49 protein-coding genes and 1 tRNA gene (1 of these 50 only partly in view) are annotated in these 57,671 nt (G+C 62.9%); 28 read left to right on the top strand and 22 right to left on the bottom strand.

The annotated features are described in order from the left end of the window. Positions 1-599, bottom strand: partial view of a tyrosine recombinase XerC gene (locus LOZ77_RS03970; RefSeq protein ID WP_230280896.1) — the 5' portion only. Its footprint begins 322 nt before the window's first position; the window shows 599 of its 921 coding nt (coding positions 1-599); the start codon lies at positions 597-599; the stop codon falls past the left edge of the window. Then, entirely contained in the window at positions 596-1,750 is a 1,155-nt protein-coding gene (gene hemW / locus LOZ77_RS03975; RefSeq protein WP_230280897.1) for a radical SAM family heme chaperone HemW, read from the bottom strand. Before hemW ends, LOZ77_RS03970 begins: the two co-directional genes overlap by 4 nt. A 72-nt stretch (positions 1,751-1,822) precedes the next feature. On the opposite strand from hemW, the gene LOZ77_RS03980 reads away from it, so the two are divergent. Further along, entirely contained in the window at positions 1,823-2,389 is a 567-nt protein-coding gene (locus LOZ77_RS03980) for a CAP family protein (protein ID WP_230280898.1), read from the top strand. On the opposite strand, the gene LOZ77_RS03985 is transcribed toward LOZ77_RS03980, so the two are convergent. The 4 genes from LOZ77_RS03985 to rph all read right to left on the bottom strand — a co-directional run bounded on the left by LOZ77_RS03985 (position 2,386) and on the right by rph (position 5,104). Further along, positions 2,386-3,120, bottom strand: a complete 735-nt coding sequence (locus LOZ77_RS03985) for an NRDE family protein (RefSeq protein ID WP_230280899.1) — start codon at positions 3,118-3,120, stop codon at positions 2,386-2,388. The genes LOZ77_RS03980 and LOZ77_RS03985 overlap by 4 nt on opposite strands. 86 nt (positions 3,121-3,206) lie before the next feature. Next, positions 3,207-3,566: a hypothetical protein gene (locus tag LOZ77_RS03990; protein ID WP_230280900.1), complete on the bottom strand. Its 360-nt coding sequence runs from the start codon at positions 3,564-3,566 to the stop codon at positions 3,207-3,209. A gap of 171 nt (positions 3,567-3,737) precedes the next feature. Beyond that, positions 3,738-4,388, bottom strand: coding sequence for an RdgB/HAM1 family non-canonical purine NTP pyrophosphatase (gene rdgB, locus LOZ77_RS03995; RefSeq protein ID WP_230280901.1), 651 nt, complete (start codon positions 4,386-4,388; stop codon positions 3,738-3,740). Then, positions 4,385-5,104 carry a ribonuclease PH gene (gene rph / locus LOZ77_RS04000; protein WP_230280902.1) on the bottom strand — a complete coding sequence of 240 codons (720 nt, stop codon included), beginning with the start codon at positions 5,102-5,104 and terminating at the stop codon, positions 4,385-4,387. Before rph ends, rdgB begins: the two co-directional genes overlap by 4 nt. Before the next feature lie 231 nt (positions 5,105-5,335). On the opposite strand from rph, the gene LOZ77_RS04005 reads away from it, so the two are divergent. Next, entirely contained in the window at positions 5,336-6,439 is a 1,104-nt protein-coding gene (locus LOZ77_RS04005; protein WP_230280903.1) for a branched-chain amino acid aminotransferase, read from the top strand. 8 nt (positions 6,440-6,447) lie between these two features. On the opposite strand, the gene LOZ77_RS04010 is transcribed toward LOZ77_RS04005, so the two are convergent. Beyond that, complete coding sequence (locus tag LOZ77_RS04010; RefSeq protein WP_230280904.1) at positions 6,448-7,491, bottom strand: DNA topoisomerase IB; 1,044 nt, start codon at positions 7,489-7,491, stop codon at positions 6,448-6,450. Positions 7,492-7,621: 130 nt separating this feature from the next. On the opposite strand from LOZ77_RS04010, the gene LOZ77_RS04015 reads away from it, so the two are divergent. Further along, a tRNA-Gln gene (locus LOZ77_RS04015) sits at positions 7,622-7,696 on the top strand. Between the two features lie 31 nt (positions 7,697-7,727). On the opposite strand, the gene LOZ77_RS04020 is transcribed toward LOZ77_RS04015, so the two are convergent. Genes LOZ77_RS04020 through LOZ77_RS04040 form a run of 5 tightly spaced genes read right to left on the bottom strand, consistent with a single transcriptional unit; the run spans position 7,728 to position 13,587 of the window. Next, positions 7,728-8,861, bottom strand: a complete 1,134-nt coding sequence (locus tag LOZ77_RS04020; protein ID WP_230280905.1) for a fumarylacetoacetate hydrolase family protein — start codon at positions 8,859-8,861, stop codon at positions 7,728-7,730. 22 nt (positions 8,862-8,883) lie between these two features. Next, positions 8,884-10,176: an MFS transporter gene (locus LOZ77_RS04025; protein WP_230280906.1), complete on the bottom strand. Its 1,293-nt coding sequence runs from the start codon at positions 10,174-10,176 to the stop codon at positions 8,884-8,886. Positions 10,177-10,231: 55 nt separating this feature from the next. Continuing rightward, positions 10,232-11,758: an FGGY family carbohydrate kinase gene (locus tag LOZ77_RS04030; protein ID WP_230280907.1), complete on the bottom strand. Its 1,527-nt coding sequence runs from the start codon at positions 11,756-11,758 to the stop codon at positions 10,232-10,234. Then, positions 11,759-12,715, bottom strand: coding sequence for a transketolase family protein (locus LOZ77_RS04035; protein WP_230280908.1), 957 nt, complete (start codon positions 12,713-12,715; stop codon positions 11,759-11,761). Further along, positions 12,715-13,587: a transketolase gene (locus tag LOZ77_RS04040; protein WP_230280909.1), complete on the bottom strand. Its 873-nt coding sequence runs from the start codon at positions 13,585-13,587 to the stop codon at positions 12,715-12,717. The genes LOZ77_RS04035 and LOZ77_RS04040 overlap by 1 nt, the downstream gene beginning before the upstream one ends. Before the next feature lie 218 nt (positions 13,588-13,805). Here LOZ77_RS04040 and LOZ77_RS04045 point away from each other — a divergent pair, with 218 nt between their 5' ends. The 10 genes from LOZ77_RS04045 (at position 13,806) to LOZ77_RS04090 (ending at position 25,885) form a co-directional block, all read left to right on the top strand. Beyond that, the gene (locus LOZ77_RS04045) at positions 13,806-14,594 is read left to right on the top strand and encodes a DeoR/GlpR family DNA-binding transcription regulator (protein WP_230280910.1); all 789 of its coding nucleotides are present in this window, start codon (positions 13,806-13,808) and stop codon (positions 14,592-14,594) included. A gap of 81 nt (positions 14,595-14,675) precedes the next feature. Next, positions 14,676-15,656 (top strand): sugar phosphate isomerase/epimerase, encoded by a 981-nt coding sequence (locus LOZ77_RS04050; RefSeq protein ID WP_230280911.1) that lies wholly within the window; start codon positions 14,676-14,678, stop codon positions 15,654-15,656. Positions 15,657-15,667: 11 nt separating this feature from the next. Further along, positions 15,668-16,804, top strand: coding sequence for an FMN-dependent L-lactate dehydrogenase LldD (lldD, locus tag LOZ77_RS04055; RefSeq protein WP_230280912.1), 1,137 nt, complete (start codon positions 15,668-15,670; stop codon positions 16,802-16,804). After that, positions 16,804-17,568, top strand: coding sequence for an SDR family NAD(P)-dependent oxidoreductase (locus tag LOZ77_RS04060; RefSeq protein ID WP_230280913.1), 765 nt, complete (start codon positions 16,804-16,806; stop codon positions 17,566-17,568). Before lldD ends, LOZ77_RS04060 begins: the two co-directional genes overlap by 1 nt. After that, on the top strand, positions 17,565-18,953 hold the full coding sequence (locus LOZ77_RS04065) for a glycoside hydrolase family 140 protein (RefSeq protein ID WP_230280914.1): 1,389 nt from the start codon (positions 17,565-17,567) through the stop codon (positions 18,951-18,953). The genes LOZ77_RS04060 and LOZ77_RS04065 overlap by 4 nt, the downstream gene beginning before the upstream one ends. After that, entirely contained in the window at positions 18,950-20,158 is a 1,209-nt protein-coding gene (gene rhmD / locus LOZ77_RS04070) for an L-rhamnonate dehydratase (protein WP_230280915.1), read from the top strand. The genes LOZ77_RS04065 and rhmD overlap by 4 nt, the downstream gene beginning before the upstream one ends. A gap of 39 nt (positions 20,159-20,197) precedes the next feature. Continuing rightward, positions 20,198-21,049 (top strand): fumarylacetoacetate hydrolase family protein, encoded by an 852-nt coding sequence (locus tag LOZ77_RS04075; protein ID WP_230280916.1) that lies wholly within the window; start codon positions 20,198-20,200, stop codon positions 21,047-21,049. Then, the gene (locus LOZ77_RS04080; RefSeq protein ID WP_230280917.1) at positions 21,046-21,795 is read left to right on the top strand and encodes an SDR family NAD(P)-dependent oxidoreductase; all 750 of its coding nucleotides are present in this window, start codon (positions 21,046-21,048) and stop codon (positions 21,793-21,795) included. Before LOZ77_RS04075 ends, LOZ77_RS04080 begins: the two co-directional genes overlap by 4 nt. Positions 21,796-21,812: 17 nt before the next feature. Then, positions 21,813-22,766, top strand: a complete 954-nt coding sequence (locus tag LOZ77_RS04085) for an amidohydrolase (RefSeq protein WP_230280918.1) — start codon at positions 21,813-21,815, stop codon at positions 22,764-22,766. Positions 22,767-22,771: 5 nt separating this feature from the next. Then, positions 22,772-25,885, top strand: a complete 3,114-nt coding sequence (locus LOZ77_RS04090) for an alpha-L-rhamnosidase (protein ID WP_230280919.1) — start codon at positions 22,772-22,774, stop codon at positions 25,883-25,885. Positions 25,886-26,035: 150 nt separating this feature from the next. Here the strand turns inward: LOZ77_RS04090 and LOZ77_RS04095 are convergent, their stop codons facing one another. The 3 genes from LOZ77_RS04095 to LOZ77_RS04105 all read right to left on the bottom strand — a co-directional run bounded on the left by LOZ77_RS04095 (position 26,036) and on the right by LOZ77_RS04105 (position 31,318). Continuing rightward, positions 26,036-28,777 (bottom strand): TonB-dependent receptor, encoded by a 2,742-nt coding sequence (locus LOZ77_RS04095; RefSeq protein ID WP_230280920.1) that lies wholly within the window; start codon positions 28,775-28,777, stop codon positions 26,036-26,038. Positions 28,778-28,866: 89 nt separating this feature from the next. Next, positions 28,867-30,126: an MFS transporter gene (locus LOZ77_RS04100; protein WP_230280921.1), complete on the bottom strand. Its 1,260-nt coding sequence runs from the start codon at positions 30,124-30,126 to the stop codon at positions 28,867-28,869. A gap of 46 nt (positions 30,127-30,172) precedes the next feature. Then, a complete protein-coding gene (locus LOZ77_RS04105; protein WP_230280922.1) occupies positions 30,173-31,318 on the bottom strand; it encodes a mandelate racemase/muconate lactonizing enzyme family protein in 1,146 nt (381 codons plus the stop codon). Between the two features lie 226 nt (positions 31,319-31,544). Between LOZ77_RS04105 and LOZ77_RS04110 the strand changes: the two genes are divergently transcribed. Continuing rightward, positions 31,545-32,219, top strand: coding sequence for a FadR/GntR family transcriptional regulator (locus LOZ77_RS04110; RefSeq protein WP_230280923.1), 675 nt, complete (start codon positions 31,545-31,547; stop codon positions 32,217-32,219). Here LOZ77_RS04110 and LOZ77_RS04115 read toward each other — a convergent pair. Then, positions 32,216-32,572, bottom strand: a complete 357-nt coding sequence (locus LOZ77_RS04115) for an L-rhamnose mutarotase (protein ID WP_230280924.1) — start codon at positions 32,570-32,572, stop codon at positions 32,216-32,218. The two genes, LOZ77_RS04110 and LOZ77_RS04115, sit on opposite strands and share 4 nt — an antisense overlap. Before the next feature lie 103 nt (positions 32,573-32,675). On the opposite strand from LOZ77_RS04115, the gene LOZ77_RS04120 reads away from it, so the two are divergent. The 9 genes from LOZ77_RS04120 to LOZ77_RS04160 are packed head-to-tail and all read left to right on the top strand — an operon-like array spanning position 32,676 to position 42,277. After that, entirely contained in the window at positions 32,676-33,860 is a 1,185-nt protein-coding gene (locus tag LOZ77_RS04120) for an aldose 1-epimerase family protein (RefSeq protein WP_230280925.1), read from the top strand. Further along, positions 33,857-34,603 (top strand): SDR family NAD(P)-dependent oxidoreductase, encoded by a 747-nt coding sequence (locus tag LOZ77_RS04125; protein ID WP_230280926.1) that lies wholly within the window; start codon positions 33,857-33,859, stop codon positions 34,601-34,603. Before LOZ77_RS04120 ends, LOZ77_RS04125 begins: the two co-directional genes overlap by 4 nt. Positions 34,604-34,622: 19 nt before the next feature. After that, positions 34,623-35,813: a CaiB/BaiF CoA-transferase family protein gene (locus tag LOZ77_RS04130; protein WP_230280927.1), complete on the top strand. Its 1,191-nt coding sequence runs from the start codon at positions 34,623-34,625 to the stop codon at positions 35,811-35,813. Further along, positions 35,810-36,946: an extracellular solute-binding protein gene (locus LOZ77_RS04135; protein ID WP_230280928.1), complete on the top strand. Its 1,137-nt coding sequence runs from the start codon at positions 35,810-35,812 to the stop codon at positions 36,944-36,946. The genes LOZ77_RS04130 and LOZ77_RS04135 overlap by 4 nt, the downstream gene beginning before the upstream one ends. Further along, the gene (locus LOZ77_RS04140; RefSeq protein ID WP_230280929.1) at positions 36,943-37,713 is read left to right on the top strand and encodes an enoyl-CoA hydratase/isomerase family protein; all 771 of its coding nucleotides are present in this window, start codon (positions 36,943-36,945) and stop codon (positions 37,711-37,713) included. Before LOZ77_RS04135 ends, LOZ77_RS04140 begins: the two co-directional genes overlap by 4 nt. 9 nt (positions 37,714-37,722) lie before the next feature. Continuing rightward, positions 37,723-38,679, top strand: coding sequence for a D-glycerate dehydrogenase (locus LOZ77_RS04145; protein ID WP_230280930.1), 957 nt, complete (start codon positions 37,723-37,725; stop codon positions 38,677-38,679). Continuing rightward, positions 38,663-39,499 (top strand): kinase, encoded by an 837-nt coding sequence (locus LOZ77_RS04150; protein ID WP_230280931.1) that lies wholly within the window; start codon positions 38,663-38,665, stop codon positions 39,497-39,499. Before LOZ77_RS04145 ends, LOZ77_RS04150 begins: the two co-directional genes overlap by 17 nt. A 40-nt stretch (positions 39,500-39,539) precedes the next feature. Then, the gene (locus LOZ77_RS04155; protein WP_230280932.1) at positions 39,540-41,174 is read left to right on the top strand and encodes a glycoside hydrolase family 28 protein; all 1,635 of its coding nucleotides are present in this window, start codon (positions 39,540-39,542) and stop codon (positions 41,172-41,174) included. Then, a complete protein-coding gene (locus LOZ77_RS04160; protein WP_230280933.1) occupies positions 41,171-42,277 on the top strand; it encodes a hypothetical protein in 1,107 nt (368 codons plus the stop codon). The genes LOZ77_RS04155 and LOZ77_RS04160 overlap by 4 nt, the downstream gene beginning before the upstream one ends. 132 nt (positions 42,278-42,409) lie before the next feature. Here the strand turns inward: LOZ77_RS04160 and LOZ77_RS04165 are convergent, their stop codons facing one another. Further along, complete coding sequence (locus LOZ77_RS04165) at positions 42,410-44,419, bottom strand: right-handed parallel beta-helix repeat-containing protein (RefSeq protein ID WP_230280934.1); 2,010 nt, start codon at positions 44,417-44,419, stop codon at positions 42,410-42,412. Between the two features lie 36 nt (positions 44,420-44,455). Then, positions 44,456-45,184 carry an SDR family oxidoreductase gene (locus tag LOZ77_RS04170; RefSeq protein ID WP_230280935.1) on the bottom strand — a complete coding sequence of 243 codons (729 nt, stop codon included), beginning with the start codon at positions 45,182-45,184 and terminating at the stop codon, positions 44,456-44,458. A 141-nt stretch (positions 45,185-45,325) separates the two neighbouring features. On the opposite strand from LOZ77_RS04170, the gene LOZ77_RS04175 reads away from it, so the two are divergent. From LOZ77_RS04175 to LOZ77_RS04185, 3 genes are read left to right on the top strand one after another with little or no spacing between them, the layout of a single operon-like run. Beyond that, positions 45,326-46,894, top strand: a complete 1,569-nt coding sequence (locus LOZ77_RS04175; RefSeq protein WP_230280936.1) for a glycoside hydrolase family 28 protein — start codon at positions 45,326-45,328, stop codon at positions 46,892-46,894. Beyond that, positions 46,894-47,889, top strand: coding sequence for an aldo/keto reductase (locus LOZ77_RS04180; RefSeq protein ID WP_230280937.1), 996 nt, complete (start codon positions 46,894-46,896; stop codon positions 47,887-47,889). The genes LOZ77_RS04175 and LOZ77_RS04180 overlap by 1 nt, the downstream gene beginning before the upstream one ends. 44 nt (positions 47,890-47,933) lie before the next feature. Further along, complete coding sequence (locus tag LOZ77_RS04185; RefSeq protein ID WP_230280938.1) at positions 47,934-49,508, top strand: DUF5060 domain-containing protein; 1,575 nt, start codon at positions 47,934-47,936, stop codon at positions 49,506-49,508. A 21-nt stretch (positions 49,509-49,529) separates the two neighbouring features. On the opposite strand, the gene LOZ77_RS04190 is transcribed toward LOZ77_RS04185, so the two are convergent. Further along, positions 49,530-51,059, bottom strand: coding sequence for an aldehyde dehydrogenase (NADP(+)) (locus tag LOZ77_RS04190; protein ID WP_230280939.1), 1,530 nt, complete (start codon positions 51,057-51,059; stop codon positions 49,530-49,532). A 480-nt stretch (positions 51,060-51,539) separates the two neighbouring features. On the opposite strand from LOZ77_RS04190, the gene LOZ77_RS04195 reads away from it, so the two are divergent. Both LOZ77_RS04195 and aqpZ read left to right on the top strand, forming a co-directional pair. Next, the gene (locus LOZ77_RS04195) at positions 51,540-54,644 is read left to right on the top strand and encodes an autotransporter domain-containing protein (protein ID WP_230280940.1); all 3,105 of its coding nucleotides are present in this window, start codon (positions 51,540-51,542) and stop codon (positions 54,642-54,644) included. Positions 54,645-55,093: 449 nt separating this feature from the next. Next, positions 55,094-55,819, top strand: a complete 726-nt coding sequence (aqpZ, locus tag LOZ77_RS04200) for an aquaporin Z (RefSeq protein ID WP_230280941.1) — start codon at positions 55,094-55,096, stop codon at positions 55,817-55,819. A 92-nt stretch (positions 55,820-55,911) separates the two neighbouring features. Here aqpZ and LOZ77_RS04205 read toward each other — a convergent pair whose 3' ends face one another. The 3 genes from LOZ77_RS04205 to LOZ77_RS04215 form a co-directional block, all read right to left on the bottom strand. After that, positions 55,912-56,124: a hypothetical protein gene (locus LOZ77_RS04205; RefSeq protein ID WP_230280942.1), complete on the bottom strand. Its 213-nt coding sequence runs from the start codon at positions 56,122-56,124 to the stop codon at positions 55,912-55,914. Between the two features lie 273 nt (positions 56,125-56,397). Beyond that, positions 56,398-57,075 carry a cytochrome b/b6 domain-containing protein gene (locus LOZ77_RS04210; RefSeq protein WP_230280943.1) on the bottom strand — a complete coding sequence of 226 codons (678 nt, stop codon included), beginning with the start codon at positions 57,073-57,075 and terminating at the stop codon, positions 56,398-56,400. Positions 57,076-57,089: 14 nt separating this feature from the next. After that, a complete protein-coding gene (locus LOZ77_RS04215; protein WP_230280944.1) occupies positions 57,090-57,620 on the bottom strand; it encodes a cytochrome c in 531 nt (176 codons plus the stop codon). Between the last annotated feature and the right edge of the window lie 51 nt (positions 57,621-57,671).

A 57,671-nucleotide genomic window follows, 5' to 3' on the forward strand; every position in this document is an offset into this window, starting at 1 on the left:
TCCTCCACCGCCTGACGGACGAGAGGGAGGACAGGCACCACGCGCTGCTTGCGGCCCTTGCCGGTGACGGTAATCGCCTCGCCCATCGGCATGATCCCGCAATCGAGCGACAAGGCCTCATCAATCCGCAACCCCGCGCCATAGAGCAGCAAAAGGACGGCACGATCGCGCGCGCCGATCCAGTCCTCGTCCGCGAATTCGGCAGCGGTTTCGGCCAGATTGACCGCCTCGTCCGGCGTGACCGCGCGGGGCAGGCCCTTGGCCACGCGGGGCCCGCGCAGGCGGGGCGGGGCCAGATCCTCGTTCCCCGACTGCGCCAGTGCGAATTTGATCAGGGCCTTCAGCGCCGAAAGCTCGCGCGCGGCAGAGGCGTTGGACAGTCCGTCGCCGCGCCGCATCGCCAGATAGCGGCGCATATCGGCCGCCTTTGTGCCCGCGACCCGACGCCAGTCCACCTCGTCGCCCAGCCATTCCAGAAAGCGCCGCGCCGCATCGCCATAGGCACGCACCGTATGGGGCGAACGCCGCAAGCCGAAGGCGAGATGGTCGTGCCATTGCTCCAGCAAACCGGCGCGCGATTTCATGGCGGATACAGTCATGTCGCGGCCAGCAATTCGCCGGACACCAGCTCGCCCAGCAAGGCGTCGAGCAGAACCATGCCCGCCGGTTCGACGAACAATCGCGTGCCCTCGCGGCGGATCAGGCCCAAATCGCGGTAAAAGCGTGCCTTGGCATCGTCGATCAGCCCCTCGACGGGCAGGCCGAAGCGCTGCGCCATGGCGGCCAGATCGACGCCTTCTTCAAGGCGCAGGCCCATCATCAGCGCCTCTGCCGCCTGTTCGCGGGCGGGAAGGGGGCGGCTTTCCGACATTCCATGGCCGTTGCGCACGGTGGCCGACAGGAAATTCTCGGGCTTTTTGTGCCGCTGCGTTGCGATTGCGCGCCGCCTGCCATGTGCGCCGGGGCCGATGCCTGCATAATCGCCATAGCGCCAATAGGTCAGGTTATGGCGGCTTTCCTGTCCCGCGCGGGCATGATTGCTGACTTCATACGCGGGCAAACCCGCCTCTGCCGTCATCGCGCGGGTCAGGGTGAAGATGGCGGCGGCGGTATCGTCTTCGGGCAGGGCAAACCGGCCGAGGCGGTAATCGGTGGCGAAACGCGTCCCCGGTTCGATGGTCAGCTGATAAAGCGACAAATGCCCCGTTCCGAATGCAAGCGCGCGTGAAAGCTCGGCCTGCCATTCATCGGCGCTTTGATCGGGGCGGGCATAGATCAGGTCGAAACTGACGCGGTCGAACGCGCGCTGCGCCACCTCCAGTGCGGCGATCCCTTCGCGCGCGTCGTGCAAGCGGCCAAGGAAGCGCAGCGCATCGTCATTCAGGCTTTGCAGTCCCAGCGACACGCGGTTCACGCCCGCCCGTGCCAGATCGGCAAAAGCGGCAGCCTCGACCGAAGAGGGATTGGCCTCCAGCGTGATTTCCAGATCGGGGGCGGCCGGCCAGTGCCGCGAGGCGGCGGCGATCAGCGTCTCGACCAGAGCAGGCGGCATCAGCGATGGCGTGCCGCCGCCAAAGAAGATCGACGTCAGCGTATCGGGGCCGGTCGCCTCCCGCTCATGCGCCATATCGGCGAGCAGCGCCGCCTCCCACGCGGCCATATCGACGCCGTCGCGCACATGGCTGTTGAAGTCGCAATAGGGGCATTTCTTCAGACAGAAGGGCCAATGGATATAAAGCGCCAGCGCCATGGCCGCGTTTCAGCACCTGTTCAGCGGGCGAAGTCAAGCTTGGGGGCGAAACAAGTTCACATGGACGGACGGATGAAACGCTGGGTTGCGACGGGATTGGCGGTTTTGGGCATGGCAGGAGGCGCGATCGCGGGGCCTGCGGTGGCGCAGCAGCAATGGGGATATTCCAGCAAATATCCGCGCGTCGATAGCGTGCCCGCGACAAGCTTTGCCCAGCGCCTGCTGGACACCCATAATGCAGAGCGCGAGCGCGTCGGCGTTCCCGCCCTGCAATGGGACGCAAAGCTGGCTGGCGAGGCGCAGGTCTGGGCCCGCGAAATGGCCCGCAGGCAAAAGATGACCCATGCCGATCCCGCCGCCAGACGCGGCGCGGGAGAGAACCTGTGGATGGGGACCAAGGGCTATTACACCGCCGAGGAAATGATCGACACCTTCGTCGAGGAAAAGCGTTTTTTCCGGCGCGGCACGTTCCCCGATGTCTCGACCACCGGACAATGGCGCGACGTGGGCCATTACACGCAGCTGATCTGGCGCGGCACCGAAAAGGTCGGTTGCGCGGTCGCAGCTGGCGGAGGGCAGGACTGGCTGGTGTGCCGGTACTGGCCGGCAGGCAATACGATGGGGCGACCCGTTCTTTAGACGGCTGGCCAGCGGAAGTAGACTGTGCGAGCAGCGACCGGCTGCGCCGCGGCATCGAAACTGCGTTCGGTCATCGTGCCGGTGCCATCGCGCGCAATTGTCACCAGCGTGCTGCACCGTGTGCCATATTCGGGATTGTTGATGAATACCGGCGCGTAATCCGGTTCGGGCGCATGCAAGGGCGCGGGATCGTCGGGGCGTGGCGTTTCCGTCCGCAGCGCCGTAAATAGCGGCCCGGTATCGGCCACATCGCCATGCAGCCAAGCGGCCAGCGCATCGCATAGCTGGCGCGTTTTCGGCCATGGCGTATCGAACGCGCCATTCGATATGCCATGCACCCCCGCGCCAAGACCGTGTTCCCGCACCTCGGGATGGTTGGTGATGATGCGCGCCTTGCCCGCTTGCGCGTGAAAAACATTGAGCGGGTTCATGGCCCCGATGCCTGCCGGTTCGCGGCCCCGCAGCAGATCGGTGACCACCGATCCGCGCGAAGGGCGCCCTTCGGTCACACGGCCGAGATCGCGGAAATTGGTCAGCAGGGCGAAATGGCCGCTCTCGGAAACGCCCAGCCATGTGCCGCCACCGCGCAGGTCGCGTCCGGCGATAATGCGCGGATCGCCGGGCCAGCGGTCGAGTGCCGCTGTCGGGCGGGCGTGGAATTCATCGCGATTGGCGATGGCAACCAGCACAAGTTCGGGATGGCAATCCCATGCCACGGCTGCAACGCACATGATCCCGACCCCGCTTGTCCCGTTATGACAGCGGGCGGCCTAGCCGATCAGCGCGCATACTTCCATAGAAGTGCGCGTCAGATCCGTCAGCAACAGGCGCGGATGACGGGCTTCGGCTTGGCAAGGCGTACTTCGAAATGCGCGCCGCGCAGGCGTGCCAGCACAAATGTATGCACAGCAGGATAGAGCGGATTGATAAAGCGCAAATGAGCCGCCTGACCGCGTTCGATCCATTGCACCTCGGCATCGATGGCCGATAATCCGCCGAACGAGATGGTCAGCCTGTCACGCGGTCCCAGCTGGCGTGAAATCCCCTCGATCCGGGCGCCCTCCTGCGTCAGTTCGACCAGATTGGCGGGGAAGGAAATTCCGGTTCCGACGCGATAGCGGCAGCGGGCCTTGATAGCCTGCTGATCGATCGTCGGCATTACTTTGAAGCGACCCACGTAAATCTCCCTGAGCACGAGATTTCAGAGGGAATTGTGCGGGTGCGGGCGTTTAAATTCTCTTAACGCGGGGGTCCCGCGCCGCAAGTTGCTGTGCATAACGGACAATTGTTTTGCGCAGCGCAGCAATCCCTTTCGCGCATCGGGAACGATACGGCGCTACTGCCCGGCTCAAGCGGTGAACTGATCGGCGACCAGCTTTGCGAAGGCGTCCGCGCGATGGCTGATCGCGTGCTTTTCCGCCGGATCGATTTCGGCAAAAGTCTGCGTGCGGCCCTCGGGCACGAAGACCGGGTCATAGCCGAATCCCAATGTGCCGCGCGGCGGCCATGTCAGCGCCCCTTTGGCGCGCCCTTCATAGATCGCGTAGCGGCCGTCGGGCCATGCCAGCGCCAGCGTGCAGGAAAAATGTGCACTGCGGTCGACATTCGGCCCCTGCTGCGCAAGCAATCCTTCGACCTTGCCCATGGCCATATACCAGTCGCGGCCCGGATCGCCTTCGAACCATTGCCGTTCGGCCCAGTCGGCGGTGTACACCCCCGGCCTGCCGCCCAGCGCGTCAACCGACAAGCCGCTATCGTCGGCCAGCGCCACGATCTGCGACGCCTCTGCCGCGGCGCGCGCCTTGATCAGCGCGTTTTCCGCAAACGTCGTCCCCGTCTCGGCCGGTTCGGGCAGGCCCAGTGAGCCTGCCGAAATGCAGTTAATGCCATAGGGCGCGAGCAGGGCCGAAATCTCTTTCAGCTTGCCCGCGTTATGGGTGGCGATGACCAGCGAACCGGAACCGAGGCGGCCAGTATCCGATTGGGGAGCGTCGGTCATGCGCCGGCGACTGCGGCGGCTTGCGCCTTGAAGATTTCGTCGCAACCCGTGCGGGCAAGGCGCAGCAGGCGAAGCAGCTGTTCCTCGTCATAGGTCGCGCCTTCGGCGGTGGCCTGAACCTCGGCGATATGGCCGCCTTCGATCAGGACGAAATTGGCGTCGGCATCGGCGCTCGAATCCTCGTCATAATCAAGGTCGAGGACGGGCGTGCCGTTATAGATGCCGCAGGACACGGCAGCGACCTTGCGGGTCAGCGGATCGTCCTTGATCGCGCCCGATTTCATCAGGCCATCGACCGCAAGGCGCAGCGCGACCCATGCGCCGCTGATCGATGCGGTGCGCGTGCCGCCATCGGCCTGGATCACATCGCAATCCAGCGTGATCTGCCGCTCGCCCAGCTTTTTCAGATCGGTCACCGAACGCAGCGAACGCCCGATCAGGCGCTGGATTTCCTGCGTGCGGCCCGATTGCTTGCCCTTGGCTGCCTCGCGGCTGCCGCGCGTGTGGGTGGCGCGTGGCAACATCGAATATTCGCCCGTGACCCAGCCTTCGCCCTTGCCGCGCAGGAACGGGGGCACGCGCTCATCCACGCTGGCGGTGCACAGCACCTTGGTCTCGCCAAAGCTGACAAGGACCGATCCCTCGGCATGTTTGGTGAAGCCGGTCTCGATCGAGATGGCTCGCATTTGGTCGGCGGCGCGGCCGGATGGGCGCATGGGATTACCTTTGCAACTGGTGTTCGTGATGAAATGCGTTTGTGGCCGCCCCTGTGAAAGTTTTGGCCGCATGGTGCAAGGTGCGATTGCGGAGTGCGAGCCATGGGTAGAACAATGGTTTCGCGCAGTGCGGGCAAGCATCGATTTCACGCGATGCACCCCCTTGCAAGGATCGGCGCCTGCGCCTAACCGCCATCGTTCGAATATTACCCAGCAAGCGAGTACGCGACCATGGCGACCAGCGCCGCAGAAAAGACCGGTTTCACCACTCTGGCACATCCCGCGCCCGTCCCTGGTGAAACGCGTGCGCAATTGCTGGCCAATCCCGGTTTCGGCACGCTGTTCACCGACCACATGGTGGTGATCGACTGGACCGAGGGGGAGGGATGGCACAATGCCACTATCGGTCCGCGCCAGCCCATCTCGCTCGATCCTGCCGCCGCCGTCCTGCATTATGCGCAGGAAATTTTCGAAGGCATGAAGGCGTATCGCCACCCCGACGGCACCACGGCGCTGTTCCGGCCCGAGGCGAATGCCAGGCGCTTCAACGATTCCGCGCGCCGCATGGCGATGCCCGAATTGCCGGAGGAACTATTCCTCGAAGCCGTGCGCCTGCTGGTCGAGACTGACGGTGCGTGGATTCCCGAAATGGAAGGCGCATCGTTGTATCTGCGCCCCTATATGTTCGCGTCAGAGGCGTTTCTGGGCGTCCGCCCTGCCAAGCAGTATAAATTTATCGTGATCGCCAGCCCTGCAGGCAATTACTTCAAATCGGGTGCGCCCGCGGTGTCGATCTGGGTGTCGAGCGATTATACCCGCGCGGCCCCCGGCGGCACGGGTGCGGCCAAATGCGGCGGCAATTACGCCGCCAGCCTCGTCCCGCAGGCCGAAGCGATCGATCGCGGCCACGATCAGGTCGTGTTCCTCGACGCAGCGGAACGCAAATGGATCGAGGAGCTGGGCGGCATGAACCTGTTCTTCGTGTTCGATGACGGCACGGTGCTGACCCCGGCACTGACCGGCACGATCCTGCCCGGCATCACGCGGCACAGCCTGATCACCCTTTTGCGAGAGGAAGGGCTGAACGTCGAGGAAGGCCGCTACAGCCTTGAACAATGGCGGGAGGATGCGACCACGGGGCGTTTGGTCGAATGCTTTGCCTGCGGCACGGCAGCGGTCGTCACCGCGGTCGGCAAAGTCGCGGGCCATGACGGTGAATTCACCATCGGCAGCGGCGGTCCGGGTCAGTTGACGCAAAAGATGAAGGACCGCCTTACCGGCATCCAGCGCGGGTTGGTGCCCGATACGCATGGCTGGGTGACGAAGCTGGGCTGACGGCGCCGTCAGGCGGCCAGCAATTCGGCCGCTGCGGGGCTTTCTTCCAAAAGGGCGATCAGCGCGCGTTCCTCGCGGCTCTGCCAGCGGGTCCTGCGGGGGAGCCTGAGCTTTGCCCGCCAGCGTAACTGCCGGTCGACCAGCGCAATCACTGCAGGGTGGATATAGGCCTTGCGCGTCACGGCAGGCGTATTGCCCAGCCTTTCGGCGACCGCGTTCAGCAGCGCCTTGATCGGAACGCGCCCCTCGGCCCGCGCCAGTTCGGTGAAGGCCAGCACGCTGCCGCGGAAGGTTCGGAAGTCCTTTGCGGTAAAATCTTCCCCCATCGCTTCGCGAAGATAGGCGTTCACATCGCTCGAACACACGGGATGCGCCTCGCCATCCTCCCCGACATAACGAAACAAATGTTGACCGGGGAGTTCGTGCATTTCGCGCACGGTTCGGGCAAGGCTTCGGTCGGTCAGCGTTGCCTCGCGGTTCTGGCCCGACTTGCCCTTGAACCGCAAACGCAACCTGCCGCCTTTTAACTCGGCGTGGCGGTTGCGCAGCGTGGTCGCGCCAAAACTCTCGTTTGCCTTGGCATAAGTTTCGTTCCCTATCCGCAACCGGCCAAGATCGAGCAGGCGAACGACGCTGGCAATGGCCCGGTCGCGCGACAGCCCGCTGCTTGCGAGATCTTCCTCCACACGTTTGCGGACCAAGGGCAGCGCCTTGCCGAATGCGAGGCAGCGGTCGAATTTCTCGCCATCCTGATGGCTGCGGAAATCGGGGTGATACCGGTATTGCTTGCGCCCCTTGGCATCCAAGCCGGTTGCCAGAATATGTCCGTTGGCGGCGGGGCAATACCATGCGTCGGTATAGGCGGGCGGCAGGGCGACGGCGTTCAGGCGGTTGATTTCGTCCCGATCGGAAATGCGATTGCCCTTGGCATCGTAATAGGCCCATCCTTTCCCGCATTTGCGGCGGGTAATGCCGGGCAGGCTGTCATCGACGAAGATCAGCTTGGCAAGATTACGCCCCTTCGTGTCGTTTTTGTCGGTACTGCCTGCCATGATGAAGCGAAAAACACCGGTAACGACCGGAGGGTTCCGGTTCATCTCTCATTTTCCGCCCGCAAGCCCTTTTCAACGCTGCGAAACCGGTTATATGGCGGCCCTCGGCCCGACGCGGGTCAGGACATGTTGGGGCGTAGCCAAGCGGTAAGGCACCGGTTTTTGGTACCGGCATGCGCAGGTTCGAATCCTGCCGCCCCAGCCAGTTTTCCTCTAATATTCAATATCCCTTGGCGTTACGCCGACACGCGCCGTTCGCTGATCGAACGGAAAAGCTCGCGGATGCCGAATTGCCATGCGGGTGCGTCGCAGCTGTGGACCACATGATTAGTCAGCGTACCCAGCTTGTCCGAACGGATATGCACCATATCGCCGACTTTGTGGGTAAAACCGCGGCCCGGTTCGTCGCGGTCCTGCACCGGCGCGAATAATGTGCCCAGCATCAGGACGAAGCCGTCAGGGTAATGATGTTCCGACATGGTCTGGCGCACCAGTTCCAGCGGATCGCGGCTGATCTGGTTCATCGAGCTATGCCCTTCGAGCACATAGCCGTCCGCCCCGTCGATCCGCAGGTCGAGTTCGGCACCGCGCACATCGTCGATGGTGAAGCTCTCGTCGAACAACCGTACGAAGGGGCCGAGCGCGCAGGCGGCATTATTGTCCTTGGCCTTGCCCAGCAGCAGCGCACTGCGCCCTTCGAAATCGCGTAGGTTGACGTCATTGCCGAGCATCGCGCCGACGACCTTGCCGCCGGCGTTCACCGCCAGCACGACTTCGGGTTCGGGGTTGTTCCATGTCGAGTCCGAGCGGATGCCGACCTGACGGCCCCAGCCGACGCTGGATAGCACGGGTGCCTTGGTGAACACCTCGGCATCGGGGCCGATGGCGACTTCCAGATATTGCGACCACATGCCCGCCTCGATCAGCGCGGCCTTCAGCCCTGCCGCGCTCTCGCTGCCGGGCACGACATTGCGGATGCCGCTGCCGACGCGGTCTTCCAGCTCGGCGCGGATGGCGGCGGCCTTATTGGCATCGCCGCGTGCGCGTTCCTCGATCACCCGCTCAATGGCAGAGACGGCGAAGGTGACGCCGCAGGCCTTCACGCATTGCAGGTCGATGGGGGAGAGCAGTTCGAAATCCCCGCCGCCGACGGTGAGTTCGTCCACGCCGCACAGATCGCGGCCCGTAACGGCGGCGGGATCGGTCAGGTCGAACAAATCGGCGACCGTGTCGATTTCGCCGGAGACATCGAACACGCGGCCCGCGCGCAGCAGCACGGGTACAGGCCCATGCGCCAGCCCGACGCGTCCGGCCAGCACGGCCTGTTCATGATCGACCGGCAAAGCGGCTATGTCGAAACGGGTCACCATTGGGATATCCTCTCGTAAAACATCATGCTGCGTGGCGCTCGGCATCGAGTTGTTCGAGCGATTTACCCTCGTTGCGGGGGGCCCAGACAAAGCCGATGACGCCGCTGATCGTCAGGAAGCCGACAAGAATCCAAGCCAGCGTCGTGAATCCCGTGGCGGTCAGGAACGGCACGAAGAAGCTGAATGCGCCCAGCGCGATGCGGACCACGGCGAACATCACGCCCTGCGCGGTGCTGCGGATCAGGGTCGGGAACATTTCCGACGACCAAAGCTGGAAGAAGCATTGCGCGCCAAAGCCCTGACCGAACGCCATCAGGAAGACATGTGCCAGCGCGACGGGCAGCGTCAGCGGGAAGATCGCCAGCAGCGACATGCCCACGATCTGGATCAGTGCCGACAGCCCGAACAGCAGGCGCTGGTTCACCCGGTCGGAGAATTTCATGAACACGAAATAGATCGATGCCATGCCGATCAGGAAGCTGAGTGCCTGAATCGCGACCGACATCGCCTGCGACTGGTTACCCACCGTGCGCAATATATAAGGAAAGAAGAACCCGTTGGTCCCCGCCCACAGGTTCCAGAACAGATACATGCCTGCAAGAAATGCCATGGAACGAATATGCTGGCGAGTGAACAGGTCGCGCCATTTGCCGCGCTGGAACGGAGCGCCATCATCCGGCTTCTTTGCCTGCGCTTCAAGCCATCGCTGCGATTCCTTCATCCGCGATCGCAGGAAGGTAAGGCCAATGGCAAGGAGCGCCAGATGCGCGAATACGATCCGCGCGCCCAGCAAACCCAGCGGTTCGAGAACGAGGAACATCAGCAGCACCACGACCGGCCCCAGATACCAGAGCACCTGCGCCACTCCGCTATGTTTGCCGCGTTTCTTGTCGGGCGCCATTTCCGCGATCAGCGACCAAGATGCGGGGATATCCGCGCCAACCGCAAGCCCGACGAGGAAGAAGCCCAGCACGATCATCCACGCATTCATTGCGAACACCAGCCAGAGCATGCCGAAGGCGTAGAACAGCATGTCGTACTGGTAGATCTTCTTGCGGCCCAGCCTGTCGCACAACCGCCCGCCGATCAGCGCGCCGACACCGGCGGCGATGGCATTGGGGCCGAACGCGCCGATCAGCCCGACCAGATCGGTCGAAAGGCCATAGGCCTCTACCCATAGCGCCAGCGCGGCCGAACCCGCGACGATCGAGCCTGCGTCGATGTAATTGGCCAGGCCTGCAAGGATGGTGTTTTTCCAGTCCTCCTTTGCCTCGGGCACCTCTACAGGCTGCGTCAGTTCGTCTGGGGTCGTCATTCCATCCCGTCCCGTTCTTGCGGCCGGATTTCCGGCTCGTCTGTTTTATGTCTGGTCATGCTTCAGCGCGTTCCGTCCGCGCCGGATCGGCGGGCGGGGCCTCTGTTGCCATCACTTGGACGACCGCCCGTCGCCATGCGGCGCGTGCCTCTGCCCGCTGCGATGCCGGGATCGCGGGTGCATAGCGCGCTGCGCTGCCCTGCTGCCGTTCCCGCGCCATGCCGGTCGCCAGCGCGGCCATGCGCGCCGCGCCCAAGGCGCTGGTTTCAGGCGCGGCGGGCGCGACGATGATCTTGCCGCTGAGGTCGGAGAGGATTTGCGCCAGCAAGGGATTTCCGCTGCCGCCGCCGTCGATGGCGATGGAGGGAAAGCCGTGGCCGAGGTCGGCCTCCATGGCTTCGATCACGTCGCAGATCTGGTGTGCAATGGCGTCCAGCGTCGCGCGGGCGAGATGGGCGGGCCGCGTGCCCAGTGTCATGCCCGTGATCGTGCCGCGTGCGCCCGCCTGCCAATGCGGCGCGCCAAGCCCCGCCAATGCGGGCACGACGATTACGCCTTCGCTGCCGTCGACCTCTGCGGCGAGGTCGGACAGGGCGGCGGCATCCTTCAGCCCCATCATCTCCGCCATGAAGGCGGCGGCATGGCCCGACACGCTGATATTGCCTTCCAGCGCATATTGCGGGCCGCTTTTCGTGCGGTTCCATGCGATGGTTGCGGACAGGCCGTGGTCCGAATGCGGGCGGGACGGGGTGGCGACCATCAGCGAACTGCCGGTGCCGATGGTGACCTTGACGATGCCGTCGCCCATTTCATCATGTGCGAACAGGGCGGCGTGGCTGTCGCCCAGCATGGCGCGGATCGGCGTTCCGGCGGGCAGGGCGGGCGTGGCATCGCCGGTGGTCCCGAACAGCGCATCTGACGGCATCACCTGTGGCAGGATCGCCAGCGGCACGTCGAACAGCACGGCCAGCTGCGGGTCCCAGTCCATCGTGTCGAGATTGAACAGCTGCGTGCGCGAGGCATTGCTGGCGTCGGTCGCATGGACTGTGCCGCCGGTCAGCTTCCACAGCAGCCAGCTATCGACCGTGCCGCACAAGAGTTCCCCCCGTGCGGCGCGGTCGCGGGCGTTCGGTATCTCGTCCAGCAGCCAGCCGATCTTGGCGGCGGGGAAAAGCGGATCGACGCCGAGACCGCTACGCTGCGCGATCTCTTGCTCGTGACCCTTGGCGCGAAGCTGCGCGCAGCGGTCGGCCGAGCGGGCACATTGCCATGTGACGGCAGGCGCGACCGGCTCGCCCGTATGGCGGTCCCACAACACCACGGTTTCGCGCTGGTTCGAGATGGCGAGCGCGGCGATGCTGGCATGAGGCGCGGCAGCGACAAGCTCGTCGATCAGCTTGGCGACCGTGTCCCAGATGGCGCTGGCGGATTGTTCGACCCAGCCCGACTGCGGATGGTCGAGCGGCACGCTTCGCGACCGCGACAGCGCCACCGAACCGTCGCCCCGCACCAGCAGCGCCTTGGTGTTGGTGGTCCCCTGGTCGATCGCCAGAATGACTTGATCGGGGAGCGGCGGCGCCATTCAGCCCCGACCGGCGATCAGTTCGCGCGCTGCTTTGGCGATGCCGGTGGCGTTCAGGCCGAACTCGTCCATCAGCCAGTCAGCCGATCCGGTCGGTACAAAGCCCGGAAAGCCCAGAATGCGCATCGGAACCGGCGCGTTCTGCGCGCAGAATTCCGCAACCGCGCCGCCGAGCCCGCCTTGCTTCAGCCCCTCCTCGACCGTGACAATCCCGCCGGTCTGCGCGGCCGAGGCGATGAGTTCGCAGTCGATCGGGGATACGCAAGCCATATTGATGACGCGCGCGGCAATGCCTTCGTCCGCCAATGCCCTGGCGGCGTCGAGCGCGCGGTGCACCATGGTGCCATTGGCGATGATCGCGACATCGCCGCCGTCGTGCAAAACCTCGCCCTTTCCGATGGCGAATTGCGCCCTGACGCGTTCCAGTGCGGGAACGGGCATGCGGCTCAAACGGATATAGACGGGCCCGTCATGCGCGGCAGCAGCGCGGATCGCCTGATCGGTTTCCCACGGATCGGCGGGGACGATCACGGTCATGCCGTCGATGGCGCGCAGCCATGCGATATCCTCGATGCTGTGATGCGTCGCGCCCAACTCGCCATAGGCGACGCCGGACGAAATGCCGCACAGCTTCACATTGGCGTGGCTGTATGCGCAATCGGCCTTGATCTGCTCCATTGCGCGGGCGGTCAGGAAGCAGGATGCGCCGCTGACGAAGGGGATCTTCCCGCCATTGGCCAGCCCTGCGCCCACGCCCACCATGTTCTGTTCGGCAATGCCGACATTGACGAGGCGGCTCGGGAAACGATCGCGAAACTTGCCCAGCTTCGACGATCCGACGGAATCGTTGCACACCGAAACTATGCGCTCGTCACCCGCTGCAAGCTCTTCCAATGCGGCGACATAGGCGTCGCGGCAATCGAACATGTCGGCCTTGGTCATGGTTGCACTGCCCATCACGCCATCTCCGCATCAAGTTCGGCAAGCGCCTGTGCATATTGTTCGGGGTTGGGCACGCCATGGTGCCAGCCGGGCTGGTCCTCCATAAAGCTGACGCCCTTGCCCTTGTGCGTGTCGGCAATGATCACGCGGGGCTTGTCGCGGGGCAGGGCGGCATCGTCGAATGCGGCCAGCAGGGCGGCATGATCGTGGCCGTCGACGCCGGCGACTTCCCAGCCGAAGGCGCGCCACTTATCGGCCAGCGGCTCAAGCCCGTTGGTATCTTCGGTCTTCGCGCCCTGTTGCAGGCGGTTGCGGTCGACGATCACGGTCAGCCTGCCAAGGCCGCGATGGCCCGCGAACATGGCGGCTTCCCACATCGACCCTTCCTGCAATTCGCCGTCGCCGGTCAGCACGAAAGTGCGGTAATCCGCGTCGTCGATCTGGCCCGCCACCGCGACGCCGACGCCGACGGGCAGGCCGTGACCCAGCGGGCCGGTATTGGTTTCCACCCCCGGCAGATAGGTGCGGTTCGGATGGCCGTTCAGGCGCGAGCGTGGCTTGAGATAGGTGTCGAGCTCTTCCTCGGCGAACAGGCCTCGGCCGGCCATCGCAGTGTATAGCGCGCCGGTGCAGTGCCCTTTGGACATGATGAAGCGGTCGCGGTCGGGCGCCAGCGGATTGGCGGGATCGATCCGTAGCACATCGAAATAAATCGAGGCGATGATGTCGGTCGCCGAAAGATCGCCACCGGGGTGTCCTTGCCCTGCATCGACAATCATCTTCAGCAAGCGTCGGCGCATCCAGTTGGCGCGTTCACGGACACGCGCTGCGCGTTGTTCGATGCTGCCGGTTGACGAGCAGTTGGGGTCAGGCATAATACGTATCATGAATCGCTCTCCTGAGGTCTGGATAGCGGGAAGCCAAAGCTGCTGCAAGGGTTTTACCTTCGACTTTTTTCATTACGATAAGAAAACGAAGAAAATTGACAAATATCCGAAGTCATCATACAAATCTGGAAAGCGTCGTGCCGCATGGTGCGATGCTGTTGATGGATGTCGGAAGGATTGTTTCGGGTGCAGCCGGTGCAGCGCAAAAGGCCTCAGTCATGAATATGGGCGGATCCAAACCGCGCCTGCTGGGCGAGGCGCGCCGGGCGCGGATGCTGGCGTGGCTGCAGGAGGAGGGCAGCGCCCGCGTCCGCACTTTGGCCGATGCGTTCGACGTATCCGAAGTAACGGTGCGGCAGGATCTCGAAACGCTTGAGGCGCAGGGTCATATTTTGCGCGAACATGGCGGAGCGTTCCTGAAGTCGCTGCCTGCGCAGGTTCGCTCGATGGCGCTGCAAAACGCCGGACATATGGAGGCGAAGCGCCAGATCGGCATTGCGGCAGCCGCGATGGTGGATGACGGCGCGTCGATCATTCTCGACGCCGGATCGACCACTACCGAGGTCGCGGCCAATCTGGCGGGGCGGCACGATATTACGCTGATCACCAATGCGCTGAACATCGCGTTGATGCTGGGTGCAGAGCAGGGCTTCGACGTTCATCTGACCGGCGGTCATTTCAAGGCGCCGACCTTGTCGGTGTCGGGCAACCGCTCTGCCGAGTATTTGCGCGGCATCTATGTCGACCGGCTGTTTCTGGCGACGGCGGCCATCGATCTTGAGGCGGGGCTGACCTATCCGGCGCTGTCCGACATTCCGGTCAAGCGCGCCATGATAGAGGCTGCCCGCGAGGTCGTACTGGTCGCCGATGCCAGCAAGATCGGGCAGCGGTCCTTCACCGCATTGGGCGGGATCGACATGGTCGATGTTCTGGTGACCGACACTTCCATCCGTGAGGAGGATTGCAGCGCCATTGAGGCAGCGGGCGTCAGGGTCGTCGTTGCCTGACCGGCTACGGCATCGCACGAGCGACTATTTGGGCAAAAGCGACCAACCGGGCGCACCGATAATTTGGAACGAGGATACAAAGTGGGCAAACAGCAATTCGGCGCCGGCATCTGGCACTTCGCGACTTACGTGGACCGTTACGCGACCGACGGTTACGGTCCGCCGCGCAGCCTGATCGAGATGATCGATCTGGCGGGGCAGGTCGACGATCTGTCGGTCGTCGACATCAACTTCCCCTTCGTCGATCCGGACCTGTCGCTCGACGCCGTGGGCAAGGCGCTGGATCGCAACGGGTTGTCGGTGATCGGCATCACGCCCGAAATCTACACCCGCCGCTTTGCCAAGGGTGCCTTTACCAATCCCGACGCGGGCATCCGCCGCCTTGCGAACGAGATGTGCAATGAAGCCGCCGACGTGGTCCGTCACTTCGGCGCGAAATATGTGAAGCTGTGGCCGGGTCAGGATGGCTGGGACTATCCGTTTCAGGTCGATCACAAGGCGGTCTGGCAGGCCAGCATGGACGGCATCGGCGAGCTGGCCGAACAGAACCCCGACCTGCAATTCGTGATCGAATACAAGCCGCGCGAGCCGCGCGTGCATATGAGCTATGACAGCGTGTCGCGCACATTGCTGGGTATCGAGAAGATCGGCCTGCCCAATATCGGCATCCTGCTCGATTTCGGCCACTCGCTCTATGGCGGCGAAAGCCCTGCCGATGCGGCGCAGCTGGCGATCGACCATGGCCGCCTGTTCGGCATGGATGTGAACGACAATTTCCGCAGCTGGGACGACGATCTGATCGCCGGTTCGGTGCATCCGATCGAATTGTTCGAATTCTTCTACACGCTGCGCAAGAACAATTGGGAAGGCGTCTGGCAACTCGACCAGTTCCCCTTCCGCGAGGACAGCGTGGCGGCGGCCAATTCGGCGATCACTTTCCTGAAAGCGATCGAGACCGCGCTCGACCGGCTGGACTTTGAGGCCATGCGTGAGGCGCAGTCGCGCCATGACGCGGTGGCGGCGCTGAATCTGGCGCGCAAAGCGCTGTTTTCGACCTTTTAAAGGGCCGCAGCGTGATCATTTCCTCTGCCAATGACTTCAAGGAAGCCGCGCGCCGCCGCGTGCCGCGCTTCCTGTTCGATTATGCCGACGGCGGCGCCTATGCAGAGCATACCATGCACCGCAATAGCGCCGATCTGGCCGAAATCGCGCTACGCCAGCGGGTTCTGAAGGATGTCGCCAGCATCGACCTGAAAACGACCCTGTTCGGGCGCGAAATGGCCTTGCCGGTGGCGCTTGGCCCCGTCGGCATTTCGGGCATGTTCGCCCGCCGCGGCGAGCTTCAGGCGGCACGCGCCGCGAAAAAGGCGGGCGTGCCGATGTGCCTGTCCACCGTCTCGATCTGCTCGATCGAAGAGGTGGCGAAATGCGCCGATCCGTTCTGGTTCCAGCTTTACGTGATCCGCGACCGCGACTTCATGAAGGACCTGATCGCCCGCGCCAAGGCGGCAGGGGCAGAGGCGCTGGTCTTCACGGTCGACATGCCGGTGCCGGGCGCGCGTTACCGGGACGCGCATTCAGGCATGTCCGGCCCCAATGCCGCGCTGCGCCGCTTTGTGCAGGCCGCGTTCAAACCGCGATGGGCGTTCGATGTCGGGCTGTTCGGCCGTCCGCATATGCTGGGCAACCTGCTGCCCGTGCTGGGCAAGGATAGCGGGCTGAACGATTACATGGGCTGGCTGGGCCGCAATTTCGATCCGTCTATCCAGTGGAAGGACCTCGACTGGATCAGGCAGGAATGGGACGGCCCGCTGATTATCAAGGGCATTCTGGACCCCGAAGACGCGCGCGAGGCGGCGGCCATCGGGGCCGATGGTATCGTCGTGTCGAACCATGGTGGCCGCCAGCTCGACGGCGTGTGGTCGAGCGCGCGGGCACTGCCCGCGATTGCCGATGCGGTGGCGGGCAGGCTGACGGTGCTGGCCGATGGCGGGGTGCGCAACGGGCTGGATGTGGTGCGCATGCTGGCGCTGGGCGCCGATGGCGTGCTGCTGGGTCGCGCATGGCTGTGGGCGCTGGCGGCGCAGGGAGAGGCTGGCGTGGCAAAGCTGCTGCAACTGATCGCTGCCGAGATGCATGTCGCCATGACGCTGACGGGTGTGAACCGGATCGACGCGATCGACCGCTCGATCCTTGCGGAGGCTGTGTGATGCGGCTGCTTGAAGGAAAAATCGTGCTGGTGACCGGCGGGTCGACCGGCATCGGCAGGGCTACCGCCATCGGCGCGGCCCGCCATGGCGCGCATGTCGCCATCAATTACGCCTCCAGCGACGACAGGGCGCAAAGCTGCGTGGAAGAGATCGAGGCGCTGGGTCAGCGCGCCATTGCGGTAAAGGGCGATGTGGCCGATCCGGCAACAGCGGGTGAGTTCGTGTCCCGCGCAGTCGAGGCGTTCGGGCGGGTCGATGTGATGGTGTCCAACGCGGGCATCTGCCCGTTCCACGCCTTTCTCGACATGCCGGTCGAAACTGTGGACCGCACCTTCCGCGTCAATCTTCACGGCGCCTATTACATGGTGCAGGCCGCTGCCCGACAGATGGTCCATCAGGGCGAGGGCGGGGCTATCGTTGCCGTCTCGTCGATCAGCGCGCTGGTGGGGGGCGAATTCCAGACCCATTACACGCCGACCAAGGCGGGCGTCCATTCGCTGATGCAGTCGGCGGCGATCGCGCTGGGCAAGCATGGGATCCGTTGCAATTCGGTTCTGCCAGGCACGATCCTGACCGAGATCAACAAGGACGATCTGGCCGACGCGGAAAAGCGCGATTATATGGAAAGCCGCACGCCGCTGGGCCGTCTGGGCCAGCCAGAGGATCTGGCGGGGCCGATCGTGTTTCTTGCTTCCGACATGGCGGATTATGTCACCGGAGCGGCATTGCTCGTCGATGGCGGCATGTTCGTGAACCTGCAATGATCGGACGGCACGTCCTTTGGTCGGCCGCTGCCGCCGCGCTTTCGTTCTCGCCGGTTGCCCTGGCGAACGAGCGTCCTGCAACGCTATCGGTTTCGGAAAACCAGCGCTTTCTGGAAGCAGGCGGCGAGCCGTTCTTCTGGATGGGCGACACCGCGTGGCTGCTGCTCAGCCGTCTGAACCGCGAAGAGACCGAGCATTACCTGGCCACGCGTCAGGCGCAGGGTTTCAATGTGGTGCAGGTGATGATCCTGCACACCGCGCAGATGGAAAGCCGCAACGGATCGCCCGCATTGATTGATGACGATCCGGGACGGCCCCTGACGACACCGGGTGCGGACCCTGCGAAAGCGGGGGAGTATGATTACTGGGACCACCTTGACTGGGTGGTCGAACGCGCGGCCGCGCACGGCATCTATCTCGCTATGGTGCCCGCATGGGGCGACATCGCCGACCAGCGCGTGTTGAATTTCGAAAACGCGGGCAGCTATGGCCGGTTTCTGGCCGAACGTTATGGCGACAAGCCCAATGTGATCTGGCTCAACGGCGGCGACACGCGGGCCGAGAACCGGACAAAGGTCTGGGAAGAGCTGGGCAGCACGATCAAGCGCATTGCGCCCGACCAGCTGATGACCTTTCACCCGATCGGCCGGACGGCATCGTCGTGGCAATATCACGAAGCGCCATGGCTGGATTTTAACATGTTCCAGTCGGGCCATCGCTCCTATGCGCAGGAAGGGCCGCATGCCCGTGCCGAGGATAACTGGCGCTATGTGGCCGAAGATTATGGGCGCACGCCGGTCAAGCCGACCATCGATGGCGAGCCGTCCTATGAGAATATCCCGCACGGGCTGCATGAAGAAAACCAGCCCCGCTGGCAGGCCGAAGATGCGCGCCGCTATGCGTGGTGGGCGGTTATGGCGGGCGCGTTCGGCCACACCTATGGCGAGAACAATGTCATGCAGATGTATGTCGCAGGCGCACCGACCGCGAATTTCGAGGCGGATACGCGCTGGGACAAGGCACTGCTCGCCCCCGGGGCGTTGCAGATGCATCATTTGCGCGCGCTGATCGAGGCCTATCCGATGCTGGAACGCGTTCCCGACCAGTCGCTGATCGTCGATAACGGCATCCGATACGGCCGTGTTCTGGCCAGTCGCGGCGAAGGCTATCTGTTTGCCTATAGCTATACCGGCGCCCCCTTTACCGTGTCGATGGGCAAGACGCGCGGCGATCAGCTCCGTGCCCGCTGGTATTCGCCGCGCGACGGCAGCTGGCAGACCATCGGACGGATCCGCAACAGCGGCACCCGCCTGTTCGACCCGCCCGGCGAAACGGCCAACGGCAATGACTGGGTTCTGGTGATCGACGAAGGAAACGGGGCATGAGCGTGACCTCTTTCAAAGGCCTACCGAAGATCAAACACGTTCGTGCGTATGTGGCGCGCGGGGCTGGTGCGGATTACCATGACCAGGGGGCTGGTCACTGGATCGACGATCATATTGCGACGCCGATGTCGCGTTATCCGGACTATCGCCAGTCGCGGCAGAGTTTCGGGATCAATGTGCTGGGCACGTTGGTGGTGGAGCTTGAAGCCGAGGACGGGACGATCGGTTTTGCGGTGACGACGGGCGGTGAGCCTGCGTGTTTTATCGTCGAAAAGCATCTGTCGCGTTTCCTGATCGGCCGCAGCCCTGCGGAATACGAGAAGATCTGGGACCAGATGTATTTCTCGAGCCAGTATTACGGGCGCAAGGGGCTGGTGGTGAACGCCATCTCGGGCGTGGACCTTGCGATCTGGGATTTGCTGGGCAAGCTGCGCGGCGAGCCGGTGTATCACATGCTGGGCGGCGCGGTGCGCGACGAATTGCAGTTCTATGCCACTGGCGCGCGGCCCGATCTGGCCAAGGACATGGGCTTTATCGGCGGCAAGCTGCCGCTGCACCACGGCCCTGCCGAAGGGCTGGAGGGGATGGAGAAGAACATCGCCCTTCTGGCCGACATGCGCAGCAAGTGCGGCGACGATTTCTGGCTGATGTACGATTGCTGGATGTCGCTCGACATCGATTACGCGACGCGTCTGGCGCACCGTGCGTGGGACGAATGCGGGCTGAAGTGGATCGAGGAGGCACTGAGCCCCGACGATTACTGGGGCTATGCCGCGCTGAAGAAGAACGCGCCCAAGGGGCTGCTGGTGACCACGGGCGAGCACGAGGCGACGCGCTGGGGTTTCCGCATGCTGATGGACATGGACTGCTGCGACATCATCCAGCCCGATGTGGGCTGGTGCGGCGGCGTGACCGAACTGATCAAGATCGCGAACTATGCCGACAGCCGCGGCGTAATGATGGTGCCGCACGGATCGAGCGTTTACAGCTATCACTTCGTCATCACGCGCCACAACTCGCCCTTTGCCGAGTTCCTGATGATGCATCCCGGGCCGAGCGAGGTGGTGCCGATGTTCGCGCCGCAATTGCTGGGCGAGCCGGTGCCGGTGAACGGGCGCATCCGCGCCAGCGAGCTTGACCGGCCGGGCTTTGGCGTGACGCTCAACCCGGAAATCGCGCTGCACCGGCCCTTTCCCAACGACTGACTGGCCCAACGACTGATATTTGAACGAGGACCCATTCCCATGAAACTGTGCAGATACGGCAATCCCGGCGCCGAAAAGCCCGGCCTGATCGATGCGGACGGCAAGATCCGCGACCTGTCGGCCCATGTGGCCGATATCGGACCCGACGCGCTGGGCGCCGGTGCGCTGGCAAAGCTGGCCGCGATCGACCCGGCCTCGCTGCCGCTGGTCGAAGGCGATGTACGCTATGGTCCCTGCGTTGGCGGCACGCGCCAGTTCGTGGCGATCGGCCTCAACTATGCCGACCATGCCGCCGAATCGAACCTGCCGATCCCCGAAGAGCCGGTGGTGTTCCAGAAATGGGTCAGCTGCATCCAGGGGCCGAACGATCCGGTGACGATCCCGAAGGATTCGAAGAAGACCGACTGGGAAGTCGAGCTGGGCATCGTGATCGGGACCGAGGCGTCCTATGTGTCCGAGGGGGATGCGCTGGATTACGTGGCGGGCTATTGCGTGATCAACGACGTGTCCGAACGCCACTGGCAGACCGAGCGCGGCGCGACCTGGGACAAGGGCAAGGGCTTTCCCACGTTCGGCCCCGTCGGCCCGTGGATGGTAACCGCCGACGAGGTGGGCGATCCGCAGCAGCTGTCGATGTGGCTGGAAGTCAACGGCAAGCGCGTGCAGGACGGGTCGACCTCGACCATGATCTTCACCGTGGCGCATATCGTGTCCTATCTCTCGCAGTTCATGGTGCTGCTGCCCGGCGACATCATCACCACCGGCACGCCCCCGGGCGTAGGCATGGGCCAGCAGCCCGAGCCCTGGTATCTGAAGGCGGGCGACGTCGTCGAACTGGGCATCGAAAAGCTGGGCCGCCAGCGCCAGGACTTTGTGGCGCATCAGGCATGAGCGGTTTTGCAGGACGCTTCGAAGGGCGCTGCGCCGTCGTAACCGGCGGCGCGTCGGGCCTTGGCAAGGCCGTCGCGCAGCGCATCGTGGCCGAAGGCGGCCGCGTGGCGCTGTGGGACATCGGCGCGGATGCGCTGGCCGCCGCAAAGGCCGAGACCGGCGCGCACGATACGCAAACGCTTGACGTGTCGGACGCCGCTCAGGTGGCCGCGGCCGCCGCGGCCAGCCATGCGGCGCTGGGGCGGGTCGATATTCTGGTCTGTTCGGCGGGCATCACGGGCGCGACCGCGCCGGTGCATGAATATCCGGTCGACAGCTGGCTGCGCGTGTTCGACATCAATGTGAACGGGCTGTTCTATTGCAACCGCGCGCTGGTGCCGATGATGCTGGCGAACGGCTATGGCCGGATCGTCAATGTGGCATCGGTCGCGGGCAAGGAAGGCAATCCCAACGCCAGCGCCTATTCCGCGTCGAAGGCGGCGGTGATCGGCCTGACCAAGTCGCTGGGCAAGGAACTGGCCGGACAGGGCGTGATCGCCAATGCGCTGACCCCTGCCACCTTCGAAAGCCCGATCCTGGCGCAGCTGCCGCAAAGCCAGGTCGATTACATGCGTTCCAAGATCCCGATGGGCCGTCTGGGCGAAATTGCCGAAAGCGCCGCCATGGTCTGCTTCATGGCCAGCGAGGAGTGCAGTTTTACCACCGCGTCGACCTTCGACACATCGGGCGGGCGCACCACCTTCTGATCCGGAGCCCGTAACGCATGTCCAAACGCCCCGCATCCCGGCCCGTTCTGGTCGATCCGCACGTCCATCTGTGGGACCTGTCGCATATCCGCTATCCGTGGCTGACGCCGCCTTTCGATACGGATAATCCCAATGGCAGCGTCGAACCGATCGCCGTCGACTATCCGCTCGATGCCTATCTGGCGGATGCGGGCGGCCAGGATGACGGCCAGGATGAGGGGCAGGGCTGGGACGTGCGGGGCATCGTGCATATCGATGCCGGTGCGCATGCGGACGATGCGCTGAAGGAAACGCATTGGCTGCAGGCCATGGCCGACGCGCGCGGCCTGCCCAGCGGCATCGTCGCCTTTGCCGCATTGCACGAGGACGGGGTGGAAGGCCTGCTGGAACGGCACGCCGCCCACCCCAATGTCCGCGGCATCCGCCACATCATCAACTGGCACCCCGATCCCGCGCGCAGCTATGGCGGAGAGGATCTGACCCTGCTGCCCGTATGGGAACGCGGCTTTGCGCTGCTGGCCCGCCATGGGCTCAGCTTCGACCTGCAGCTCTATCCCGGGCAAATGGCGCATATGGCCGCACTGATCGCGCGCCATCCCGACGTGCAGGTGATCGTCAACCATACCGGCATGGCAATCCCCTCTGATCCCAAGGGATGGGACATTTGGCGCAAGGGCATGCAGGTCCTTGCCGCGCTGCCCAATGTCGCAGTCAAAATCTCGGGCATGGGCTTTACCTATCGCCCCTGGACCACCGATCTGGTCCGCCCCTATGTGCTGGAAACCATCGAAACATTCGGCACAAACCGCGCGATGTTCGCCAGCAACTTTCCCACCGACAAGCTCTTCGACAGCTTCCAGGCACACTTCAATGCCTACGACACCATCACCCGGCAATTCTCCCAAACAGAACGACACGCATTGTTCGCTCAAAATGCAAACCGTCTCTACCGGTTGGGGTTAAATATTTAAGATATATGCTGATTATCGATCTTCGCGCCGAATATATCGTCGAACTTCTGGGGACGCAGGAGCGTCATCCTCGCCTGTCATGGCGGATGGAAAGCGCGCGAGAGGGCAGCATGCAGCGCGCCTATCGCATTCGCGCCGCGACCAGTGCGCAAGCTTTGTCCGGCGGGCCGCTGCATTGGGATAGCGGAACGGTCGAAACGGCGCAAAGCTTCGATATCCGCTATGACGGTCCGCCATTGCAATGCGGCCAGCGCATCTGGTGGCAGGTCGAGGTCACCGACGACGCAGGCGAAACTACCGTTTCCGGGGCAAGCTGGTTCGAAGGCGGCCTGATGGACCCTGCCGACTGGCAGGCAGGCTGGATCGTGGCCGAGGATGAGAAGGCCGCCGCCGACCGCGCGGCAGGGATTCCGTGGGTATGGAGCGAAACCGCGCTTGACCCGCGACCCCATGCGTTCCGGATCGATTTTGACGCACCAGCGGACATGACTGACTGCGAAATCATGGTTTCGGGCAAGGATCATTTGCGCGGCGTCTGGATCAATGGGGAGGCGTGCCAACCCGAATGGCCGATCGGTTGGGACAGCCATTTGCCGTTCTGGGGCGTGTTGGGGCGCTATTCCGGCGCCACTAAGCCCGGCAGAAACCGCATTTGCGCGCTGGTTGAGGCAGATACGGAAGGGTTTTTTCCCGTCGATGGCGGCGCATTTGCGGCATTGATCCGCATCCGGCGCGCTGATGGCAGCGTGGAGCGGCTGACCGGCGAGCAATGGCAGGTTTTGCCCGATCCACCGCAAGACTGGCGCGATGCTGACGGGGATGCGGGCTGGCGCGATGTCGTGCCGAGCACGAGCTGGGCGCAGAATTATCCGCGTTCCAGCGAGCCCGCCATGATGCTGCGCCGCGAGTTCACACCGCGTGCGCCGGTGGTATCGGCACGGCTCTATGCGACGGCGCTGGGCGCCTATCACGCGACGATCAATGGCAAGCCGGTATCGGACGCCTGTCTTGCGCCCGAAATCACGGTCGCCAGCGACCATGTGCTGACGCAGGCCTATGATGTCACCGGCCTGATCGAAAGCGGCGCAAATGCGATCGGCGCTTTGGTCGGCGATGGCTGGTATGCCAGCCCGTTCGGCTGGCGGATCGAGCGGTATGGTTTCGGTCCGCCGCCGCGCCGTTTCAGCGCCATGTTGCGCCTCGATTACTCCGACGGCAGCAGCGAAATCGTGGCAACGGGAGAGGGGTGGAAATCTGCCGTTTCCTCCATTCTGAAATCCGAAATCTATGACGGCGAAACCCGCGATGCTCGTCTGGAGCAGCCGGGTTGGAACTGCGCCGGTTTCGACGATAGCCAATGGGCCGATGCGCCATTGGGCGATGTGCCCGATACGCGGCTTGTGGCGCAGACCGCGCCTGCATTGAAGCATACGCGTAGCCTGCGCCCCGCATCGATCAGCAAGCCGGTCGAAGGCCGCTATGTCCTCGATTTCGGGCAGAATTTTTCGGGCTGTGTGCGAATCGAGGTGGCGGGGCCGAGAGGGACCGAAATCGCGCTGCGCTTTGCCGAATTGCTGAACGATGACGGCACGGCGGACCAGTCCAACCTGCGCCTTGCATGGGCGACCGACCGATTCATCCTTGCGGGCGAGGGGGTAGAGAGCTTCGAGCCCCGCTTTACCTATCACGGGTTCCGCTATGTCGAGATCGAGGGCTGGCCCGGCGTGCTGGACCCCGACGCGGTCGAGGGAATCGTCGTGCACAGTGCCTGCCGCGAAACGGGCGAGATGCAGTTTCCCGATGCGCCGCTGCTACAACGCATCTGGAATAATGCATTGTGGAGCCAGCGCAGCAATTTCTTTGCCGTTCCCACCGATTGCCCCCAACGCGACGAGCGCATGGGCTGGATGGGCGATATTCAGGTCTTTCTGGACGCGGCGGCGTTCAATATGGAAGTCGATCCCTTCATCCGCCGATTTTTGCTGGAGGCGCGTGCCGCGCAGCGCGATGACGGGGCCTATCCGATCGTCGTGCCGCAACCGCAATCGTTTCCCGATGTCGCCACCGCCGGGTGGAGCGAGGCGGGGATTATCCTGCCGTGGCAGTTGTGGCAGCGATATGGCGACACTGCCGTTATCGACGAGAACTGGGACGCGATGGTCCGCTGGATGGACCATCTGGAACGGCATAATCCCGATCTGGTGTGGCGCAACGAGCGCGGTCTGGATCTGGGCGATTGGCTATCAGTCGATGCGATCCAGCCTGACGATGAAACAACGCCGCGCGTGCTGTGCGCCACGGCCTATTGGGCATGGTCGGCGCAACTGCTGGCCGAAATGGCACGGGCCACGGGGCGGGACGGCGATGCCGCGCGTTTCGCGGCGCTGCGCGAAGCCATCGGTGCAGGCTATGCGGCGGAATTCGTCGCTAACGACGGAAAATGCGGTAATGGCAGTCAGACCGGTCAGGTCCTGTCACTGGCCTTTGACCTTGTGCCGGAAACGCGGCGCGCCAAGGCGGCAGCCTTGCTGGCTGCCGATATACGTTCGCGCGGTATGACGCTGTCGACCGGCTTTCTCGGTACGCCCTATCTGCTGGATGTGCTGGTCGATGCGGGGCTGATGGAGGAGGTGTCGGGCCTGCTTTTGCAGACGGCCTATCCCAGCTGGGGCTATATGCCGCGGCAGGGCGCGACGACGGTTTGGGAACGCTGGAACGGCGATACCGGCGATCTGGCGATGAACAGCTATAACCATTACGCCTTCGGCGCTGTGGTCGGATTTTTCTATCGCCGCCTGGCCGGGATCGCCCCTGCCGCACCGGGGTTCGCGCGGATCGCGGTGCGTCCCGTGTGGCTTCCCGATGTGGGCCGCGTTTCGGCGCGATACGATTCTATCATGGGCCGGATCGAGGCGGCGACCGATGGTGACGGGGAAGGGCTGAAAAGCCTGTCGTTGGATATTCCGCCCAACACGTCGGCACAGGTCGAATTGCCCGAAGGCAACTGGCAGGTCGACGGTGCTGCGCTGTCCAGCCATGCCGCCGTTTCGTCGCTGAGAATTGCCGAAGGGCTAGTCCGGTTCGACCTTGCCAATGGGGCCTATCACTTCCAGCGCTGATATTCCGGCGACACAACCGAAAGGGCGGGACCGCGTGGCCGGTTCCGTCCTTTTTCATGCGCTGCACACGCTGGTCGTTACTAAGTGAAATGCCCCGGCCTGCCATGCGGCAGACCGGGGCAATGTTCCGCGTCCGGGGAGTGATACCGGTTAGAAGCGGACGCGAAGTCCTGTCGAAACGCGGCGACCGGTCTGACGATATTCCTTGGTCCGATCTTCCGAAACGGAGTAGATGAACTCCTTCTCGTTGTTCAGGTTGATGACGTCGGCATAGACCGTCAGGTTCTCGAAAATGTCATAGGACAGGCTGGCATCCAGCTGACCATAGGCGTCGAAATATTCCGGTTCGCCATTACGACCCGATGCGACCTGAAGGAAATTGTCGCGGTAGGTATAGGCGAGACGGGCCTGAAAGCCGTATTTCTCGTAATAACCCACCAGGCTGTAGGAATATTTGGACAGACCTTCGAGACCGAAGTTCACGCCAGCAACCTGGTTTGTATATTCGGCATTGGAGTCGGTGTAGTTGAAGCTGGTCTGGACGCCGAGACCGTCGAACGGAGCGGGCAGCCAGTCTTCGAACGACTGACGATAGCCGATTTCAAAGCCCTTGACTGTCGCGCCTTCGCCATTGTCGGGCACGGTGACCTGAAAGGTTACTTCGTCCACCACCTCGGGAGTAGTGACCAGCGTTACGAAGCTTTTGATGTCTTTGTAGAACGCAGCCGCCGACAACAGGGAGTTGCTGGCGAAATACCACTCGGCGCCCACTTCGACCTGATTGGCGCGGAAGGGATCCAGATCGGGGTTGCCGCGACGGATCGTCTCGTTACCCGGGTTGGTCTGGATCGACTGGCGGGGCGACAGGTCCGACAGGGTCGGGCGCGTCATCACCTTGGATGCGGCAAAGCGCAGCACCAGATCGTTGGTCACGCCCAGCTTGACGTTAAGCGACGGCAGCCAGTCGTCATACTTGCCGCGGAAGCCGACAGGGATAATGTCGGACAGCACGATGATGTTCTGGCCCTGGCCGTTCGGTGCCGCGCTGAGCACCGTGCGCGAAGCGCCGGTCGAGGTATAATCGGTATTCTCGTAACGCAGGCCAAGATTGACCGCGAGGTCCATGCTGCCCAGCTGCGTTTCCCAATCGGCCATCAGATAGCCGCCCCAGACGTCCTCATCCACTTCGGATGAAGCCGATGCCGAAGGCACGGCAGGATCGAACGCGCGTCCATCGGCTGCGGCGAAGGCGTCGACCTGCGCAACAACTTCCTGCGGGCTGTAATAGACCCAGTCCTTCAGGATATTTCCGTCATAGCTGGAGAAGAAATCACGGTTCGTGGGTGAGAACAGCGATTCCGGCAGAACCCGATCCGATCCGCAATAGGCGCATTGCTGGCCGAACGGCATTTCGTCGGCAGTGATCGTCTTGGTCCGGTTATTCTTGAACAATCCGCCCGAAAAGGTGAGTGGTCCGAAGCCCGGGTTCCACTCGGCGTCGGCCTTATACTCCATGATCTCGTCATCGATGTTCGATCCGCCGCCCCAGATATAATAGTGGGCGGTGATCCCTTGCGAGTTCGTCGCGGCGTTGGAGTAGTTGGGACTGGTAAAGCCGTAGTCATAGATCGGGCTACCGCTGCGACGGTCGAACCAGTGGTCGATGTTCTTGCGGCGGATCGTGGTGAAGAGGTTGTTTTCCTTACCCCGTCGTTCAGCCTTGGAGTACGAACCGTCAAGGCGGACGCGGAACGTATCGGTCGGCGCCCAGTCGAAGTTCAGACCGAGTTGATCGGTCGTGACATCTCGGTCGTCGTACTGGATGATCTGGTCAACAAAGCCGCCTTCGTAACGCTGATAGACGGCTTCGCCATCCTCGACCACCTGTTCGACCAGCGTGCCGCCCGAGAAGTCGTAGGCGAGGCCGATCTGCTGTTCGAGGAACTGCGCTTTGGCATGCAGCGCATCGATGGTGATCGTCATCGTATCGTCGGGCCGCATCTGGGCCGAACCATTGACGGCCCAACGCTTCAGGTCACGTTCGAAGAAGAACGGCGACAGGTTCGACGGCATCGAGACATTGGTAAAGGGTTCGACATCGGGGCCGATACGCGCACCGGCGACGCCGCCGGCATTGTAATAGCTGTCGGTGCTGGAACGCTTCACATGGCCCGCGCGGATGGTGAATTCGTCGTTCCGGTTCTTCTGTTCGGCATAAACGCCCGAAAGTGCGAGGCCGAAAGTGCCCGATGTGTTCTTCCAGCTGGCCACGCCCGAAACCTCGGGGTTCCAGGTGTCGCGGATTTCCGACCACATGCCGTTGGCGCTGGCCATCACAGTCAAATCGTCGCTCTGGTCCAGCGGGTGCAGCGTTTTCACGTCGACAGTCGCGCCGATGGACGAGCCGTTGAGGTTGGCCTGCGGCGATTTATAGACATCGGCACCCGAGATGATTTCGGACGGCAGCACGTCGAACGAGAATTCGCGGCCGTTATTGTCGGTGGCCAGCGTGCGGCCATTGACCGTAACGGCGTTGAACTTCGGTCCGAAGCCGCGAACGGTGACGAATCGGCCTTCGCCGCGGTTGCGTTCGATGGTGACGCCGGGAATGCGCTGCAGCGATTCGGCGACGTTCTGGTCGGGCAGCTTGCCCAGATCCTCAGCCACGATCGAATCGACCACGGCGACCGAATTGCGCTTGATGTCGATCGATGCCTGCTGCGAGGCGCGGATGCCGGTGACGACGATAGCGTCGCCTGCTTCGGCTTCCTCTTCCTGCATGGCGGCAACCGGATCGGCGTCTTGCGCGAAAGCCGGCGTGGCGATGACGATGGTGGCGGTGCTGGCGGCGGCCAGCCAGGCCGAACGACGGATTGCGGACGTAATAACCATGATATTCCCTCTCCCTAATTCTTGATTTCGATCTTCATGCGTCGAAATTGCGACGATGTCAAATGACATCATACGTATTATGAATAAAATTAGCGGACCGATCGGATCGGCAGCACGCAGAAGGCCGAGCCGAAGACGAACACCACCGCTGCCCAGAAGATGACGCTGTAGTCATTGGCGAACAGGCTGAGCAGCACGGCAGCCATGATCGGGCTCAGGATCTGGGGGATGTTGACCGCGGTGGTCAGAATGCCGAGGTCCTTGCCTTCATCGCCCAGCGCGCTTTTGGGCAGGACCTGCGTCATCAATGCCATGTCGATCGACATGAACATGCCGTATCCCACGCCGATGATCGCGGCATAGGCCCACATGCCGTCCATATTCGGCGCCAGCAGCGGGGCCGACATCGCGCAGCCCATGATCAGGCTGCCCAGAATGACGAAGAGCTTGCGGCGCTGGAACTTGTCGGAAAGCCAGCCCGAAATCAGCGAGGAAGTGACGAGGCAGACGAGGGTGACCATGGCCAGATTGGCGATGGCGATATTCGATTCCTCGTTCCCCAGGCCGATATAGTCGCGCAGGATATACAGCATATAGGCCGCAACCGCCTGATATCCCATATAGATCAGAAAACGGCTGCCGAATGCCCATGCAAAGTCCGGATGCTCTTTCGGAGAAATCCAGAACCCCTTGAAGAACTCGCCCCAGATCATCGGGCGTCGCGGCATCTCGTCGCTCGGCGGTTCGCGGTTGATCGCGATAAAGGCAAGGCAGGACACCAGGATCGCACCGGCAAACAGCCCGTATGCCAGCACCTGCTCGCCAGCGAGATAGCCCGCGACGACGGTGCCTGCGGTGAGGCCGCCGGTCATCCCCGCGCCGACCATGCCGGACACGGCACCGCGCGATTCGGGTTCGAACCGGTCGGCGATCAGCGTGGTCATGGCAGGCTGCATCGAGTTATAGGCGACGGCGGCCATCACCCACAGCACCATCAGCGACCAGAAGCTGGTCATCCACGACACGCCGAACAGCGCCATGGACCCGATCAGCGAACCGATGGCGATCCAGGGCGAGCGGCGACCCCAACGGCTGCGCGTGCGATCGGACAGCGCGCCGGCAATCGGTGTGGCCAGCGTCGAAAAGATCGAGGTGATCGCGAACAGCAGCGCCAGATTATTCGCTTTCGACCCTTCGTCGAGTTCCGCGATCTGGTTGGGCAGCAACACGCCCAGAACGCCGCTGTAAAGCGCCATCAGCAGAAAGAAATTGACCATCAGCGACAGCTGAAGCTTCAGCCGCTGTGGCCCCAGCACGTAATTGTCAGCCGGTGCCATCGTCGTGGCCATTCGCCTCTCCCGTTATCGTTTGATCTGCCCCGTTTCGCATGGGTGCTTATGATTGTTTGCGGTTCAGAACGGCGAGCTGCAATCCGGCCTGCCGCGCCCGGCGATGCGGGCCGCCCGTTACGCCCCAGCCATCGGCGGGCGCGGCGAGGGCGCTTTCATCGACTTCTATGCCAAGACCCGGTGCTTCGCCCAGCATGATGCCGCCATTTTCGATCCGCTGGTCGACGTTAAGGCCGGTGGGCCAGCCGAAGTCCTGCACCTCGATCCCGATCATATTCGGCAGCGCCGCCGCCGCATGGGCGATCGGGTTGGCATCGAAACCGACAGGCGACACGGGCAGATTGCGCGACAATGCCGCCATGGCAACGCGCATGAAATGGGTAATGCCCCACACGCTGCCCGCCTGCACCACGTCCAGCGCGCCTGCCGCGAACAGCGGGGCATATTGGTCAAGACCGGTCAGGTTCTCGCCCGAGGCGACCGCCGCGCGGCCCGACGCGGAAACGCGCGCCAGCCCTTCGGCATCCCAGCGGCGCACCGGCTCCTCGATCCACGTCAGGTCGAGCTTTTCCTCGATCTCGTGCAGATGGCGGATCGCCTGTTTGGCGTTCCACGATTCGTTGACGTCCAGCATCATGGCGGGGCGCGGGCTGTTGGCCGCCATGATTTCGCGCGCCGTCAGCAGGCGTTCGATATCGCGTCCCAGATCGCTGCCGCCCTTGATCTTGGCAGAGGAAAATCCGCGGTCGGCCCATGACTGGTAGTGGCTGGAGAATTCGCTGTCCGACAGGCCATAGCACAGGCCCGAGGCATAGCCGGGCACAAAGCTGTCGGCCGCGCCAAGAGTGCGCCACAGCGGCTCGCCGGCCATCTTCGCCTTCAGGTCCCACAAGGCCATATCGACCGCTGCAATGGCGCCGAATGTCGCGCCTGCGTGTCCGCTTTTGAAAACCTGGGACAGCATCGCGTCGTAAATGGCTGTCACGCTGCGCGGGTCCTTGCCCTCGACCGCAGGAAACACGCGCGCGATATCGGTATGCTGGCCAAGACCCACGCCGGTCAGCCCGCTGTCGGTTTCCAGCAGCAGAATCGGCACTTCGGTCACGCCGCTTTGGACGATGCCGTTTACATCGCCGACCGGACGGCCCCAATCATGGGTCGTTACCAGCGAGCGATATCCCGTGACTTTCATGCCGTTTCGCATCCTATTATCGTTACGTTCCACCTCGGGTCCCGAAACATAGTATGTATTATCTTTCGAAGTTCGCAACCCCTTGACGCAATTTTCTTCGAAAGCCAAGCGTGAAGCGAAGATTCTTACCCTGAGGGGGACATCGACGATGAATAAGGAAACCGCCGCACCACCTCCTCCCGCAACGCCCCCGCGCGCAAGGCGCAGGCCGCGTTTGTCCGCGGCGGTGGTCGAAGATCTCGTGAATATGATCGTCGCCGGTTCCTATCCGGTGGGCACCGCGCTGCCGCCCGAAAACATGCTGTGCGAAATGTATGGCGTCAGCCGGACGGTCGTGCGCGAGGCGACGACCGCCATGATCGAGAAGGGGCTGGTCGTTACCCAGCAGGGACGCGGCACCATCGTGCGGGAGGATACGGCGTGGAACATGCTCGATCCGGTCATCCTGTCTGCGCTGTTCAAGGGTGAGGACGGGCTGCGCTATCTCGACAATCTGTCCAAGGTGCGCGTGCTGCTCGAATCGGAAATGGCGGCCGAGGCAGCGGAAGAAGGGACCGAGGAGCAACGCGCCGAACTGGCGGAGCAGATCGACAGGCTGGAAGGTCTGGTCGAAACGCCCGCGGCCTACGGGCACGAGGATTTGCGCTTTCACGATATCATCATGCGCATGTCAGGCAACCGGCTGAGCAAGGCGATCATCGATGGCATCCAGTCCGAAGCTTTGCGTACCCACGCCTATTCGGGCAAGCCCAGCATTGACCATGTAAAGGCGACGCAGGCCTCCCACCGCAAGGTTTATGATGCGATCATGGCGCGCGACGCCGATGCGGCGGGCGATGCCATGCGCGAACATATTTCCGGTTCGTGGGACCGCCGCCGCGCACGGCCCAAGGGGTATTAGAGCTGTTCCGACAGGGCGTAAATCCGCTCCATTTCCACCCATGTCTGGCCGGGATGTGATGGCAGCGGCTTTTGCATCGATGCCATCAGCCGGTCCCATGCGGCCACATCGGGGTTGGCACCGTCCCGTTCGCGCTTCTCTTCGACGGAAGGTGCGCGTGCCATGTCCTGTTCCATGATCATGAACAGCCGGTCGCCGGTCAGCCAGATTTGCAGTTCGGTCACCCCGTCGGCGCGAATCGCGGCGGATACAGTGGCGGGCGGGCCGCCCGGTTCGTGCCAGCGGCGATAGGCGGCGATCACATCGGCGTCATCGTTCAGGTCCACGGCGAAACAGCGGCGTACGACAGTCATTTCATTCTCCCATCCGGTTCAATTGCGGACAGCGATTGACGCCGCCCCGAATCCTGCTTTAAACATCATACATCGTATGAATTAAAAATGGCAGGAGAGGAATGTGCCACAGCTTTATGGCGAGGCCATCACCCGCCCCGACCTGGCATCAAGGTCGGGGGCGCTTTCGCAATTTGCAGGGGTGCGCCTGTCCACGCTTGGCGACGGGGTAGAGCGGGGCAACCGCCAGCTGGAATTCCGCACCGGCAGCGGGCTGCGCTTTACCGTGCTGGTCGACCGCGCCATGGATATTGCCGAATGCGACCATAACGGCCGGGCCGTGGGCTGGCATTCGCCATCGGGCTTCCGCAACCCTGCCTTGCACGAATATGAGGGTGAGGGCGGTCTGGGCTGGTTCCGGTCGATGTCGGGCCTGCTGATTACCTGCGGGCTGGACCATGTGCTGTTCATGGATGACGATCCGGCAGGGCATTACCACTATGGCCCACGCGAAAAGGTGTCGTCATCGCTCCACGGACGCATCGGCACCATCCCTGCGCGCCTCACGGGCTATGGCGAGGAATGGCGCGGCGATGAATGCGTGCTCTGGGCCGAAGGAATCGTCCAGCAATCGACGGTGTTCGGAGAGGATCTCCACCTGATCCGCCGGATCGAGGCCGATGTGGGCGGGAACGAGATTCGCCTGCACGACCGCGTGGTCAATCACGGTTTTTACCGCACTCCGCACATGTATTGCTATCACATCAATGTCAGCCATCCGGTGGTGGCCGAAGGGTCGCGCTATGTTGCGCCTGTGCGCGATGTGATCTGGGCAGCGCATGCGGATAACTATCGGGCGCAGGAAACCGGATATCGACACCTCCCCGCACCGATTACGAACTTCCACGAACAGGTCTGGCAGCACGAGATGGCACCCGACGACAAGGGCCGCGTCAATGTTGCCATCGTGAACGAGGAGATGGGCTTCGGTTTCGAGGTCGAGACGCTGAAATCGCAGTTTCCTGCCATGTACGAATGGCAGAACCTGCACGCGGGCCATTATGCGGTGGGGATCGAACCTTCGACCAATCACGTGCTGGGCAAGGATTTCGCGCGCGAACGCGGCGAGCTGATCTGGCTGGAGCATGGCGAGGAGCGCCGCTACGACAGCATCTTCCGCATCCTGCCCGATGGCGATGCGGTCGGCGATGCCGTCCGGCGGATCGAGGCGACCTGCCGCCAGCCGGAGGAGGATTATCCCGCGCCCTCGGGCCATTACCCGCCGATTCCGGCAGGGGGTGCGGCATGAAGGATCGTGTCGTCCTCTACACCGGCGCTGCAGGCGGGCTGGGTTTCGAAACCAGCCTGCTGATGATCGATCGCGGCGCGACGGTCGTGGCCATCGACTACAATCCCGACAAGCTGGCCGCGCTGACCGAAGCGGCGAAGGATCGCGGGCCCGGCAGGCTCATCACCTCGGGCGCCGACATGGGCGATCTGCCCGCCTATCGCACTGTGCTGGAGGATCTGGCATCGCAGACGGGCGGCTTCGACGTGGTCATCAACAATGCCGGCATCTATCCGGCCAAGCCCTTCGAAGAGTTCACCATCGAGGAATATCAGGCGGTCCAGCGCGTCAATGTCGATGCCCATGTGCTGACCGTGCAGGTCGTCTTGCCCTTCATGCGGCAGCGCGGCTTCGGGCGCATCATCAATATCTCCAGCATCACTATGTCGGGCGCGTGGGACAATCTGTACCCCTATGTGTCGTCCAAGATGGCGCTGGTGGGTCTGACGCGGGCATGGGCGCGCGAATTCGGCCCGATGGGCGTGACCGTCAATGCCATCGCGCCGGGCGCATTCCCGACCGATGCCGAGAAAATCCACCCCGATCCCGAAGGCTATGAACGCATGGTGCTGCACGCACAGGCGGTCAAGCGGCGCGGGCACGCGGGGGACATCGCCAATGCCATCGCCTTTTTCGTCAGCGAGGATGCCGGTTTCATCACCGGCCAGACGCTGCACGTGAACGGCGGATGGACCATGAACTGATCGTGCAGAAAGCAAGACAATGAAGATCCTCGAAGGAATTCGCGTTCTCGATTGCTCCATCGCCATGGCAGGGCCATTCGCGGCCCAGCGCATGGGCGACATGGGCGCCGATGTCGTCAAGGTAGAGCCGACCAGCGGCGAATGGCAGCGCCATGCCTCGGCAGGCGGGGCGACGGGGAACAAGATCAATGTCTCGTTCCTGTCGCTCAACCGCAACAAGCGCTCGCTGGCGGTCGATCTGAAAGCGCCCGAGGGTAAGGCGCTGCTGATCGACATGGTGAAGAATGCCGATGTGTTCCTGCAAAACTATCGTCCCGGTGTCGCCGAGCGCCTCGGCGTCGATTACGCGACTTTGTCGGCCATCAATCCGCGCCTGATCTATGTGTCGATGTCAGGTTATGGTGAGGACGGCCCCTATCGCGACTATCCAGGGCAGGATTTGCTGCTGCAGGGCATGTCGGGCGCGATGATGTCGACGGGCGCTGCGGGCACGCCGCCCACGGCGGCGGGGCAATATCTGGTCGATGCGATCACCGCCTATACCGCTTTCGAAGGAGCGCTGGCGGCGCTGTTCCACCGCGAACGCACGGGCGAGGGGCAGCTGGTCCAGATCAACATGCTGGACGCTATCGCCACGATCCAGATGCAGGAATTGTCGGTCTATACGGTCGGTAACAAGCCGCAGGCCCGCTCGGCCGAACCACATGCCCATTCCTATATTCGCGCGCCCTATGGCGTGTTCGCGACCGCTGACGGCTATATCACCGTTGCCATGGCCTCGCTGGCAAGGCTGGGCGAATTGTTCGAGGACGATTTCTTTGCGGGCCTCGACGACGAGCGCGACAGCTGGAGCAAGCGTGACGAGATATTTGCGCGGGTGAAAGCCCATCTGCTGGACCGCAAGAGCGAGGACTGGCTGAAGGAGATGCGCGCCCGCGACATCTGGGCGGGGCCGGTCTATGGTTACGAAGAGCTGATCAACGATCCGCAGATCAGGCATAACGGCACTTTCATCGAATATGACCACCCGACCGAGGGGCGGATCAAGGTGCCCGGCTTCCCCATCCGCTTCAGCCGCACGCCCTGCGAAGTCGAACGCGGCGCGCCGCTGGTGGGCGAACATAGCCGCGAGGTGATGCGCGAGGCGGGGCTGGACGATGGCGCGATCGAGGCGCTGATCGAATCCGGCGTGGTCCGGCAGCACGCATGACCGTGATGGCCGAGCTTGAACTGCCTGCCTACACTGGCCTGACATGGGATCATCCGCGCGGCTATAACGCGCTGGCCCGTGCCGCCGTGGATGCCAAGGGGCTGACCCTGCAATGGGACCGCCACTCGCTGGAGGGGTTCGAATCCGCCCCTATCGGTGAATTATGCGACCGTTACGATCTGGTGGTGCTGGACCATCCGCATGTGGGAGAGGCGATTGCCGCCGATTGCCTGATCCCGGTCGAGGAATTGTTCGGCGCGGACGAGATCGCCGCCTGGCAGGATGCGATCGCTGGGCCGTCGCTGGCAAGCTATCATTACGCGGGCAAGCACTGGGCCCTGCCGCTCGATGCCGCGACGCAGGTGATGGCGTGGCGTGCCGACCGGATCGTGGAGGCGCCGACCACATGGGCCGAACTGCCGAAGCTGGCCGAAGGCCGCGCGGTGGCGCTGTCGCTGGCCGGGCCGCATGCGATCCTGAGCTTCCAGTCGATCTGCGGCGCTTTGGGAGCAGAGCACGCCAATCCGCGCGACCATTTCATGGACCGCGCCACCGCGCGTGAGGCATTCGCCATCATGCAGGCGCTGACCGGCGATGCGACGCGGGCGGCAGTGGCGATGAACCCCATCGCCATGCTGGATGCCATGGCGGCGGGCGAGGGGCCCGATCTTGTCCCGCTGATCTATGGCTATGTGAACTATGCCACGCGCGGCGTGCGTTTCGGCGATGCGCCTCGCGGGCCGACCGGCAGGATCGGGTCTATACTGGGCGGCACCGGTATCGGCGTATCGCGCCGCTGCAAGGTCACCCCTGCCTTGCTCGATCATATCCGCCTGCTGATGTCGGAAAGCGTGCAGCGCGGCTTTATCCCGTTTCAGGACGGCCAGCCTGCCTTCCGTTCCGCATGGCACGATCCGGCCGTCAACGGGGCCACCGGGAAGTTCTTTGCCGATACGCTGCAGAGCATCGAGCAGGCCCAATTGCGCCCCCGCCATAATGGCGCGATCGCGTTTCAGACAGAGGCATCGACCCTGCTGCGCGCCGCGCTGATCGACGGCGGCGACGCCGGAAGCACACTCGACGCGATCGAGCGGAGCTATCGTGACCACCATCCGGCCGGAGCCGAGACATGACCGACGAACTGATCTTTACCGTGGCGGACCATGTCGCCACGATCACTTTCAACCGCCCCGCCAAGCTGAATGCGCTGACGCCCGCCATGGCGGCGGCGCTGATTGCGGCGGTCAGCGAATGCAACACCAGCGATGCGGTGCGCTGCGTGGTGGTGACGGGTGCGGGGGAAAAGGCCTTCTCGGCGGGGTCGGATATCTCGACCCTCGATGCCTATGCGACGCCGTGGGATTTCCGTAATCGCGACGATTATTGCGATGCCTTGCGCGCCTGCCGCAAGCCGGTGATCGCGGCGGTGAACGGCTATGCACTGGGTGGCGGGCTGGAAACCGCCATGGCCGCCGACATCCGCATCGCCAGCGCCAATGCCCGCTTCGCCGCGCCCGAAATCAAGCTGGGCTGGATCGGCGGCGGGGGCATGGCAGCCGGGCTGTCATACTGCGCCGGTTCGTCGAACGCCGCGATGATGGTGCTGACCGGCGACATGATCGATGCGGCGCAGGCCCGCGACTGGGGCATCGTCAGCGAGGTGCACGAGGCAGAGGCGCTGATGCCGCGCGCCATGGAGCTGGCGGCAACCATTGCCAGCAGGGCGCCCATCGCGGCGGAAACCGCCAAGCTCAACCTGCGCGCGGCCCATGTCATGCCATGGGACAAGGCCATCGAATACGAACGCGACCTGCAGGCGATCTGCTTCGCCACCGAGGACGCCGCCGAGGGGCGCGCCGCCTTTGCCGAAAGGCGTGACCCGCAGTTCCGCAGGCGCTAGGAACACCCCATGTCCAAACCCAAAATTCTCCTCTCGCGCCGCTGGCCCGAGGCGGTCGAGGCGCGGCTTGCACAAAGCTATGACGTCACCATCAACGAGGCGGACGTGCCGCTGGATGTGGACGGGCTGGCAGCGGCCATGCGCGAATATGATGCCGTGTGCCCGACGGTCACCGACAGACTGCCCGCCTCGGTCTTCGCGCAGGATGGCATACGCGCCCGCATCATCGGTAATTACGGGGCGGGGGTGGAACATATCGATCTTGAAGCCGCGCAATCTGCGGGGTTGATCGTCACCAACACGCCCGATGTGCTGACCGATGCGACCGCCGATATCGCCATGACCCTGCTGCTGATGGCCACGCGCCGTGCGGGCGAGGGAGAGCGGGAACTGCGCGCCGGGGAATGGACCGGCTGGCGGCCTACCCATCTGCTGGGCCGGTCGCTGTCGGGCAAGGTGCTGGGGCTGGTCGGATTTGGCCGCATCGCCCGCGCCATGGCCGAGCGCGCGCAGGCGTTCGGTATGCGGATCGCCTATCACAGCCGCTCGGCCAAGGACGACATACCTGCCGATGCCTATCACGCCGAGCTTGCCGATCTGCTGGCGGTGTCGGATGTCGTGTCGCTGCATGCGCCGGGCGGGGCGGAGACGCATCACATGATCGATGCCGCCATGCTGCAACGGATGAAGCCGGGCGCGGTCCTGATCAACACCGGACGCGGAACCCTGATCGACGAGGCCGCGCTGGCAGCCGCTTTGCGCGACGGGGTGATCGCATCGGCAGGGCTGGACGTGTTCGAGCAGGAGCCGACGGTGCATCCTGAATTGCTCGCGCTGTCTAATGTGGTGCTGTTGCCCCATTTGGGTTCCGCCACGCTGGAAACGCGTGAGGCGATGGGGATGAAGGTTGCCGACAATCTCGACCATTTCTTCGCCGGAGAGCCATTGATTGACCGCGTCGTCTGACCTTGTCGCGGCTGCGGTCCGCGAATGGCTGGTTAATGCCCCGCACCCGCTGGTGCTGGGCATTTGCGGATCGCAAGGCAGCGGCAAATCGACGTTGGCGCGCGCATTGGAGCAGACGCTGGGTGAGGATGGGCTGAGCATCGCCTCGCTCTCGCTCGACGATCTCTATCTCGGCACGCAGGCCCGGCGGAAGCTGGCGGCGGAGGTCCACCCGCTCTTCGCCACGCGCGGCGTGCCGGGCACGCATGATTTGGAACTCGGGCTATCGGTGATTCAGGCGGTGCGCGACGGGAAGGCCGTGGCATTGCCGCGATTCGACAAGGCGAGCGATGAACCTTTGCCGCGTGACGCATGGCCGATGGCGCCCCAAGGTCTGGACGTGCTGATCTTCGAAGGCTGGTGCGTGGGTGCGCGCCCCGAAGCGGTTGAGGCGCTGTCCGGGCCTGTCAACGCGCTCGAACGCGAAGAGGATGGCGACGGGCGCTGGCGTCGCGCGGTCAATGACTTCCTCGCAGGTCCCTATCAGGCGCTTTTCGAGCAGATCGACCGGCTGGTGTTTCTGGCTGCGCCCGGCTTCGAGGTCGTCCACGGCTGGCGCCTGCAGCAGGAACGGGACTTGCGCGAAAGCCTGAAGGCCCAAGGGCGCGATCCGGCGCTGGCGATGACGGACGAGCAGATTTCCCGCTTTATCAGCCATTATGAGCGGATAACCCGGCACATTCTGCATTCCATGCCCTCGCAAGCGGCGCTGACGCTGCGTCTGGGAAGGGATCGCGAAATAATCGGAATCGCGGCTTCGGCGGGGTTGTCTTCCAGTTAATCATCATACATCATATGATGAAACATATGGGAGACTGAAATTGCCTGAAGGTTTTGCCGAATTCAGCCGCCGTACCGCGCTCTACGGGCTGGGGGCCGCCTTTGCCGCCAGCGCGGTGCCGGTGCGCGCCACGGGAAGCCTGACCGGCTTTCACGATATTCGCGATTATGGCGCGCTCGGTGATGGCAAATCTATCGATTCCCATGCCATCAATCGCGCCATCGAAGCCGCCAGTGCCAAGGGCGGCGGCACCATCGTCGTCCCTCCGGGTGAATATCTGTGCTTCTCGATCCGGTTGAAGAGCCACATCACGCTGGTGCTGTCGCCCGGATCGATGATCGTCGCCGCCGACCCCGACAAGCACGAAGGGCAATATGATCTGCCCGAAGGCGTGTTCGAGGAGCAGCTGGTCGATTACGGCCTCGCCCATTTCCACAACAGCCTGATCTATGGCGACGGGGTTACCGATATCGCGATTGTCGGCAGTGGTCTGATCTATGGTCCCGGCCTCGACCGCGAAGGCCCGCCGCCGCGCTGGCACGGGATCGAGGGGTGGAAGTCCCCATCCGAACTGGGAATGACGGCGGACGAGGCACGCCGCGCCATCCCGCTGGAGATGAAATATGAAGGTCGCGGCAACAAGGCCATCGGTCTGACCGGATGCCGCAATGTGGTTTTGCAGGATTTCTCGATCCTGCAGGGCGGCCATTTCGCCTGTTACGTACTGGGCTGCACCAATGTGCGGATCGAGGGGATTATCGTCGACACCGACCGCGACGGTATCGACCTTGATTGTTGCCGCGATGCCAAGGTCGTCAATTGCACCGTCAACGCGCCCAAGGACGATGCCATCGTGTTGAAGAGCAGCTATGCCCTGCAGGAAGCACGTTTTTGCGAGGATATCCAGATACTTGGCTGCAAGACCAGCGGCTATCTGCTGGGCACGCTGCTGGACGGAACCTATCAGAAATCGCCCTATATGGCGCCCGACGATGTCGGTGTGCTGGGGCGGATCAAGCTGGGCACCGATTCCGTCGCGGGTTTCCGCAGGGTGCTGATCGCCGATTGCTTGTGCGAGAATTCGCGCGGCTTACAGATGGGCGCGATTGACGGTGGCGTGCTGGAAGATGTGACGGTGCGCGACGTGACCTTGCGCAATCCGGTGAACCATCCCCTGTTCGTCCGCCTCTCGGCTCGTAACCGCGCGCCACGCGGGGCAGGGGTGGCCAGCGTCCGGCGTGTCCGCTTTTCCGATATCCAGGTTTCGGGTGCGCGCATGGAGTATCCGTGCGGCGTCGTCGGGATCGAGGACGGCATCATCGAGGATGTGAGCTTCAGCGGCCTGCATGTCAGCGCCGCGGGCGGAGGCACGGCCGAGGATGCGGCGCGCGTGGTGCCCGAACGGCGCACTTCCAGCCTTGAGCCGAGCTTTATGAAAACGCTGCCTGCACATGGGCTTTACGCACGCCACGTGCGTAATCTGGGCATGTCGGACGTGCGCTTTGATGTGGAGGCGGCCGATGCACGACCGGCGATTGCGCTGGAGAACGTCAATGGCGCGGTGATCGACGGGCTGACATCGACCAAGGCCAAACAGAACGCAGTCCGCGCGGCGCAGGATTGTCGCAATATCGCGATTGGCCAGATTGAAACCTTTTCGGGAGAGAATGCATGATCTGTAAGTTTGGCACCGCGCTGGCGGCACTACTCGCGACGACTCCGCTCGCCGCGCAGAACTACGACCTCGACCAGCGCGACGATGATTTCAGCGAACGTCTGACCGTGATCGAGGAGCCGGCCGAACCGGTGATCGGGCCGGAAGATGTGCGGCGCGCCGATAACCGTTCTGGCTTTGAAACGGGCATGACGCTCAAGATCGATGGCACCTATCATCTGTTCATTTCGGAAATGTTCGAACGCCCGCACCTCGATATGCGGATCGCCCACTGGACCAGCCCGGACGCGGTCAGGTGGACCCGTCAGGGCACCGTCGTCGACAGCGTGCCGGGCCGTTCGGCAAAGAACCCCAAATCTGAGGTATGGTTGCAGGGCGTTATCTTCGACGACGAGGCCGATCGCTGGAACCTGTTCTACATCGCCTATCGCGGGGGCAACAGCGAACAGGGCGAAGGGCTCAACCTCGACTATGAAGGCACGGCGCGGCGGGCCGTTTCGCAAACCCCGGGCAAAGCCGGTATCGGCGGCCCGTATGAAGATGTCGGGGTCGCCATGGCACCGGGCGGTCCGGATGCGGCGGTATGGGAGGGGCAGCAGGGGCTGGACAGCTTCTTCCCTTATAAGGTCGGCGATCAATGGGTCGCGCTGCATGGCAGCCACAACCATTTTCCCGCGTCGCCCTGGCAAGTGGGCGTGGCAACCGGCTCCAGCCTGACAAGCAGCGAATGGACGCGCGTGCCGAGCGAGCAGCCGTCCCCCATGGAAGGGCTGTTCATCGAAAATCCGATCGTCGAAAAGCTGCCCAATGGCCATTACATTGCGCTTTACGATGCCAATCACTTCGCACCCGTTCAGCCCGACATGCCGGTGCGGCCGAACAATTCGGTCGGCTATAGTGTTTCAGAAGACGGGATACGCTGGCATCAGGGCCGTTCGCTTGTCGTTCAGAGCGACGACAACAACTGGGCATCGGACCTGCGCACTCCATTGGGTCTGGTTGCGGAGGGCGACGGGATATACACCCTGCTCTATACGGCCCGCATGAAGGACCAGCCCTTTTGGGCCATCGGCCGCGTCAAGGTGAAGCTGACGACCGACTGAGGCTGTTCGGCAGCCCCCTTTTTCAGATCTGGTCATTAACGAGTTGGGGGAGCCTGTGTTTTACAGGCTCCCCCATTCTTTGTAAGTGCGACTAGAAGCCCGACCGGTGCTTCGATCAGGAGGCGTTCCGGCTCAGGGACGAACGCCCGCAGCCTCGATCACCTTGCGCGCTTCTTCGGGCCAGTCGCTGCCCGGAACCAGGAAATTGCCGCGCGGGTCGTTGCCATATTGGGGCAGCCAGCGCCCGCCGGTCTTCATCGAATTATGCCAGTTTCCGACCGCGCGATTGTCGGTCGAGATGCCCTGATCGTACATCTTGCCGGCGGTATTGATGTTCAGCCACGTTCCGCTCGACGTTTCAACGACATTGCCGGTAACGGTGAAGTGCTTGCTGCCTTCGTCCAGATAGATCGCGATTTTGTGATCGATGTCGAAGATATGGTTGTTCCGTATCACCGAATTGGGATTGGCGGAAAGGTTATAGATAGCCCCGCCGTCCATATACCATTGTTTCACCCCGTGAATCCGGTTCCCCTCGACCAGAGTGTTGCGCAGCGTCGTGGGCGTGGTGAATTTGGGATTGTGGACATATCCCTGCTGGTTCTGGTCGTAATTGGGATTGCCGCCTTCGTCGTTGTAACCCCAACCCCAACCGGTTGCGATCCCGTCATAGGGGGCATCGCTGATATCGTTGTGCACGATGCTGGCCCCGTCGATATAGGTCGTCAGGATCGCGGCATTATCCTTGTAATCCTGACTGACGGTGACGACCACATTATCCGCGATGGTCAGGTCGCGGTTGACAAGGTTCGGGTCCGACGGGTGATGCGCGTCGGTGCGTACACCGCCCGCCATGATCGCGCTGCCCGACAATACGGTAAAGCGGTTGCGCGAGACGGTGATATTGCCGGTCGCCAGACCCACGCCGGTCAGATGGGCCTGCGGCTCGTTTCCGATGCCCAGCGCGACCTGCCCCAGCTGGCTGAAGACATTGCCCTCAAAAGTGATGTCGCGCGCGGCGGACACCTGCACGGCAGCGGGGATCTGGTGCCATTTCAGGCGCATGGATTCGAATTCGACGCAGCCCCAGCCGCATTTTTCCCATGCGTCTTCAGGGTGCAACGGCGATTCGTCGCTCAGATAGGCACCGCTCTGCTGGTTGGCATAGCCCGTGTTTCGCGAAGGGCCGAGCCATGATGTGTGCGAAAATTGCAGCCCGCGAAAATTGAGTTTTTCGACCGGCTTGTCGGGCGTTCCGCTGATCGAAACCAGCGCTTCCAGCGTGGGCACGACGACGTCGAGATCGGCGATATCCTCGTCCAGACCCGTGCGCAGATAGAGCTTGCCTGCTTCGGGATCGATCACCCACTGGTGCCAGTTCGAATGCCACTGGCCGACCTTGCCAATGAATTCGGGCGCCCCGCGCAGGAAAAAGCGCGATTCTTCTGGAAACAGCGGTTTGCTCGCCGTGTCATAGCCCCAGGTGTTATTGTCCCACGCCGGCTGCGACATGGTGAATTCCACGCCGCCATCCGATTTCGCGATCGTTTCCACGGGCGAATAACGGTCGGTGAAAATGCCCGTCGCCTCGATCTCCATCCGGTCGGGCCGGGCGATATCGGCCAGCCATGCGTAATCGGGATTGGCGATGGTAAAACCGGTCCCGCTGAATTTCAGGTCGTGGAGCGCGATTTCGACGAAGGGCGATTCTGCGACCGTGCCGTTCACCCAGATCTGCCGCGTATCCAGCCCCTTGGGCGTGTCCGCGACATAGAGGTGGCGTTCCTCGTCATACGATTTGAAACCGGTGATGTGGATGCCCGATGTGATGACCGGCCGTGCATCGGGGGCGGCGCGCCATTCGACCGTATGGCCGTTCTGGCCGCCATCGGCCTGTCGGAACACCAGTGGCTTGGTCAGGCGATAGGTGCCATCGGCCAGCAGGACGGTGACATCCCCCTTCTTGTTGCTGGCCCGCACCAGTTCCTGCGCCTTTTCCAGCGTCCGGACCGGTTTCGCAGAGGTACCCGCATTGCGGTCGCTGCCCGATGGCGAGACATGGACGGTCACCTGCGCGAATGCCGATGTGGCGCACAGCAGACCTGCCGCGAATGTCGCCGTGCGAACGGCTTTGCCGATCATATCTTCCTCTCCTTATATTATTTTCGGGGCGGCAGGTCAGTTGACCCAGCCGCCGTCGATCACATTGATCGTGCCGGTGGTAAAGGCGCTCTCGTCCGATCCCAGATAGACGGCGAGGGCGGCCAGTTCTTCCACACGGCCAAAGCGGCCCATGGCCTGACGCGCGGTGAATTCGGCATAGGCCTTGTCGAAATCGCCCGTATCGCGCAGCCGTTGCAGCAGCGAAGGGGTTTCGACCGTACCCGGACAGATCGCATTGCACCGGATGCCCTGGGTCACGAAATCGACCGCGACCGATTTGGTCAGTCCGATCACTGCCGCCTTGGTCGCTCCATAGGCAAACCGGTTGGGCACGGCCTTGATGCTGCCCGCGACCGAGGACATGTTGATGATCGACCCGCCGCCGTTTTCGATCATGTTGGGCATGATGGCGCGGATCATGCGGTATTGCGCGGTCACGTTCAGCGTGTTGGAAAATGCCCAGTCATCCTCGTCACAATCGAGGATGGTGCCCGCATGGACGAAACCCGCACAATTGAACAGGACGTTCACATCGGTGAATTCAGCCGCGATGGCCTTGACCGCCTGCGGATCGGTTACGTCAAGAGCGCGGCATTCGGCGCCTTCCAGCCCTTCCAGCGTTTCGGCGCGCACGTCGGTTGCGATCACGCGCGCGCCTTCACGAACGAAGGCTTCGGCAGTGGCGCGACCGATGCCCTGGCCGGCTGCGGTGATCAGGGCGGTTTTGCCCTTCAGGCGATTCATGCATTGTCTCCCAACGGGTTGGCCCTGAAAATGGGCAATATTCGGCATGGACAGGCCATGGATGAATTCATATGATGTCGTATGTTTAATCACGGCGCAAGCGCAGACTTACCCCTCAACCGAAGAACCGCAATAGGGCTGATGGCCGCACTGGCGGCCAGCCCCTTTGCCGCATCGCAGGCCATGGCGACCGGAGTGGTCGAGGATATTCGCAATCATGGCGCGAAAGGGAACGGCTATTCGGTCGACAGCGCCGCGATCAATGCTGCCATTGCCGCCGCCGCCCGTCGTGGTGGGGGCGTCGTAGCCGTACCGCCGGGGCGTTACCTGTGCTTTTCGATCCGGCTGCTCGACAACATCACATTGGCCCTGTCACCGGGCGCGGTGATCGAGGCTGCGGACCCCAGCGCCTATGGCGCGAATTACGATCATCCCGAAAACTATATGGAACAGCAGTTTCAGGATTTCGGCATCACCCATGTGCACAACAGCCTGATCTATGCCGACGGGGCCAGCAATATCGCGGTCGTTGGGCGGGGGCTGATCTATGGTGCGGGGCTGGACCGTGCGGGGCCGGGTGATTTCTGGTGGAAACGCGATCAATGGCAATCGGCGGCCAGGCTGGGCATCACGCCGAAAGAGCTGATGCTGCGTAACCCGCACGAAGCGGCCATGGTGGGGCGCGCGAACAAGACATTCGGCCTGATGAACTGCCGCAGCGTGCAATTGCAGGATTTTACCATCCTGCAAGGCGGCCATTTCGGCATCATCGCCCACGGTTGCTCCAATATGCGGATCGAAGGGGTGGTGGTCGATACCGACCGCGACGGCATCGACATCGATTGCTGCCGCGACGTCCGGGTCAGCAATTGCACCGTCAACGCGCCCAAGGATGACGCCATCGTGCTGAAAAGCAGCCACGCGCTGGGCCGGAATGTGGTGTGCGAGGATATCCAGATACGCGGCTGCAAGACCAGCGGTTACCAGATGGGATCGCTGCTGGACGGCACCTATCGCAAATCGGATTACGGATCGCCCGACAAGATCGGCGTGCTGGGCCGGATCAAGATGGGCACCGAAACGACCGGCGGGTTCCGCAATGTGCAGATCAGCGATTGCATCTGCACCAATTCGCGCGGCATCCTTGTCGGCATCGTCGATGGCGGAGTGATGGAGGATGTGACGATTTCGGGCATCACCATCCGCGATCCGGTGAACCATCCGCTGTTCGTTCATCACGGTGCCCGCATGCGCGCGCCAAAGGGGGCGCCGATACAGGGCATACGCCGCGTCCGGTTCGAAGATGTGCAGATTTCGGGTGCCGACCCGCGCTATCCCTGCGGGGTCGAGGGCATTGCCGACAGCCCGGTTGAGGATGTCAGCTTTACCGGCATCGACATGCAATCGGCAGGCGGCGGCACGAAAGAGGATGCGGCGCGCGATCCCGAATATCGGCGCGAAACCAGCCTTGAAGTCAGCTATCTGAAAACCTTGCCCGCGCAGGGCATCTGGGCGCGCCATGCGAAGCGGCTGACGGTGCGCGATTGCCGCTTTTCGACTGAAGCGCCCGATGCGCGTCCCGCCGTAGCGCTCCGCCATGTCGACGGGGCGCTGATCGACGGGGTGACTTCGTCGATGTCGGGCAAACAGGCGGTATCGCAGCGCGACAGCAGCCATGTGATGGTGAAAAATACGGGAGCGTTCAGCTGATGGGACCGCAGGATCTGGGTTTTGGTGCGGCATCGATCGGCAATCTCTATCGCGCGGTGCCCGATGCAGATGCCCGCGCCGTGGTCGCCCGCGCGTGGCAGGCGGGGGTTCGCTATTACGACACCGCCCCGCATTACGGTTTCGGCCTTAGCGAAAAGCGCCTCGGCGCGGCGCTGGCGGAACTGGACCCGCAGGAAAGCGCCGTCGTTTCCACCAAGATCGGTCGCAGGCTGGACCCGCGCCCCGATGCCGATCTGACGGCGGTGCGGCAGGCATTCGTCTCGCCCGAACCGTTCGAAAGCGTGTTCGATTACAGCTATGACGCGGTCATGCGCAGCTATGAAAGCAGCCTGAAACGCCTGCAACGCAGCCGTATCGATATCCTTTACGCGCACGATATCGGCAGCTTTGCCCATGGCGCGGAGCATCCCCGCCGTTTCACCGAATTCATGGATGGCGGCTATCGCGCGCTGCGTGAGTTGCGCGATGCGGGCGATGTGGCGCAAATCGGCATCGGCGTGAACGAAATCGCCGTGTGCGAGGAAATGATCCATGCTGGCGAGATCGACATCATCATGCTGGCAGGCCGCTATACGCTGCTGGAGCAGGATCCGGTCGACAGCCTGTTGACGTTGTGCGCGCAGCGCGGCGTGAAACTGGTGGTCGCCGCCCCCTATAATTCGGGCATTCTGGCCAAGGGCGTGCGCGGGGACGGCCCTGTTCCCAATTTCAATTACGAACCCGCGCCGCCTGCCATCATCGAACGCGTCGGCGCGATCGAGGATATTTGCGCGCGCCATAATGTGCCCCTTGCCGCGGCGGCACTGCAATTTCCGCTGGCACATCCGCAGGTTTCCGCCGTCATCCCGGGCATGGGATCGGTGCGGCAAGTAGATGCGGCGATCGAACTGATCGGCGTACCCATACCGGAAGCGATGTGGAGCGAATTGCGCGCGGCAGGCCTGCTGCGCGGCGATGCACCGGCCGCGGCCTGAGATAGAGACGGACCCGCAAGCAGCGGGCCATATGGGAGAGTAGCGTGACGATTACCCGACGGGCGGTTTTCGCCAATGCCATGGCGCTGGGGGCAGCCGGAGTGGCGCGCCCCGCCATCGCCGCCACCCAAACCCGTGTCGAACGCTGGGGCGTGTTCGAACTGGCGCTGGCGGGACCATCGGCGGGCAATCCGTTTCGCGACACGCTGTTTTCGGCAGTTCTGGAAGGGGCAGGGCAGACGATCGAAGTCCCCGGCTTCTACGATGGGGACGGGCTCTATCGCCTTCGTTTCAGCCCGCCCGAGACCGGCGGATGGCGTTGGACCACGCGCAGCAATGCTCCCGCGCTGAGTGGCAAGAGCGGCCGCTTTACCGCCACCGCGCCGACGCAGGGCAATCACGGGCCGGTTCAGGTCAGCAAGGACGGGTTCCACTTTACATATGCCGACGGCACGCCGTTCCGCCAGATCGGCACCACCTGCTATTCATGGGCGCTGCAATCGGAAGAGAAATGCCGCCAGACGCTGAAAACCCTGTCTGCCGCACCGTTCAACAAGATGCGCATGCTGGTTTTTCCCAATGTCGCATCGGTCGCGACCGACCCCTTCGTCCGCAAGGGAGAAGGGCCTGGAAACTGGGACGCCACGCGTTTCGACCCGGCCTATTTCCGCCGCTACGAAGATCGCATCATCCGGCTGGGCGAGCTGGGGATAGAGGCCGATGTGATCCTCTATCAGCCCTATGACCCCAAGCGCGGCTATTCCGACATGAAGCGCGAGGATGACGAGCATTACATCCGCTATGTCGCCGCGCGTTTCGGGGCCTATCGCAATGTGTGGTGGTCGATGGCGAACGAATTCGACCTGATCGAAAGCAAGACAGATGCGGACTGGGACCATTTGTTCACCGTGCTTGCCGATGCCGATCCGCACAGCAGGCTGCGTTCGATCCACAACATCCACCGCTATTACGACCAGCGCAAACCGTGGATCACCCATGCCAGCGTGCAGAACGGGGCGGCGGTGCTCGATCCGATCCGCGCCGAACTGCACCGCGCCTTTGCCGAAAAACCGGTCATCTTTGACGAGGTGGTTTACGAGGGCAATATCGACAAGCGCTGGGGCAATCTGACCGGCGAGGAAATGGTCGAACGGTTCTGGCACGGGCTGATCGGCGGGACCTATGTGGGGCATAGCGAAACCTATGCGCAGGATCGCAACCCCGATCATTCATGGCTGGGGCAGGGCGGCACCTTGCAAGGGACCAGCGCGCCGCGCCTCGCTTTCCTGAAGCGCATTATGGAGGAAGGACCGGCACCCGGGATCGATGCGGTCCAGCCATGGTGGAACTATCGCGTGGCAGGGAAAGAGGGGGCGTATTACCTCCTCTATTTCGGGACCGAATCGCCCGCGGAATGGGAAATCCGTTTCCCGTCCAAATCCGACGATGCGATCCGCGATTACGAAATTGACGTGATCGACACATGGAACATGACGGTCGAACCGCAAGGACGATTCCGCATGGCGCGCAAGGATGAATACGACATCCATTCGCCCGTCCGCCCCGCGATCGCCCTGCCGGGGCGCCCCTATATGGCGGTAAGGTTGCGGGCAGCATGACAATCTCCACCCGCTTTCGGCCTAATTTACAGTCAGTTTGCCGTCGATCAATCGGGGCAAACCGTCACCGCTTGCATCGTCCCGCAATTCGGGCGGTAGAAGCGACTGTGCGAGGTTCTGGTAGCTGACCGGACGCAGGAACCGGTCGATGGCAAGGCTGCCGACCGATGTGGTGCGCGGATCGCTGGTGGACGGGAAGGGTCCGCCGTGCACCATGGCGGGGCAAACCTCGACACCGGTCGGCCAGCCATTGGCAAGGATACGCCCGACGCGGCGTTCCAGCACGGGCATCAGCGTGGCGGCCATGGCCTCGTCCTCGCCGTCCATGTGCAGCGTGGCGGTCAGCTGGCCTTCCAGCGATTCCAGAACGGCCTTCAACTCGCCTTCGTCGGCGCAGCGCACGATGACCGAGGCCGAGCCGAACACTTCATGCCCGATCGCGTTCTCGGCAATAAACTGCTGTGCCGTGGTCTGGAACAGCGCGGTGCCGCCGGTGGTGACGCTGCCTTCCTCGCCCTTGGCCAGCGTATCGACGCCGGGCAGGCCCGACAGCATTTCGATGCCCTTGGCATAGGCTGCGGCAATGCCCTTGGTCAGCATGGTCTGCGGCTTGGCTTCGGCCACGCCGCCGCTGGCCGCGGTGACGAAATCGTCGATGCCGTCACCGTCGACGGCCAGCACAAGGCCGGGATTGGTGCAGAACTGGCCTGCGCCCATCGTCAGCGAACCGACGAATGCCGTGCCCAGTGCCGCACCGCGCGCCTTGAGCGCATGGGGCAGCAGGATGACGGGATTGATGCTCGACATTTCGGCATAGACGGGGATCGGCACGGCGCGCGCCTGTGCAAGCTTGCTCAGCGCAAGGCCGCCTGCGCGCGAACCGGTAAAGCCCACCGCCATGATGCGCGGGTCCTGTACCAATGCGGCACCCAGCTCGTTCGAGGGACCCGACAGATGCTGGAACACGCCAGCAGGCAGGCCGCTGTCGGCCACGGCCTTGGCGATGGCCTGTGCCACCAGCCCGCCGGTGACGGGATGGGCGGGGTGGCCCTTGACCACTACCGGGCAGCCTGCGGCCAGCGCCGATGCGGTATCGCCGCCTCCGGTCGAGAAGGCGAGCGGGAAGTTCGACGCGCCGAATACGGCGACAGGGCCGACAGGGATCATGCGCAGGCGCAGATCGGGGCGCGGCAGCGGTTGACGGTCGGGCATGGCGGGGTCGATGCGGATCTGTTCCCACTGGCCCATGCGGACAACATCGGCGAACATTTTAAGCTGGCCGCAAGTCCGGCCGCGTTCACCCTCTGCACGGCCGCGGGGCAGGCCGCTCTCGCGCATATAGGCTTCGATCAGCGGTTCGCCGATGGCCATGATCTCGTCCGCGATCCGCGTCAGAAATGCCGCGCGTTCCAGGTTCCCGGTCGCGCGATAGATGTCGAAGGCCGCATCGGCTGCGGCGCAGGCTGCCGCGACATCTTCGGGTCCGTGAACGGTAAGCGGATCGCCGTGGGCTTCGCCGGTCTCGGCGGTCACGGAGCGGAATTCGGTCATTGGAATCTCCCTTTCAGAGTTATTGTATGATGTATGATCTATCTGCACAACCATGATAGTTGCGCCAAAACCAGTGTCTTCTGTTTCAGAGTTGAAACGACTGTCCCGCTCCGTAGCTGGGCGGTTCGCCGAACATGGCGGAACGATGGCGTAAGCCATGCACTCTCTCCGGCTAAAGCGAGGAGTGCCCGGTGATCGTCAGATTACCGAGGACCTCCAAACCGGCCTGACCATAGACCGCATCGGAATGGACTGGGCGGGCAATCCGTGCCCCGGTTCGCCATCAGGCGCGGCATCCATGTTTCCTCCACATTTGCTGCCTAGCCCCGCGTTATGGATGGGCGCTCCCCCCCGCGCTCACGGCCAATGCGCCGCATCAGGAAACCGCCGGCCTCCCCGTCCGGCGTCCCCCGATAGAGAGAGAATTGCATGACGCCTGTACCTTTCAAGCGAGCCCTTCTGTGCTCGACTTGCGCGGCCATGGCCCTCGCGTCGCCCGCATGGGCCGATGTGACGGTCGATGACGAAAGCGATACCGCCCTTGCCACCTCGGCCGATGGCAATATCACGATCGATACCGATGCCACGCTGGAAGTGGACGGCGCCGATCCGCTGACCATAGACAGCAATGGTACGATCACCATCAACGAGGACGGTGTGGTGCTGGCCGACGATGCGGACGGGCGTAACGGCCTGTATATCGCCAGCGGGACCAACGGCACATTCTTCAACGACGAAGGCGGCATCTATGTGCTGGAAGATTTCGTTCCCGATGACGACGACGGCAATGGCACCCCCGACGGCGCCGTAGCCGAAGCATCGGGGCGCACCGGCATTCTGGTCGATTCGACCACGGGCACGATCCAGAACGACGGCACAATCTATGTCGAGGGTCTGAATTCCGCCGGTATCCGTTTTGCCGACGGCTGGGCGGGCAGTTTCGACAATACCGATGCGATCTATGTCGTCGGGGATTACAGCACCGGCATCGCGACCGGAGACATTGCCACGGACTTCTCGGTCGGCGGAACGGTCACCACGGTCGGGCGGGGAACGCAGGCCTTGTTGGTCGATGGCGATGTCGATGGCAGCCTGGTGATCGATGGCACGCTGACCAAGGCGCTGAGCTATACCAATGACGACGGTACGACCTACACGCTGTCCCGCTCGCAATTGCGCGAATCCGTGGCGGCGGTTCAGGTGAAGGGCGATGTCGCCAATGGCGTGCTGGTCGATGCGCGGCCGCTGGAACTCGATTCCGACAATGACGATGAAGACGGCGACGGCATCGACGATGCGGACGAAACCAACGGCTCGATCACCAGCTATGGCGAATCCCCCGCGCTGCTGATCGGCAGCGACCGGGATATCACCATCGGCGGCGGACAGACACGCGATGGCACCTATTCGCTGGGCGTCGACGGTTCGGTCACGGCCTCGGGCTATTACAGCACTTTCGACGCGACCGCCGTCGTGATCGGGGGAGAGGGCGGCACGGTCGATCTGACCGACGGCATATCGGTTGGTGGGACAGTCGCGGCGACGACGCCCGACAGCAGCGCGGTGGCGATTTTGATCGACGAAGGCGCCACCGTCCCCGATCTTTACGTCAGCGGCACGGTGCGCGCCAATATCACTTCACAGGGCGAGGGTTCCGCCGTGGCGATCCGCGACCTTTCGGGCACGCTGAGCCAGATCGACAATACCGGCCTCATCACGACTTCGGGCGCGAGCGAGGACGAGACGATTGCTCTGGACCTCAGCCACAACACGAGCGGCGTGACCATCGCGCAATATCTGAACGATGTAGATGCGGCCGATTACGCCGAAGAGTTGGAGGACGAGGATTACGATCCGGACGATCCGACCATCTATGCCCGCATCACCGGGGACATCATGACCGGCACGGGCAACGATCTGCTCACCGCTTCGACCGGCATCATCGACGGCGACGTCTATTTCGCCGCGGGCGACGATGCGATGAGCCTGTCGGGTAATGCCGTCTATGGCGGTACGGTCTACTCGGGTGGTGGCAGCTTCGATCTTGCCATGGCCGACACGTCCGAATTCTATGGCACGCTGGATTCTGGATCGGATATCGCCACCGTCACGCTGAACGGCGACAGCTATTTCTATGGCACGATCGAAAACGGCGTGAATACGTCGGTCACCGTCAATGGAGGGCTGTTCACAATTACCGACGGCGAAACGGCCAGCTTCGACAGCCTGACCGTGGGTGCGGACGGTTCCTTCGGCGTGGTGATCGATGGAGAGGCAGGCACAACCTCCCGCTTCGACGTCAACACCGCGGAATTTGCCGATGGCGCGACGCTGGATCCGGTCATCACCCATTTTCTCGAAGCGGACGGCTCCTATACTGTCCTGACCGCCGATCAGATGACGGGGCAGGATACGCTCACACTCAATATCGACGACCTGCCGCTGATCTACGGCGCAAGCCTGACAAGCGACGAGAATTCGGTCACGGTCGACGTCGAGCTTTACACGCCGGAAGAGCTGGGGCTGAACAGCGCGGCCTCGTCCGCCTATAGCGCGCTGCTGCAGACGGCGGGCGAAAATGCCTATCTGGAAGCGAGCATCCTGCAGGCCGAGGACATGGATTCGCTGGAGGGTCAGTTCGCGCAGATGCTGCCCGAATACGAAGGCGGGGTATTCGATTTCATCACCCGCAGTTCGCGCCAGTCGTCGAAACGCATATCCGACAATATCGCGCATTTCGACGAATGGCCGGTCGGCATCTGGCTTGAACCCTTTTACGTGACCGGCAGCAAGGACAAGGGCGACACCGCCGGTTACGACGTATCGGGCTGGGGCATGTCCGGCGGATGGGAAAAGCGGCTGGGTAACAATTATCTCGGCGTATCGGGATCGTGGTCAAGCGGCACTTCTTCTACCGGCGACTATCGTGATGTCGACATCACGAAATACGAAGTTGCTGCGCACTGGCGCGCCAGTCTCGGGAATTTCTACGGCTTTGCCCGGGCAGGCTATTTCTGGGCGAACATGGACGGGTCGAACACTTTCACCGGCACTGTGTCAGACAGCGAATTTACCTATGACAGCACGGGCGAATGGAAGGGGACCGGCTATACCGGCATGATCGGCGGTTCCTATGACTACCGCGTCAACCGTACGCTGACCTTGCGACCCAAGATCATGCTCGATCACTATCGTCTGGATGAGAAGGGTTACGAGACCAGTGCCGATATCGACGCGCTGGCCCTGACGGTGGACAAGCGCTCCAGCGACGTCACCGCGCTGACCCCCTCGCTTGTCGGCAGCTTCCGGCTGGACCGGCAGAACATCCGCGACAATCCGCTGACTGCCGAATTCGAAGCGGGCTACCGCTCGGTTCTGGCAGGCGACATCGGATCGCTGACCGCAAGTTTCGAGGAAAGCGACAGTTTCACCCTGCTGCCGTCCTCGCTGCAAGGCGGCTGGACGACCGAGGTGCGGCTGAAAGGCGGCGGATGGGACCATGCATGGCTGATCGGTATCGGCGCCGAACAGACCAGCGGAAATATCGACCTCAGCGCGCGAGCCTCTCTCAATATCGCGTTCTGACAAGGGAAAGCGATCCCCCGGTCGATAGACGCCGGACGCAGCCCCATACGGCGTCCGGCAGGCCGTCATGTCCTGTGTCTTGGCACAGGGCATGGCGGCCATCATGCTTGCAAAGGGTTCGGTAAAACGGGTCGGTGAAGAGCTGGCTGTACGGGGCAGGGGGGCATGCCCTCGCGATCAGCGGGTTAACCCTGATTGTCCGCATCGCTGGGCATGGCAGATTTTCGCATGCGTACGGCTTTCGCATGCGGGTGCCCACCGGCTTTCCCCCACTGGCTTTTCCCTTGAAGCCAGCACGATCGCCCCGACTGCCTGTTCGGCCCTGACCGACCGGCGGGCGGGGCGTTCTGGTCGGTGGCACGCGGGGCGGGCCATATGTATCGACGCGCGGGATCATTGGCGCGCAGACGGCGGCGCACGGGGTGCCGCCATATCGGGAGATACGGGCGATGGTGCGTAATCTGGCAGCCGAGTTTTTCGGCACATTCTGGCTGGTATTCGGGGGTTGCGGCGCGGCTGTGCTGGCTGCGGGCTTTCCGGAGCTGGGCATCGGTTTCGTGGGCGTTTCCATGGCATTCGGGTTAACCGTGCTGACCATGGCCTATGCCGTGGGCGGCATTTCGGGCGGCCATTTCAATCCGGCAGTCTCGCTTGGCCTTGCCGTGGCGGGCCGGTTCCGCTGGCAGCATCTTGCCCCCTACTGGGCGGCGCAAGTCGTGGGCGCGGTGATCGCGGCGGCCGTGCTGTTCGTGATTGCATCGGGTCAGGTTGGCTGGGAACCGGGCGGTTTTGCGACCAATGGCTTCGGCACGCTGTCACCGGGCGGCTATGCGATGGCATCGGCTCTGCTGATCGAAATCGTGCTGACGGCGGGTTTCCTGATCGTGATCCTTGGCGCGACGAGCACGGCTGTACCGGGCGGCTTTGCCCCCATCGCCATCGGCCTCGCACTGACCTTGATTCACCTGATTTCCATTCCGGTGACCAATACCTCGGTCAATCCGGCGCGTTCGACCGGCGTGGCGCTGTTCGCGGACACGGCGGCCATGGGGCAGCTGTGGATGTTCTGGGTGGCACCGCTGATCGGCGGCGCAATCGGCGCGGTGATCTGGCGCTATATCCTGATGCCGGGCGAATCGCTGGAAGGGATAGCAGGTGAGGGCGAGATCGCCTGACGAACCTATGAATGCAGGCCCGTTTCTGCGGGATTCAAAAAAGGGGCCCGACGCCGTAGTGTCGGGCCCCTTTTATCTAACTGAAAGCGTGATCAGGCGCTCACAGGTTCGTCGTCTTTGTCGTCGCCAGCGGCAATGACGATAACAGCCAGGAAAGCGACCAGCGCAGCAGCGGCCAGAAGGGGAGTGCCTTCCAGCTGGCTTGCTTCGTTCGCAGGTGCACTAGTCCGTGCGTTTTCGACTGCCATAGCTGGGCCTGCAGCAAGCAGGGATGCAGCAGCGACTGTAAGCATGATTTTCTTCATCGGCTTCTCCGGTCTCTTGGCCCTCATTATGGCCGGTTCTCCGCGACTTATGCGGAACAGTGCCGAGGCCCGCCAATATGAAGGACCCCACGGATTGCGTCATCGAGAAACCATTGTGACAAAAAAATGGGGTCAGTCATAGCCCTGGACGACGAATATTTTTGCATTGCACAATAATATCGTGGTCGGTCTTGAAAGGAAAATGTAAATATTTGCTTTTGCAGCAAAGCAAGCTTCACTGGTCCGTCAATCCATGGATCCTGTGAGAGCCTTTTAAAACGGCGGTGCGCCGTTCCATATCCACCCCGCGAAACCCACCGCGATGGCAAGGCAAAGCAGCGCGCGCCATGCGGAGGCGGGCGCCATGCCGACGGTTCCGGCAGGGGCAGGGCGCGATCCGGTGACCATTGGGCGCACCAGATTGTCTCGTTTGACCGTTAGATAAAGCAATACAGCCATAACATGCAGCGCGATCAGCGCGACCAGCACCCAGAAGAAACCTTCGTGCCATTCGGTGAGGCTGTCCGCCGTCATCACGCCGACAAGCCCGTTCAGCGGGCCGGTCGCTCCGTCGTAGGGATCGCCCGCGAAAAGCCCCATGCCCAGTTGCAAAAGCATTGCACCCAATAGCGCCATCACGCTCCATCCGCCGGCAGGGTTATGGCCAATAATTGGTGCGTGGCCGCCGCCCAGCGAACGGAAATAGGCTAACACCGCGCCGGGGCCGCGAAGGAAAGAGACGAAACGCGCGGTGGAGCTTCCGAAAAAGCCCCACAACACGCGAAACGTCAGCAGCACCAGCAGGATCAGTCCCAGCCGCATGTGCCAGCCCATTTCGTTGTTTTCCGCCGTCCACCACATGGCGGGAATCAACAGAACAAAGCTCCAGTGGCAAATTCGGACAGGGAGGTCCCACAGCTTCACCGGTGCTGCAGCGGTCGCTTCGGTCAAGGAATCGGCTCCGCTCAGTCGTCCTTCTCGCGAAACTGGTCGTGACAGTTCTTGCACGCACCGCCCAATTCCTTGACTGCCTCGCCAACGGCAGCAGCTTCACCCGAATTGGCTGCGGCCAGCATGGTCGCGCTGGCAGCGGTCAGTTTCTCATGCGCAGCGGTGAATTCGGCGGGCTTTTCCCAGATCGCGTCCAGCGCTTCGGTATCGGCGCCCGATGCCGGGCCAGTGCCTTCGGGGAAATGGCCCGAAACCTTCTGCGCATTGGTATCGATGATCTGGGCATTGGTCTGGATCACGGCAAACTCGGGAGAGCCTTTCTCAAGCTCGCCACGGATCGCTTTGAAAGCGTCGCCGATTTCCTCGAAATTATCGTGGCGAACCTTAACGATATCCAGATCGGCCGCAGGCTCGGTCGCGGCGGTTTCGCCTTCGGCGGGGGCATCGCCGGCGGTTTCGCCGCAAGCCGCCAGCGAAAGCGAGAGGGCAATGGCGGCGATCGCGGTGGTGGCACGCGCAGTATGGATAGGGCGGTTCGAGGCCATGAGGGAGTCTCCCGTTTGGATAAATCCGGTAAAAGAGTGAAATCGGGCAAA

Origin of the sequence: Croceicoccus sp. Ery15, from assembly GCF_020985305.1 — a bacterium.
Lineage (GTDB): Bacteria > Pseudomonadota > Alphaproteobacteria > Sphingomonadales > Sphingomonadaceae > Croceicoccus.

Coding starts and splice junctions, on each gene's coding strand:
- hemW (WP_230280897.1), bottom strand. CDS start 1,750: ATGGCGCTGGCGCTTTATATCCATTGGCCCTTCTGTCTGAAGAAATGC.
- LOZ77_RS03980 (WP_230280898.1), top strand. CDS start 1,823: ATGAAACGCTGGGTTGCGACGGGATTGGCGGTTTTGGGCATGGCAGGA.
- LOZ77_RS03985 (WP_230280899.1), bottom strand. CDS start 3,120: ATGTGCGTTGCAGCCGTGGCATGGGATTGCCATCCCGAACTTGTGCTG.
- rdgB (WP_230280901.1), bottom strand. CDS start 4,388: ATGACCGACGCTCCCCAATCGGATACTGGCCGCCTCGGTTCCGGTTCG.
- rph (WP_230280902.1), bottom strand. CDS start 5,104: ATGCGCCCATCCGGCCGCGCCGCCGACCAAATGCGAGCCATCTCGATC.
- LOZ77_RS04005 (WP_230280903.1), top strand. CDS start 5,336: ATGGCGACCAGCGCCGCAGAAAAGACCGGTTTCACCACTCTGGCACAT.
- LOZ77_RS04010 (WP_230280904.1), bottom strand. CDS start 7,491: ATGGCAGGCAGTACCGACAAAAACGACACGAAGGGGCGTAATCTTGCC.
- LOZ77_RS04020 (WP_230280905.1), bottom strand. CDS start 8,861: ATGGTGACCCGTTTCGACATAGCCGCTTTGCCGGTCGATCATGAACAG.
- LOZ77_RS04025 (WP_230280906.1), bottom strand. CDS start 10,176: ATGACGACCCCAGACGAACTGACGCAGCCTGTAGAGGTGCCCGAGGCA.
- LOZ77_RS04030 (WP_230280907.1), bottom strand. CDS start 11,758: ATGGCGCCGCCGCTCCCCGATCAAGTCATTCTGGCGATCGACCAGGGG.
- LOZ77_RS04035 (WP_230280908.1), bottom strand. CDS start 12,715: ATGGGCAGTGCAACCATGACCAAGGCCGACATGTTCGATTGCCGCGAC.
- LOZ77_RS04040 (WP_230280909.1), bottom strand. CDS start 13,587: ATGATACGTATTATGCCTGACCCCAACTGCTCGTCAACCGGCAGCATC.
- LOZ77_RS04045 (WP_230280910.1), top strand. CDS start 13,806: ATGAATATGGGCGGATCCAAACCGCGCCTGCTGGGCGAGGCGCGCCGG.
- LOZ77_RS04060 (WP_230280913.1), top strand. CDS start 16,804: ATGCGGCTGCTTGAAGGAAAAATCGTGCTGGTGACCGGCGGGTCGACC.
- LOZ77_RS04065 (WP_230280914.1), top strand. CDS start 17,565: ATGATCGGACGGCACGTCCTTTGGTCGGCCGCTGCCGCCGCGCTTTCG.
- rhmD (WP_230280915.1), top strand. CDS start 18,950: ATGAGCGTGACCTCTTTCAAAGGCCTACCGAAGATCAAACACGTTCGT.
- LOZ77_RS04075 (WP_230280916.1), top strand. CDS start 20,198: ATGAAACTGTGCAGATACGGCAATCCCGGCGCCGAAAAGCCCGGCCTG.
- LOZ77_RS04080 (WP_230280917.1), top strand. CDS start 21,046: ATGAGCGGTTTTGCAGGACGCTTCGAAGGGCGCTGCGCCGTCGTAACC.
- LOZ77_RS04085 (WP_230280918.1), top strand. CDS start 21,813: ATGTCCAAACGCCCCGCATCCCGGCCCGTTCTGGTCGATCCGCACGTC.
- LOZ77_RS04090 (WP_230280919.1), top strand. CDS start 22,772: ATGCTGATTATCGATCTTCGCGCCGAATATATCGTCGAACTTCTGGGG.
- LOZ77_RS04095 (WP_230280920.1), bottom strand. CDS start 28,777: ATGGTTATTACGTCCGCAATCCGTCGTTCGGCCTGGCTGGCCGCCGCC.
- LOZ77_RS04100 (WP_230280921.1), bottom strand. CDS start 30,126: ATGGCCACGACGATGGCACCGGCTGACAATTACGTGCTGGGGCCACAG.
- LOZ77_RS04105 (WP_230280922.1), bottom strand. CDS start 31,318: ATGAAAGTCACGGGATATCGCTCGCTGGTAACGACCCATGATTGGGGC.
- LOZ77_RS04115 (WP_230280924.1), bottom strand. CDS start 32,572: ATGACTGTCGTACGCCGCTGTTTCGCCGTGGACCTGAACGATGACGCC.
- LOZ77_RS04125 (WP_230280926.1), top strand. CDS start 33,857: ATGAAGGATCGTGTCGTCCTCTACACCGGCGCTGCAGGCGGGCTGGGT.
- LOZ77_RS04130 (WP_230280927.1), top strand. CDS start 34,623: ATGAAGATCCTCGAAGGAATTCGCGTTCTCGATTGCTCCATCGCCATG.
- LOZ77_RS04135 (WP_230280928.1), top strand. CDS start 35,810: ATGACCGTGATGGCCGAGCTTGAACTGCCTGCCTACACTGGCCTGACA.
- LOZ77_RS04140 (WP_230280929.1), top strand. CDS start 36,943: ATGACCGACGAACTGATCTTTACCGTGGCGGACCATGTCGCCACGATC.
- LOZ77_RS04145 (WP_230280930.1), top strand. CDS start 37,723: ATGTCCAAACCCAAAATTCTCCTCTCGCGCCGCTGGCCCGAGGCGGTC.
- LOZ77_RS04160 (WP_230280933.1), top strand. CDS start 41,171: ATGATCTGTAAGTTTGGCACCGCGCTGGCGGCACTACTCGCGACGACT.
- LOZ77_RS04165 (WP_230280934.1), bottom strand. CDS start 44,419: ATGATCGGCAAAGCCGTTCGCACGGCGACATTCGCGGCAGGTCTGCTG.
- LOZ77_RS04170 (WP_230280935.1), bottom strand. CDS start 45,184: ATGAATCGCCTGAAGGGCAAAACCGCCCTGATCACCGCAGCCGGCCAG.
- LOZ77_RS04175 (WP_230280936.1), top strand. CDS start 45,326: ATGGCCGCACTGGCGGCCAGCCCCTTTGCCGCATCGCAGGCCATGGCG.
- LOZ77_RS04180 (WP_230280937.1), top strand. CDS start 46,894: ATGGGACCGCAGGATCTGGGTTTTGGTGCGGCATCGATCGGCAATCTC.
- LOZ77_RS04190 (WP_230280939.1), bottom strand. CDS start 51,059: ATGACCGAATTCCGCTCCGTGACCGCCGAGACCGGCGAAGCCCACGGC.
- LOZ77_RS04195 (WP_230280940.1), top strand. CDS start 51,540: ATGGCCCTCGCGTCGCCCGCATGGGCCGATGTGACGGTCGATGACGAA.
- aqpZ (WP_230280941.1), top strand. CDS start 55,094: ATGGTGCGTAATCTGGCAGCCGAGTTTTTCGGCACATTCTGGCTGGTA.
- LOZ77_RS04205 (WP_230280942.1), bottom strand. CDS start 56,124: ATGAAGAAAATCATGCTTACAGTCGCTGCTGCATCCCTGCTTGCTGCA.
- LOZ77_RS04215 (WP_230280944.1), bottom strand. CDS start 57,620: ATGGCCTCGAACCGCCCTATCCATACTGCGCGTGCCACCACCGCGATC.